Genomic DNA, 56,013 nt, shown 5'->3' on the forward strand with positions numbered 1-56,013 from the left:
TACTTTTTTTTTATTTTTGGCCCCGGCCATTTCTTCTTATTCCCCGTATGGCTGCCAAAACCCCCCCCCCCCCCCCCGGGGGGGGGGGGGGGGGGCCCGCCCCCCCCCCCGCCACAGTGCTGTTCGGGTTCGTCGTTGGTGGACGGCCCGGGTCGGTCACCTGAGCCAGGGCAGGCGCCGCACGATGGGCAGCCGGGCCCACACCGTGCCGAGGCCGAGGGTGTCGCCGGCGCCGGTCAGGGCGAGGACGGCGAGGACGGCGGCGTAGATCAGGTGGTCGTCCATGACCGGATTGTTCTCCGGAGGAAGCACCGCGGTGAACATGAGGACCAGCAGCAGCCCGCCGGCGACCGCGGCGACCCGCATGCCGATGCCCAGGATCAGGGCCGTGCCGATCGCGGCGAGACCTGTCATGAAGAGCCAGTCCGCCCAGGCGGCGCCGGCGAAGCCCCGGTAGATGTCGGCGAAGGGGCCGGCGACGGCGTTGCCGAGGAACCCCTTGGTGGGGCTGCCGCCGTCGATCCAGCCGTTCCCGGCCTTGGTGGCGAAGCCGAGCCCGAAGACCTTGTCGATGAACGCCCAGAGGAAGATCCAGCCAAGGGCGATGCGCAGGCCGGCGAGGGTGTACCGGGTGGCCTTGCGGGCCGGGGTCTCGGTGGTGGCGAGGACGCTCGCGGGAGCGGCAAGCGGGGTGCCGTTGCGCCCCGTCGTGGTGTGGCGCTGCGCGGTCCGGGGGAGCTGTGTGGCGGTCATGGCGTCCACGTCCTTTCTCGTTCGTCGATGTCGTCCTCATTCCACAGTTCGCCGGAGTCGTCGAGCAGTGCCGCCGTACCGCAGTTGACGGGACCTTCGGCCCCCCTGTACGCCGTCGGCCTGTTTCGCTGCGATCAACCCGTTGACACCGCCGTGCTCCGCCCGGAACCATCAGCGGCAGTCCACAGCCCTCGCCCTCATCGTCACGAGTTCCATGACAACGATGTCAGGCCGACTCCAAAGGAGAGCGCATGCCCCCTGCGCGTCCCCTGTCTCCCCGACTGGTCGCCGCGACGACAGCACTCCTGCTGCCCGTGGGAGTACTCGTCGCCGCCCCCCTGGCCAGCGCCGCGCCTCCGCCACCTGGCGCCTTCAGTTCCTCGTTCGAGTCGACCGACCCCCGCCCCGCGGCGAGCACAGTGGAGGTCGACGCGAACGGAAAACCCGTCCAGGGCAACCTGAGCGGCACCCCCATCACCCTGCCCGGCAGCCTGCTCGACCAGGTCAGCGCGGTGACCGCGAGCGGTGAGAACGCGCCGAACGAGGTCGCCGCCAACCTCAGCGACGACGACTCGTCGACCAAGTGGCTGGTCTTCGACGAGACCGGCTGGGTTACCTACCGGCTGGCGAAGCCGGCGACGGTCCTGCGGTACTCGCTGACCTCCGCAAACGACGCCCCCGGCCGGGACCCCCGGGACTTCGTCGTGCAGGGCTCGACCGACGGCAGCACGTGGACCGACCTGGACCGGCGGACCGGCCAGACGTTCGGCGGACGCTTCGCCACCAAGGTCTACAGCTTCACCAACACCACCGCGTACGGCTACTACCGCCTGAACGTCACCGCGAACTCCGGTGACACGCTCGTGCAGCTCGCCGACTGGAACATCAGCGACGGCTCCGACGTCCGGCCTCCGGCCACCCCGATGGTCACCGAGGTCGGCGCCGGCCCGGAGGGCGGCTACACCACGAAGCCGGGCGTCGGGTTCACCGGGCTGGGCGCGCTGCGCTACTCCGGTGGCGCGGAGGGCGACGGCCGCTCGTACGGCACCAACCTGCTGTTCGACGTGGACATCCCGGTCGGCCCGCGGACCCGGCTGTCCTACAAGATCTTCCCCGAGTTCACCAACGGCGACGCCAGGTACCCGTCCACCTACGCCGCAGTCGACCTGCGCTTCACCGACGGCAGCTACCTGAGCCGGCTCGCGGCAGTCGACCAGCACGGCTACCCGCTCACCGCCACCGGGCAGGGCGCCTCGAAGGTGCTCTACGCCGACCAGTGGAACGCGGTGCAGGCCGACCTGGGCACCGTCGCGCGGGGCAGGACGATCGACCGCATCCTGCTCGCGTACGACAACCCGCAGGCCTCCGGGGTCACCCGCTTCCAGGGGTGGCTCGACGACCTCGCGGTGACCGCCTCGCCGGCGCCGATCGACGGCTCGCGGCTGACCAACTACGTCGACACCCGGCGTGGCACCAACTCCACAGGTGGGTTCTCGCGGGGCAACAACCTGCCGATCACCGCCGTGCCCAACGGCTTCAACTTCTTCACCCCGGTCACCGACGCGACGTCCGACTCGTGGGAGTACGAGTACCACCGGGTCAACAACGCGGAGAACCTGCCGATGTTGCAGGGCCTCGCGATCTCCCACGAGCCGAGCCCGTGGATGGGTGACCGGAACCAGATGTCGGTGATGCCTGTCGCCGGCGACCGCCCGCTCACCGGTGCGCCGTCCAGCCGGGCGCTGGCCTTCAGCCACGACGACGAGACGGCGCGGCCGGACCTGTACCGGGTCGCGCTGCGCAACGGCCTGACCGCCGAGATGGTCCCCACCGACCACGCCGGCATCATGCGGTTCACGTTCCCGGCGGGGCAGCCGACCGGCAGCCTCGTGTTCCACAACGGGACGTTCACCATCGGCGCGGACGGCACGTTCACCGGCTGGGTCGACAACGGCAGTGGCCTGTCGGCCGGCCGCAGCCGCATGTTCGTGTCCGGCGCGTTCGACAGGGCGCCGACGGCGACGTCCGCGACGTCCGCGACCTTCGACGTGACCGCCGAGCGTCAGGTGACGATGCGGATCGCCACGTCGTTCCTCTCCGTCGACCAGGCGCAGCGCAACCGTGACCTGGAGGTCACCGGCCGCGGCTTCGAGCAGATCCAGGCCGCCGCCACGGCGGCGTGGAAGGACCGGCTCGGCCGGGTCGAGGTACGCGGCGCGACCGAGACGCAGCTGGTGACGATGTACTCCAACCTGTACCGGCTGAACCTGTACCCGAACTCGCAGTCGGAGAACACCGGCACCGCCGCCGCGCCGCGCTGGCAGTACGCGAGCCCGGTGTCGGCGCCGACCGGCACGTCCACCGCCACCCGGACCGGCGCGAAGATCGTCGACGGGCAGATCTACGTCAACAACGGTTTCTGGGACACCTACCGGACCGTGTGGCCCGCCTACGCGCTGCTCTATCCGGATGTGGCGGCCCGGATCGCCGACGGGTTCGTCCAGCACTACCGCGACGGTGGCTGGATCGCCAGGTGGTCGTCGCCCGGCTACGCCGACCTGATGACAGGCACCAGCGCGAACGTGGCTCTCGCCCAGGCGTACCTCACAGGGGTCAAGCTGCCCGACCCGCTCGCGGCGTACGACGCGGCGGTGAAGGACGCGACGGTCGCGTCCGGACGCGGCGCGGTCGGCCGCAAGGGCATCGAGACCTCGCTGTTCCTCGGCTACACGCCGACCTCCACCGGAGAATCGGTGTCGTGGGCGCTGGAGGGCTACATCAACGACTACGGCATCGGCAACATGGCCGCCGCGCTGGCCAAGGACCCCGCCACGCCGAAGTCGGAACGCCAGCGGCTCACCGAGGAGTCGCGGTACTTCCTGGAGCGGGCGCGTAACTACGTGCACCTGTTCGACCCGAAGACGAAGCTCTTCCAGGGGCGCGACGCCGCCGGCACGTTCCTCGCCGGTGACCCGCTGGACTGGGGTGGCGTCTACACCGAGACCAACGGGTGGAACTTCGCCTTCACCGCCCAGCAGGACCCTCGGGGCCTGGCCAACCTGTACGGCGGTCAGAAGGCGCTGCGGGACAAGCTCGACACGTTCTTCGCCACCCCGGAGAACGCCGACCGCCCCGGCGGGTACGGCGGGATCATCCACGAGATGCTCGAGGCGCGGGCCGTGCGGATGGGTCAGCTCGGCATGAGCAACCAGCCGTCGCACCACATCCCGTACATGTACGACGTCGCGGGTGCCCCGGCGAAGACGCAGTCGATCGTGCGGGAGCTGCTGCGCCGGCTCTACGTGGGCAGCGAGATCGGCCAGGGCTACCTGGGCGACGAGGACAACGGCGAGATGTCGGCGTGGTACGTCCTCAGCTCGCTGGGCATCTACCCGTTGCAGGCGGGCTCGTCGCAGTGGGCCATCGGCTCGCCGCAGTTCACCAGGATGACCGTGCGTCGCCCGACCGGTGACATCGTGGTCAACGCGCCGAACAACAGCACCAGGAACGTGTACGTGCAGGGCGTGAGCGTCAACGGCAAGAAGCAGCGCGGCGTGTCGGTGGACGTGTCCACCCTCGCCCGGGGCGGCACCATCGACTTCCAGATGGGCCCCAACCCGTCGTCCTGGGGCAGTGGGAAGAACGACGCCCCTCCGTCGCTGACCAGGGGCGACGACGCGCCGAAGCCGTTGCAGGACACCACAGGCCCCGGCCTCGGCACCGCGACCGCTACCGGCGGGCAGGACGCGGCGAAGCTGTTCGACGACTCGTCGACCACGCAGCTGACCTTCGCCTCGGCCACCCCGCAGATCAGCTGGGCGTTCCGTGGCGGACGGCAGAAGCCGACGTCCTACACCATCACGTCCGGGGCGAGCGCCGGTGATCCGGCGGACTGGCGCCTCCAGGGCTCCAACGACGGCATCACCTGGAGCACAGTCGACTCCCGCAGCGGTCAGGTGTTCCGGTGGCGCAACCAGACCCGCCCGTACACCATCGACAGGCCGGGACGGTTCGCGCAGTTCCGGCTCGTCGTGACCAGGACCGTAGGCGGCGCGCAGACGAACCTCGCCGAGATCGAGCTGCTCGCCGGGGGAGACCTCGACCTGTCCGGCGGCGACGTCGCGGTGACCGCGGCGGATGGCGTGCGGGCGACGGCAGGCGTACCGGTCTCGGTGCCGCTGGCCACGGTCACCGGTGGCACCGCAAGCGGCTACCGGGCCACCATCGACTGGGGTGACGGCACGCCTGTCACCGAGGGCACCGTGACGCCCAGCTCGCGGGCCGTCTACCGGATCGGCGGTTCGCACACGTACGCCACGCCGGGCTACCACCAGGCGAACGTCATGGTGACCGACGGCGCCAGCCAGAGTTCCGCGACTGTGGGCGTCGACGTGGCGTACGTCCCGAAATCCGGCCTGACCGGCGCGTTCGACAGCGTCTGCGTCGGCGACGAGGGAGTCCTCGCGGCCGACTGCGACGCCAAGTCGTGGGCGTACTCGCGGGCCGCCCTGGCAGCGGCCGGCGTGACCCAGGGCGAGCGGCAGCAGGTGCCGGGCACCGAGCTGCGGTTCACGTTGCCGGTGATCCCGCCGGGGCAGCCGGACAACGCCACGGGCAACGGCGCGACTATCGACCTCGACCTGCCGGCCGACGCGCGGACCATCTCGTTCATCGGCGCCGGCACGCAGGGCAACCAGAGCACCACGGGCACGGCGACGTTCAGCGACGGCAGCACCGCCAGCATCCCCATCCGGATGAGTGACTGGACGTTGGGCGGCAACCCCAACGGCACCCCGTCGTACGACAACATCGTCGTCGCCAGGCCCGCGTACCGGCTCAGTGGCACGAGCCGGGACGGCGCCCAGCCGTTCCTGTTCGCCACCGCGCCGTACCAGATCCCGCAGGGCAGGACGCTGGTCTCGGTGACCCTGCCGACGCAGACCGGCGACCCGCGCTCGGCGGGCCGGATCCACGTGTTCGCCGTCGCCGACGACGGCACGCCGGCCGCCGCCCTGACGACCGTCGCACCGAACGCCCAGACGGCCACCGCCGGGCAGACGTTCGCGGCGAAACTCGGTTCGGTGACCGGCGGGGTTCCCGGCGCCACCGGCTACCGGGCCCGGGTCCAGTGGGGTGACGGCACGGTTCCGGACGACGTGACTGTCGACGCGTCGGGTGCGATGACCGGTCAGCACACCTACGCGCGCGAGGGCACCTACACGGTGCGGGTCACGGCGTGGGACACCCGCTCGAGCGGCACCGCGAGCTTCACCGTGACCGTGGCACGTGGCGGGGCGCGGCCGGCGATCGCGCTTGCCGCGTCCGCGACTGTCGGCACCGGGGACGCGGTCACCGTCGACGGCAGCGGGTTCGCCGCCGGCGAGCAGGTGACCGTCAGCGTCGGGACGGACCCGGCGCGGCGCACGACCGTCGCGGCCTCCGCGACGGGGACGGTGCGGGTCTCGGTGCCGACGTCAGGTGGCGCGCTGCCGGGTCGCTACGCCGTGACGGCCACCGGCGCGTCCTCGCGTACACCGGCGACGGCGACCGTCCAGGTCACCGGTGAGGCGCAGGCGCCGACCTACCGGCCGCGGGTGGCGTTGCTGAGCACGTCCGGTCCGCGCGGGGCGTCGGTCACGCTCGACGGTTCCGGGTTCGCACCGAACGAGGCGGTCACCGTCACCGTCGGCGACGGCCTCGCGGTCAGCACCGTACGCGCGAACGGTGACGGTGTGCTCGCCGGTGCGACGGTAAGCGTTCCCGGTACGGCGAAGGTGGGCGCGACAAGCGTCACGCTCACCGGCGCCACGTCGGCGACGACGGTGTCCCGGCCGTTCACCGTCACCGCCGCGAGGTGAGCCGCAGGTAGCGCAGCCGCGTCGGGCGGGCCGTGACCACGGTCCGCCCGACGCGGGCACGGCGGAGAGATCGTGCCGCCCGGGCGGTGGTCGGCGCGGGGCAGCGGCGCGTCGACCAGGTCGCGCGGCGGGCCGGTCGGGGTCAGCGGGCGGCCAGTCGCAGGTGCCACCGCGAGCCGTGGTCGGTGAGCCGGACGATCGCCAGCGGCTCGACGTCCACCTGCCGGTACGTCGCCACCGGCAACCCCAGGGCGTGCACGACGGCGACCCGGATGACGAGCGGGTGGGTGACGGCGGTGATTCGCTGCCCGCTTCCGCGTTGCCCGTCCAACCAGCGGCCGACCCGCTCCCGCAGCGCGACGACCGACTCGCCACCGTGGGGCGCCGCCTCCGGTGCCGACAGCCACTCGCGTAGCGCCCGGGGCTGGTCGGTGGCGACCTCGTCGAGGGACCTGCCGGTCCAGTCGCCGTGGTCGCAGTCGCTCAACGCGGCCTCGACGGTGGGCGCGAGGCCGAGCGCGCCCGCGGTCTGGATGGCCGCGACCGCCGGACTGGACACACAGACGTCGGCGACGCCCAGCTGCCCCCGGCGACCGGCCTCGGCGGCGGCCAGGGCGAGAGCGGCCCGTAGGCCGCCCTCGTCCAGGGCGTCGTCCGTGCCGCCGAAGCGGGCCCGCCGTTGGGCGGCGGTGTGGGCGTGTGCGACCAGCCGCAGGCTGGTCGTGGTCACCCGGTCGGTGCCGCGCCCGTGGCCCGAGGGTGGCCGTGCCGCATCAGGGCCGCGAACAGCAGGCCGATCCCGGTCCAGAGCACCACCTGGGTGCCGAGCGAGGCCAGCCGGAAGTCCCACAGCAGGGTCGCGGGGAAGTCGGCCGGGACCTCCTGGAAGGACGGCATCACCACATAGGACACCGCGGTGACCAGCAGGAATCCGCCGACTGCCGCAGCGGCGCGCAGCTCCGGCGCGTCGGTGCCGACCGCCCGGTAGCCCAGCGAGCCCGCCCAGACCGCCACCAGGCCGAGCACCACCATCAGCAGGTAGGTGACAGTGCGCTGGTTGATGGTCGCCGGGTCACCCACCGCCGGTGGGTTCGCCGGATATTTGAGGAACGGCACGATGACCGCGCCGAGCAGCGCGGCGCCGGCCAGTGGCAGCCCCGAGCGGCCGTCGTCGTGGACGCGCCGACGGCGGGCCAGCAGGACGTACGCGGTGGCCAGCAGACCACCCATCGCGGCGCCGAACAGGCCGGTGGCCAGGAAGAGACCTCCGCGCTGACCGTTCCGGCCGACCAGGGTGTCCTCGTGATCGTGCCCGCCGGCAGCCGGTTCGGCGTGCGCCGCCGCCGCCTCCTCGATCGCGATGGCCGCCTCGACGTGGGGTTCACCCGCGACGTACGCGAACACCCCCGCGAGCAGGCCGGCCACCAGCCCGGCGAGCAGGCCACGGGCGAGGACGGTGACGAACGGGGGAGCGGTGGTGGTGGTCAGTGGCACGGAACGCCCAGCAGGTGCCGGCCGTCGTGCATGAGCTCGTGCAGGAACATGCCACTGCGCGAGACGGCGCCCTGGTCGAAGGCGACGAGGTAGGCCAGCAGGGCGAGCGCGGCGACCGTCGCCAGGACCGTCCACAGCAGACGTGCGGTGCCAGCGGGATGAACCAACGGCTGGCTGGACGTGGAACTGGACATGAATACACGAACCTCCCCGGGGATGACGCGTCCCCATCGCAAGGCTGCGGACGACCGAGCGTCCTGGCTCGCGGGCTCCGGTGATGCTGGAGAACCGCTCACAGTGGCGCGACCGCGCCGGATTCACACCGGCTTCCCTCGCGTCGCCGCAGATAGTGGGTCGACGGTATCGGTGCCGCCCCGGGCGGTCAACCCGGCTCCGCGAGCCCGGCCGCGCCGACCGGGCCGGCGTTCGTCGAGATGGATGATCGGTCGACATTCGTCCTACCAAAACCGCCCGTCGGCACCGTGCCCGTCGGACCGCCGGCCCCCTGAAGGGGCACAAAGATATGATGCTTGACGGGAAACTGTTACCGCTAACATGGGTCAACCGAACGAGCGGGGTCTGGGTTGAACGTGAGCGTGTCAGGGGTGGGGTCGATGACTCCCGGCGAGCCGGTCGGGCGACCGGACGTCGTCGACGCGCACCACCACCTCTGGGTCCGGGCGCGGCACCCGCAGCCCTGGATCGACCCGGACACCATGGCCGCGATCGACGCCGATTTCACCCCGATGGACCTCGCCCCGGTCGCGCACGCCGCCGGAGTCACCCAGACCGTCGTCGTGCAGTCCGTCGCGACCCGCACCGAGACACCCGAGCTGCTGGGCATCGCCGCCGCCGATCCCCTCATCACCGGGGTCGTCGGCTGGGTCGACCTCACCGCCGCCGACGTCGCCGACCGTCTCGACCGGCTCCGGACGGGCCGTGGAGGCGAACGCCTGGTCGGCATCCGCCACCTCGTGCAGTCCGAACCCGATCCGGCGTACCTCGACCGTCCGGACGTCCGGCGGGGCATCGCGGCCGTGGGCGCCGCAGGCCTCACCTTCGACCTGCTGGTACGCGACCACCAGTTGCCCGCCGCCGTCCGGCTGGTGCGGGACCTGCCCGACACGCGGTTCGTCCTGGACCATCTCGGCAAGCCCGCGCTGGGGCGCGGCGACCTCGGCGACTGGCCCCGGGACCTCGGCGCGCTCGCCGCCGAGCCCAACACGGCGGCGAAGCTCTCCGGCCTGGTGACCGAGGTGGACGGGCCATCCTGGACGACTGACGATCTGCGACCCGCCGTCGAGCACGCGCTCGACGTGTTCGGGCCGGACCGGCTGATGTTCGGTTCGGACTGGCCGGTGTGCCTGCTCGCCTCGTCGTACCTCCGCTGGATCGAGGCCCTCACCGACCTGCTGGAGCCGCTCGGCGACGACGAGCGTGCGGCGATCTGGCGACGGACCGCTCGTCGCGCGTACCGGCTGCCCACGTCGTGACCCGGCGGATCTCGCGGGCCGCCGCGAGATCCGCCGCTCGTCCGCCCGCGTCGTGGGAGTACGCCCGGCGACCCCGGTCCTCGACGCCCTGCCGAGGCATCGTGCCTGGTCGATAGCATGGTCCTGCTGGGCGGCGGTCAACTGTGGACCGTGGCCGTGCTGGCGTGTGCCGGTTGATCAGACGTATGCGGCTCGTCTGTCGAATAACGGAGCCAAAACCTGGCGGTAAGACCTTGGCAACATACGTGAATACGTGGCATGGTAACGCCTGATCGATGGAAACATCCGACCTATCTCGACGGGTGATCCGGGCTACCGCTCGTGCTCTCCCCTGCGGGGTGGCTCGGTTTCTGACAAGCGCCCCGCTCACCGGCGGTGATCCGTCGGGTGCCGGCGCCACGGTTGGGGAGGTCGGATCCGACGATGAGTACCGTCGAGGCAACCGCCGGCAGGCAGCGCGGCGAGATCAGCGACTGGTTCCGGGAACGGATCTCCCACGCCGTCTCCGAGTTCACCGCCGCCACCGCGCTCGTCGTCCTGTTCATCGCGCTGAGCGTCGCCAGTCCCTACTTCCTGACGGCGGACAACCTCTTCAACATCGGCGCGCAGACGGCGGTGATCGCCATCATCGCCGCCGCGCAGACGATGGTCATCATCACCAAGGGCATCGACCTGTCGGTGGGGTCGGTCGCCGCGCTCGCCGGCGTCGTCGGCGCGATGGTCGTACGTGACCTCGGCTTCCCGCTCTGGGCCGCGACGGCTGTCGCGGTCGGCGTCGGCGCCCTGGCCGGGCTGGTGAACGGGCTGCTGATCACCGTGGCCCGGATTCCGCCGTTCATCGCGACACTGGGAACGATGTCGGTCGGTCGCGGCCTGGTCTTCATCATCACCGGCGCGGTCGGCGTGTACGGGCTGCCCCGGTCCTTCCAACTGCTGGGCAACGGCGAGATCATCGGCATCCCGTTCGCCGTGGTGGTCACCGCGCTCGTGGCGGTCGGGGTCGCCTTCCTGCTCTCCCAGACCCGCTTCGGCCAGTACACGTACGCGATGGGCTCCAACCTGGAGGCGACCCGCCGCTCGGGCATCCGGGTGGGTCGGTACCTCACCGGGGTGTACGTGCTGGCGGGCGTTCTGGTCGGGCTCGGCGGCATGATCGCCGCCTCCCGCGTCAACTCCGGTCAACCCAACTACGGCATCTCGCTGGAGCTCGACGTCATCGCCGCCGCCGTCATCGGCGGCGCCAGCCTGTTCGGCGGGCAGGGCCGGATCGTCGGGACGATCATCGGCGCGTTCCTCATCGCCCTGGTGCGCAACGGCGCCGTGCTGCTCGACATCAGCATCCACTACCAGCAGGTGATCGTCGGCCTGATCATCTGGGCCGCCGTCTACTTCGACCAGTTCCGCCGCCGGCGGCTGGAATCACGGGGTTGACATGCCATTTCGGAAGTCCGAACGAGGAAGGACACACACCATGGCACACACCACCACCAGCCGGCGGGTCCGAGGCCGACTTCCGCGTACCCGGGCCGTGCTGGCCGCCGTCGCGGCGACCGCGCTGCTCAGCGCCTGCGGCGGGGTCGAGGTCCGCGACGGGGGCGACGGCGCGACCAGGGACGCGGCCGGGCCACTGAAGCTCGCCGTGGTGCCCAAGGCCGTCGGCGCCGACTACTGGAACACGGTCAAGGCGGGCGCCGAGTGCGCCGCCCAGCGCGCCGGCAACGTCACCGTCCAGTGGGACGGGGTGACCACCGAGACCGACGTCGAGGGGCAGGTCAACCTGATCCAGAACTTCGTCACCAAGAAGGTCGACGGGATCGTCTACGCGGCCACCGACTCGCGGGCGTTGGCGCCGGCGACCGACCAGGCGCTCGGCGCCGACATCCCGGTCGCGATGATCGACTCCGGCACCAGCCCGCAGCCGTCGGAGGTGCCGCTCTTCGCCACCGACAACAAGGCGTCGGCCGTCGAGGCCGCGAAGTTGCTCGCCAGCGAACTCGGCCCCGGCAACCACGACGTGGCGCTCGTCGAGTTCCAGCCCGGGTCGCAGACCAACACCGAGCGGGTCGAGGGTTTCAAGGCTGGCCTCGCCCAGTTCCCCAACCTCAAGTTGGTCGGCCAGCAGCCCAGCCGCAGCGACGTCAACGAGGCGCGGCGGGTCACCGAGAACATCCTCACCGCCAACCCCAACCTCGCTGGCATCTTCGCGGCCAACGAGCCGAGCGTGCTCGGCGCCGCCCAGGCCGTCCAGGCCGCCGGCAAGTCCGGCAAGGTGGTCATCATCGGCTGGGACGCCGCCCCCGACGAGGTCGCCGGCCTGCGCAACGGCCAGATCTCGGCGCTTGTCGTGCAGAACCCCTTCAAGATGGGCTACTTCGGCGTCGACAAGATGGTCAAGCACCTGCGGGACAAGGCGCCGTTGGCGTCGGCAGACACCGGCGTCACGTTCGTCACCAAGGAGAACATCGACTCGCCGGAGACCAAGGCGGTGCTCGAACCCAGCTGCGCGAACCCTCCGGTGCAGTGATGGCCACGACTCCGACGGCCGCCGCCGAGGCCGACGAACGGCCGCCGGCCGGGGAACCGCCGGTCCTTGAGGCCCGGGGCATCGTCAAGCGCTTCGGGCACGTCGAGGCGCTGCGCGGCGCCGACTTCACGGTCCACCGGGGCGAGGTCGTCGCGCTGATCGGTGACAACGGCGCCGGCAAGAGCACGCTGATCAAGACCCTGTCCGGTGTGCACCCGCCCGACGAGGGCGAGATCCGGGTGGGTGGCCGTCCGGTGCGGTTCTCGACCCCTGTCGACGCGCGTCGCGCGGGGGTGGAGACGGTCTACCAGGATCTCGCCGTCGCCGACGACCTCAGCGTGGCGGCCAACCTGTACCTGGGACGGGAGATCGTGCGCTCCGGCCCACTCGGGCGGCTCGGCCTGCTCGACAAGCGGGCCATGCGGCAGGGCGCCGCCGCGGCCCTGGACGAGTTGGGCGTACGGATCCCCCGGGTCACCACCCCGATCGCCATGCTGTCCGGTGGGCAGCGGCAGTGTGTGGCGGTGGCCCGGGCGATCATCTGGGCGACGAACGTGGTCATCCTCGACGAGCCCACCGCGGCGCTCGGGGTCGTCCAGACCGGACGGGTGCTCGACGTCGTCCGGCGGGCGCGGGACGCCGGCATGTCGGTAGTGCTGGTGAGCCACAACATGCCCCAGGTGCTGGAGATCGCCGACCGGGTCGAGGTGCTGCGACTGGGCCGACGTGCCGCCCGGCTGCGCGCCGACCAGGTCACCACCGACGACCTGGTGGCGGCGATGACCGGGAGCGCGGAACGGGATGCTCGGTGACGGCGGTCGGGGCCGACGGCGGCGGGGTGGGCCGGTGACCTGTCGCACGCCGCACCTCACCGCGCTGGGCTTCGGCGCCGCGCAGGGTGGCAACCTCTACCGGGCGACGTCCGACGAGGACTTCGCCGCGGCGGTGGACACCGCGTGGAACGGCGGCATCCGGTACTTCGACACGGCGCCGCACTACGGGCTCGGCCTGTCCGAGCGACGCCTGGGGGAGGCTCTGCGCTCCCGACCACGCGACGAGTACGTGGTGTCGACGAAGGTCGGCCGGCTGCTGGTGCCGTCGCCCGATACCGCGCACCTGCGGGATCCGGAGGGCTTCGCGGTCCCGGCCGACCACCGGCGGGTCTGGGACTTCAGCCGCGACGGCGTACGGCGGTCGTTGGAGGCGAGCCTTCGGCGTACCGGCCTGGACCGGATCGACATCGTGTACCTGCACGACCCGGACGAGCACTGGGAGCAGGCCGCGTACGAGGCGGTGCCGGCGCTGGTGGAACTGCGGGAACAGGGGGTGATCGGCGCGATCGGCGCCGGGATGAACCAGTCCGCCATGCTCGCCCGGTTCGTGACGGAGACCGATGTCGACGTGGTGATGTGCGCCGGCCGGTTCACCCTGCTGGAGCAGGGCGCGCTTGTCGACCTGCTCCCCGCCGCGCAGGCACGCCGGGTCGGTGTGGTGATCGCCGGGGTCTACAACTCCGGGCTGCTGGCCCGGGACACCCCGCCGTCCGACGCGGTCTACAACTACCAGCAGGCCCCGCCGGAGGTGATCGAGCAGGCCCGCCGGACAGCGCGGGTGTGCCAGTCGTACGGCGTCACCCTGCCCGAGGCGGCGTTGGCGTTCGTCCGCCGGCATCCGGCCGTGGTCTCGACAGTGGTCGGCATGCGCGACGAGGCGCAGGTGACCGAGACCCTGCGCCGCTCGGCCGCCGAGGTGCCCGATCAGCTCTGGACGGCGCTGTACGAGGAGGGGCTGCTCGACGTGCGGGCGTGAGGGCGGGCGGTCACGGGCCGGCGGCCTCGCCGTTGGTGTCGGCGTCGTCGGGCAGCTCCTGCAACGACTCCTCCACCCCGATCAGGTGGTTGGCCATCCGGGTGCGGGCGCGGTCGGGGTCGCGTGCCACGAGGGCCTTCAGGATCGCGACGTGCTCGTCGTGGGTACGCCGGTCCGCGCCCTCCTCGTGCAGGCTGCGCCAGAGCCGCCCGCGCAGGGTGCGCCCGGCGAACGCCTCGATCAGGCCGACGAGCACCGGATTGTCGGCGTGCACCGCGATGATCCGGTGGAAGGCGATGTCAATTTCCATTATGCGTTCGTGGTCCTGCGGCGAGCGGCCGGCGATCCGGGCCGCCTCTTCGAGCAGTTCTCCCGCCTGGGCGAGGGCCTCGTCGGTGATCCTGGTCGCCGCCAACCCTGCGGCCTCGCACTCCAGCAGGCGCCGGACGGTGTGGATGTGCCGCGGGTCGCCCTGGCCCTGGAAGTCCACGACGAAGCCCATCGGCGCCAGCAGCTGCGGCGCGTCCAGGTTGGTGATGTAGGTGCCGTCGCCCTGCCGGATGTTGACGATGCCGAGGATCGACAGGGCCGACATCCCCTCGCGCAACGAGCCCCGTGAGACGCCCAGCGACTCGGCGAGGTCCTTCTCGACGGGCAGCCGATCCCCGGGCTTGAACGTCCCTTCGAGGATCATCCGCTTGATGCCGTTCACCACTTCGTCGGTACGGGACACGACGCGACACCCCCTAACGGCCGGCGGGGGTGGCCGTCCCACCCGCGATGACGTACGGCTCCGGAGATGACACGGTAGCCGGGTCCGCCGCCGCCCAGTAGTGGCCGTCGGGGAACCGGTACAGCGCGATCGACTCCTGACGCATCCGGGTGGAGTAGCCGGGCTGCCCGGGCAGGACGTAACCGCTGCCCGAACCGGTGTCCCGTACGACGCACGGGTCGGTGAAGTGCTCGTGCAGGTGGTCGACGAACTCGGTGACCCGGCCGGTGAGGTCTCCGGAGACCGCGACGTAGTCGAGCACCGAGACGTGCTGGACCATCTCGCACAGGCCGACGCCTCCCGCGTGCGGGCACACGGGGACGCCGAACTTCGCGGCGAGGAGCAGCACAGCGACGATCTCGTTGACACTGGCCAGCCGGCCGGTGTCCAGCTGGCAGAAGTCGATGGCCCCGGCCTGGAACAGCTGCTTGAACATCACCCGGTTGTGGCAGTGCTCGCCGGTGGCGACGCCGATGGGCGCGACGGCACGGCGGACGGCCGCGTGGCCGAGGATGTCGTCGGGGCTGGTGGGTTCCTCGATCCACAGTGGCTTGAACCGGGCGAGAGCCGTCACCCAGTCGATGGCCTGACCGACGTCCCACACCTGGTTGGCGTCGATCATGAGGTGGCGGTCCGGGCCGAGGATCTCCCGGGCGATCGTGCACCGGCGGATGTCGTCGTCGAGGTTGGCGCCCACCTTGAGCTTGACGTACCCGTAGCCGGTGTCCACCGCCTCCTGGCACAGCCGGCGCAACTTGTCGTCGCCGTAGCCGAGCCAGCCGGCCGAGGTGGTGTAGGCGGGGTAGCCGGTGCGGTGCAGCTCGGCGAGGCGGTCGGCCTTGGTGCTCTCCTTGGCGCGCAGGATGGCGAGCGCCTCGTCCCGGGTCAGCGCGTCGGACAGGTAGCGCAGGTCCGCGATGTCGACGAGCTGCTCGGGGGACATGTCGACGAGCAGGCGCCACAGCGGTTTGGCGGCGAGCCGGGCCACCAGGTCCCAGGAGGCGTTCAACACGGCGGCGAGGGACAGGTGCACGACGCCCTTCTCCGGGCCGAGCCAGCGCAGCTGCGAGTCGGAGGTGAGCAGGCGGTAGACCGCCCCCATGTCCGCCGCCATCGTCGTCACGTCCAGGCCGACCAGGCGCTGGGCCTGGTGGACCGCCGCGGCGGCGACGATGTCGTTGCCGCGCCCGATGGTGAAGGTCAGCCCGTGACCGGCGAGCGGCGCACCCGTGTTGTCCAGACCGTCGGTGTGCAGGACGACGTACGCCGCCGAGTAGTCACCGTCCTTGTTCATGGCGTCGGAGCCGTCAGCGGTCAGGGAGGTGGGGAAGCGGACGTCCTCGACGGTGACGGCAGTGATCTGCGGCATGCGCTCCTCGCCCGGCTAACGAAAGATCGGATGATGCCTGGGAGTGTACGGACGCCCGATCAGGGCCGTCAACGATGTCGATCAACGTCTGGGCCCAGACATCCGATGTTTCCCGGGCTCCCTTCCAGCCGATGAGAGGGCTCCCCGGTCAGCTCTGGCGCGGGATGAGGCCCGGTACGCCGTACTGGCGGTCGAGGACCTGCATGGCCGCGCCCGCCGCGATCACGTCCGCGCCCAGGCTCGACAGGGTGACGTCGGTGACCAGCCAGTCCGCGCGGGGCACCTGGGTGTGCACGGCCTCCTGGACCGCCGCGAGGTAGGCCCCCTGGTGCCGTAGGAGGTCGGCGCCCGCCAGCACCACGTGGGCGAGGTCGAGGGTCTGGAGCAGGTTGACCACCCCGACGGCCAGGACCCGGGCGGCCCGTGCGATGTCCCCGGCCTCGGCGGCCCGGTTGTGTACGATCTCCAGACACCCGTGGCGTCCACACACGCAGCGCGGACCGTCGAGGTCGACGACCGTGTGGCCGAACTCGCCGGCGTTGGTGTGCGCTCCCCGGTGGGCCGTGCCGCCCAGCCAGAAGCCGCCACCGATGCCGGACTCGACCATGATGAGGACCGCGTCACCGAAGGTCCCGCCGCGCCGCCACGCCTCGGCCGTGACCCCTGCGGTGACGTCCTTGTCCAGGTGGACCGGCAGGCCCAGGTGCGCCTCCGCGAGCGTGCGCAGCGGTACGTCGTGCCAGTGCCGCAGGCCGTGGGCGTCGCGGACCAGGCCGTTCTCGTGGTCCAGTGGGCCGATCATGCCGATCCCGACGCCGGTGAGTCGGCCCCGCGGCTCCCAGCCCGCGATGATCGCGTCAATGCCGGTGCGCAGGGCGTGCAGCAGGTGCTCCGGTGTGAAGTCGCGGGGGAGCGGGCTGACCGCCGAGTGGTGCACCCGGCCGGCCAGGTCGACGAGCACGTGGCGCAGCGTGCGCCGGGCGACGTGCGCGCCGATGGCGTACCGGCTGTCGGGGACCAACTCGTAGACGACGGCGGGTTTGCCGATGCCCGGACGGCGCACGCCTGCGGACCGGATCAGCCCGTCGGCGGTCAGCCGGGCGATGACCTTGGAGACCGCCTGCGGGGTCAGGCCGGTGGCGGTGACGACCGTCGACCGCTCGAACCTCGGCACGGTACGCCCCACAGCCATGACCAGCGCCTGGTTGTAGCCGCGCAGGAACGTCACGTCGGCTGTGGTGCGCGTCATCCCACCACCCTATTACGCAACGCTGTTGCTAAATTTTCTCGGTGGATGGACTGAGCAGAAATCGACGCCTCGCGGCGGTGGCCGCCCTGGCCCTGGGCGGCGTGGCGGTCGGCCTGACCGAGTTCGTGGCGATGGGCCTGCTGCCCGACATCGCGCGGGGACTGCTTGCGGGGCAGTACGCCCAGTCGCCGTCCGACGCGGTGGCCCGGGCCGGCTGGATGATCACCGCGTACGCGCTGGGGGTGGTCGTGGGCGCTCCGCTGATCGCCGCGCTGAGCGCGCGCCTGCCCCGCAAGAAGCTGGTGCTCGGGCTGCTCGTCCTCTTCGCCGTCGGGACCGTCGCGTCGGCGACCGCGCCGACGTTCGACCTGGTGCTCGTCGCGCGGTTCGTCGCGGCGCTGCCGCACGGCGCCTACTTCGGGGCGGCAGGTCTGCTCGCGGCGGCTCTGCTGGGCCCCGGCAACGAGGCCCGTGGCTTCGCCGCAGTGCTCAGCGGGTTGACCGTGAGCAACGTGGTGGGCGTACCCCTGATCACCCGGCTCGGGCAGGAGGCCGGCTGGCGTACCGCGTACCTGGTCATCGCGGGGGTCTTCCTGCTCACCCTGCTGGCGGTCCTGGCGGTCGTCCCGGAGGTCGCCGCCGCGGTGGACAGCTCTCCGGCCGCCGAGCTGCGGGCCCTGCGGACCCGGCAGGTGTGGCTCGTCGCGGCCACCGGGGCGGTCGGGTTCGCCGGTTTCTTCGCGGTCAACACGTACATCGCCCCGGTCACCACCGACGTCGCCGGCCTCGCCGCCGCGACGGTGCCCTGGGCGCTCGTCGCCGTGGGCCTGGGCATGACCGTCGGCAACGCGCTCGGCGGCTGGCTCGCGGACCGGGACCTGCGCCGTAGCATGATCGTCGGCTTCGTCGCGATGATCGTGAGCATCACCGTCTTCGGCCTCGTCGCGTCGAACCCGGTCGGCCTGTTCGTGGGGGCGTTCCTCGTCGGCGCGACAAGCCTCTACCTCGGCCCGGTCCTTCAGGCGCGACTCATCACCGTCGCCCCCGGCGCCCAGCTCATGGGCGCGGCCATGAACCAGTCGGCGATGAACATCGCGAACAGTCTCGGCGCCGCCCTGGGCAGCGTCGCCATCGCTGCCGGGTTCGGCTACCTCGCACCCGCCTGGGTCGGCGTGCTCCTGGCCGTGCTCGGCTTGGGCCTGGCCGGTGTCAGTTTCGCCGCCGAGCGCCGCTCGCGTACCCCCGAGCCGATCGCCGTCGCCAGCTGAACGCCTGCCGTGACGGCAGTCACCGACACGCCCGACACCGAGATGTGGGGTGTGACAACCACGGTGTCCCTATATATGGTGTCGAGCGCAGCTGGTTCGGCCGCTCATCCGGAGTGGTCGAGGCAAGAGGGAACCCGGTGGAAATCCGGGACTGTCCCGCAGCGGTGAGTGGGAACGACAGCCGTCAACAGCACTGGGCCACCACACGGCCTGGGAAGCGACGGCCGGTAGGAGACCGGCGAGACCGGTCGCGCCCGCGAGTCCGAAGACCTGCCAGCGCGCCGTACGCCCGCACCCGGGCGAACGGCGGTCCGAGGCCGCGTGGGACGGCCGACGCCACCTGACGCACGCCGTGCCGGCGTGGCGTCCGCCGGTGTCTGTCTCCTCGTGTCCGGACCATCAGGTCTCGAACTCCGAGGAGCGAGTGGTGACAGTCACCGAGGTAGTCCCGACCGCCAGCGACACGGCGCCACGCCGCACGCAGATGCGGGTCCGCAAGCGCGACGGCAGCACCGAACCGGTGGACGTCAACAGGATCGTCCGGGCGGTCGAGCGGTGGTCCGACGACCTCACCGACGTCGACCCGCTGCGGGTCGCGACCCGCACGATCAGCGGCCTGTACGACGGGGCGACGACAGCCGAACTGGACCGGCTGTCCATCCAGACCGCCGCCGAGATGATCGGCGAGGAGCCGCAGTACTCGCGCCTGGCCGCCCGGCTGCTGGCCGCGTACGTCGACAAGGAGGTCCGCCGGCAGGGCGTCACCTCGTTCAGCGCGGCCATCCGCACCGGTCACGCCGAGGGACTGATCGGCGACGAGACCGCCGCGTTCGTGGCCGCGCACGCCGCGACGCTCGACGCCGCAGTCGACCCGGACGGCGACCGCCGCTTCGAGTACTTCGGGCTGCGCACGGTCTACGACAGGTACCTGCTGCGCCACCCGAGCACCCGACTGGTGCTGGAGACCCCGCAGTACTGGCTGCTGCGGATGGCCTGCGGCCTGTCCACCACCCCCGACGAGGCGGTCGGCTTCTACCGGCTGATGTCCAGCCTGGCCTACCTGCCCAGCTCGCCGACCCTGTTCAACTCCGGCACCAGGCACACCCAGATGTCCTCCTGCTACCTGGTCGACTCCCCGCGCGACGAGCTGGACTCGATCTACCAGCGGTACGCCCAGGTCGCCAACCTGTCCAAGTTCGCCGGCGGCATCGGCATCGCGTACTCCCGGGTCCGGTCCCGGGGCGCGCTGATCCGCGGCACCAACGGGCAGTCCAACGGGATCGTGCCGTGGCTGCGCACCCTCGACGCGAGCGTCGCCGCGGTCAACCAGGGCGGCCGGCGCAAGGGCGCGGCCTGCGTCTACCTGGAGCCGTGGCACCCGGACATCGAGGAGTTCCTGCACCTGCGGGACAACACAGGCGAGGACGCCAGGCGCACCCACAACCTGAACCTGGCCAACTGGATCCCGGACGAGTTCATGCGCCGGGTCGAGGCCGACGGGATGTGGTCGCTGTTCGACCCGCACGAGGTGCCCGAGCTGCCCGACCTGTGGGGGGAGCGGTTCGACGTCGCGTACCGGGCCGCCGAGGCGCAGGGCCGCTACGTGCGGCAGGTGCCGGCGCGGGAGCTGTACGCGACGATGATGCGCACCCTCGCCCAGACCGGCAACGGGTGGATGACCTTCAAGGACGCCGCGAACCGGCTGTGCAACCAGACCGCCGACGACGGCAACGTGGTGCACCTGTCCAACCTGTGCACCGAGATCATCGAGGTGTCCAGCGACGCCGAGACCGCCGTGTGCAACCTCGGCTCGGTGAACCTCGCCGCCCACCTCGCCGACGGTGACCTCGACTGGGAGCGGCTGCGCGCCACGGTACGCACCGCCGTGACCTTCCTCGACCGGGTCATCGACATCAACTACTACCCGACGGCGCAGGCGGCGGCGAGCAACCCGCGCTGGCGCCCCGTCGGGCTCGGACTGATGGGCCTTCAGGACGTGTTCTTCGCCCTGCGGCTGCCGTTCGACTCCGCGGCCGCCCGGGAACTGTCCACCCGGATCAGCGAGGAGCTGTACCTGACCGCGCTGGAAACCTCCGCCGACCTGGCCCGCCGCTTCGGCGCGCACCCGGCGTACCCCCAGACCCGCGCCGCGCGCGGCCAGTTGCAGCCCGACCTGTGGGGCGTCGAGGGTACGCAGACCGCGCGCTGGGCCGCGCTTCGCGAGCGGGTCCAGGCGTACGGGCTGCGCAACTCGCTGCTGGTGGCGGTCGCCCCGACGGCGACCATCGCGTCGATCGCCGGCTGCTACGAGTGCATCGAGCCGCAGGTGTCCAACCTGTTCAAGCGCGAGACCCTGTCGGGCGAGTTCCTCCAGGTCAACAGCGCCCTGGTCCGCGAGCTGAAGGCCCGTGGCCTGTGGACCGAACCGATCCGATCGGCGATCAAGCGCGCCGAGGGCTCGGTGCAGGACATCGCGGAGCTGCCGGCCGGCGTCCGGGAGCTGTTCCGCACCGCCTGGGAGCTGCCGCAGCGGGCGTTGATCGACCTCGCCGCCGCCCGGGCCCCGTTCATCGACCAGTCGCAGTCGCTGAACCTGTTCCTGGCCTCGCCGACCATCGGCAAGCTCTCCTCGATGTACCTGTACGCCTGGAAGGCCGGCCTGAAGACCACGTACTACCTGCGATCGCGCCCGGCCACGAGGATCCAGCAGGCGACAGTGGCCGTCGTCGCGCCCGCCACGTCCGTGACTGTCGGCGCTGCCGACGCCGAGACGCTGGCCTGCTCGCTGGAGAACCCCGAGTCGTGCGAGGCCTGCCAGTGACCGCCGCCGACCCCACCACCGACCCCGGCACCACCGACACGAGGACCACGCACATGCTGCTCGACCCCGGGATGGATCTCACCCTGCGCCCGATGCGCTACCCGCACTTCTTCGACAGGTTCCGCGACGCCATCCGCAACACCTGGACCGTCGAGGAGGTCGACCTGCACGCCGACCTCGCCGACCTGGACAGGCTCTCACCTGCCGAGCGGCACCTGGTGAGCCGTCTGGTGGCGTTCTTCGCCACCGGCGACACGATCGTCGCCAACAACCTGGTGCTCAACCTCTACCAGCACGTCAACAGCCCCGAGGGCCGCCTCTACCTGTCCCGGCAGCTGTTCGAGGAGGCGGTGCACGTCCAGTTCTACCTGAACCTGCTCGACACGTACGTGCCCGACGAGACCGAGCGGTTCGCGGCCTTCGCGGCCATCGAGAACATCCCCTCCATCCGGCGCAAGGCGGAGTTCTGCTTCCGGTGGATCGACTCCCTGCACGATCTGCGCGAGCTGCGGACCCGTGAGGACCGACGGACGTTCCTGCTCAACCTGATCTGCTTCGCCGCCTGCATCGAGGGGCTGTTCTTCTACGGCGCGTTCGCGTACGTCTACTTCCTGCGCTCCCGGGGCCTGCTGCACGGGCTGGCCTCGGGCACCAACTGGGTGTTCCGCGACGAGTCCATGCACATGGCGTTCGCGTTCGACGTCGTCGACACAGTCCGCGCCGAGGAGCCCGACCTGTTCGACGACGACCTCGCCGACCAGGTCCGCGAGATGCTCACCGAGGCCGTCGAGTGCGAGGTCCAGTTCGCCGAGGACCTGGTCGGCCAGGGTGTGCCCGGTCTGACGCTCACCGACATGCGGGAGTACCTCCAGCACGTCGCCGACCGGCGCCTCGCCCAGCTCGGCATCTCGCCGCACTACGGGTCGGCGAACCCGTTCGCCTTCATGGAGTTGCAGGACGTGCAGGAGCTGTCGAACTTCTTCGAGCGGCGGGTCTCGGCGTACCAGGTGGGGGTGACCGGCACCGTCGCGTTCGACGACGACTTCTGACAGCCGCACACCCGTGATCATGACGACCAGCGGGCAATGGTGGGTTGAGGTGGTTTCCGAGGGGTACCCCGGCCCAATGGGGTCCGGTCCGGCGCGGCTGTGGACCGGGACGCGTCGGTGCGACCGGATACGGAGGCTACCTGTGACTCAACTGGCAACCCGAGAGGCAGTGGAGGCCAGGCAGGACGAGGTGCAACGGCGGGGGCGCGGGCTCGGCTGGATGAGTCTCGGTCTGGGCGTGGCACAGCTGGCGGCGACGGACACTGTCCGCCGGATCAGCGGGGTGGACGACTCCCCGACGTCCCGGACGGTGGTGCCGCTGGTCGGGGCGCGGGAATTGGTGCACGCGGCCGGGCTCCTGACGAGCCGGCGAAAGAGCACCTGGGCGTGGACCCGGGTCGCGGGCGACGCGATGGACCTGGCCTCGCTCGGAATGGCCATCGCCCACCGTCGCGGGCGCCGCCGGCGTCGTCTCGTCGGTGTCACTGGCGCCATCGTCGGGATCACTGTGGTGGACCTGCTGACCGCCGTGCAGGCCACCCGGGCGAAAAGGATCGCGGCGGCACGAGGCTTACGCGAAGGAGGCTCCATGGAGCTGACAGCCACGACAACCATCCGCAAGGCCCCGCCCACGGTCTATGCGTTCTGGCGCGACCTGGGCAACCTCCCGACGTTCATGGCCCATCTCGAGCAGATCCGCACCACCGGTGACCGTACGAGCCACTGGTCCGCCAGCGCTCCGTTCGGCAAGAACGTCGAGTGGGACGCGGAGATTGTCGACGAGACGCCCGGCGAGAAGATCGCGTGGCGGTCGACCGGGAACGCGGATGTGCCGAACGCCGGTACGGTCCGGTTCGTTCCCGCCCCGGACGGGGTGAGCACCGAGGTGCACGTCGTTCTGTCGTACGACATCCCGGGCGGCGCGGTCGGCAAGGCGGTCGCCAGGTACTTCGGCGAGGAACCGCACCAGCAGCTCGACGACGACCTGCGCCGGCTCAAGCAGGTGCTGGAGACCGGCGAGGTGGTCCGATCCGACGGTGCCCCGTGGGGCAAGCGGGCCCGCAAGGAGTTCCCGCAGCGTCCGGCACAACCGCTGTCGGATTCCGAGCTCGCGAAGGGAGCGGACGCGTGAGGGCGAACACCTGGGCCGGCCGCAACAAGGTCAAGGTCCGTGACGTGCCGGATCCGAAGATCCTGAACGAGCGCGACGCCATCGTACGGATCACCTCCACGGCGATCTGCGGCTCGGACCTGCACCTGCTCGACGGGTACGTGCCCACGATGCAGGACGGCGACGTCATGGGTCACGAGTTCATGGGCGAGGTGATCGAGGTCGGCCGGGGCGTCGATCCGGGTCGGCTGCGCGTCGGGGACCGGGTCGTCGTGCCGTTCCCGATCGCCTGCGGTGCGTGCGGAGCCTGCGCCGCCGAGCTGTACTCCTGCTGCGAGAACTCCAACCCCAACGCGGGGATCGCGGAGAAGATGTTCGGTCACCCGGTCGCCGGGATCTTCGGCTATTCGCATCTGACCGGCGGCTTCGCAGGAGGTCAGGCGCAGTACGCGCGGGTGCCGTTCGCCGACGTCGGCCCGCTGAAGATCGAGTCTGACCTGACCGACGAGCAGGTGCTGTTCCTCTCCGACATCCTGCCCACCGGCTACATGGGTGCCGAGATGTGCGACATCCAGTCCACCGACGTGGTGGCGGTGTGGGGTGCCGGCCCGGTCGGCCAGTTCGCGATGGACAGCGCCCGGGCGCTCGGCGCCGCGAAGGTCATCGCCATCGACAAGGAGCCGTACCGGCTGCAGATGGCCGAACGGGCGGGCCACACACCTGTGAACTTCGAGGAGGTGGACGTGCGGTCCCGGCTGCTGGAACTGACCGGTGGGCGGGGACCGGACAAGTGCATCGACGCCGTCGGCATGGAGTCCAGCCACGGCAGCGCGCACGTGCACGCGTACGACCGAATCAAGCAGGCGGTCCGTTCGGAGACCGAGCGCCCGCACGCGCTGCGGCAGGCGATCCTGTCGTGCCGCAGCGGCGGCATCGTGTCGGTGATCGGCGTGTACGGCGGCTTCCTCGACAAGTTCCCGGCCGGGGCGTGGATGAACCGGGCGCTGACCCTGCGCACCGGTCAATGCCACGTGCAGCGCTACATGAAGCCACTGCTGCAGCGCATCGAACGCGGGGAGATCGATCCGACCCGCGTCATCACCCACACCCTGCCGCTCGACCAGGCAGAACGCGGCTTCGAGATCTTCAAGAACAAGCAGGACAACTGCGAGAAGGTCGTCCTCAAACCCTGACCACCACCCGCATCCGGCCGCTGTGGAGTGTGGTGGCCGGATGCGGGTCGGCGCACTGTCCCGCGGGGATGTCCCCATCCGGCATTGTGCGGTGGGACGGGCGACACCGAACGGCGGGAGAGGGTCACAAGGTGGACCCCGCCCCGTGGCGGGCCATTCTGGACGAGGCCGTGTCGCGTGTCGGTTCGTGCGAGCGGAGCCGTGCCCAGACCGCCGCCTTGGCTGGCAACGGACCTGAGGATTTCGCCCCTGCCGTGTGGCACCGAGACCGCCTGACAGTCGAATTCTTTGCCATCCGTCTCTCACCTCACCTCATGATTCGGGCTATTGGTCCGGATGCCAGGAGCCGGTTATCGTGGGCGTCGGTGGGTAGGCACCGGCCGTGAGCAGGCCAACCGACGACATCGGCACCCGGTCGGACACCAGCCGTGCCGTGGCGTTCAGCGACGCCGTCTTCGCCATCATCATCACGCTGCTCGTGCTGGACCTCCGGGTGCCGGACGTACCCCCCGGTCGCCTGCTGGCCGGGCTGCTGGAGCAGTGGCCGAGTTACGTCGCCTATCTCGCCTCGTACGCCTACGTGGCCGTCGTCTGGCTGAACCACAAGGGCGCGTTCAATCGCATCAAGGAGAGTGATCGGGGCCTGCACTGGGTGAACCTCCTCGTCCTGTTCACCACCGCGCTGCTGCCGTTCCCGACCGCCGTCGTCTCGGACGCGCTTCAGAAACACGACCAGCAGGACCAACGCGTGGCCGTCGCCTTCTACGCGCTGGTCGGCGCGCTGCTCTGCGCGAGCTGGCTGGCGTTCTTCCACTACCTGGCTCGGCGCGAAGACCTGCTCCAGGAGGAGGTGAGTGAGCGGCACTTCCCCGCCGAGCGGGTGCGGGCACTCGTCGGAGTCGTTCTCTATGCCGTTGCGGGGCTCATCGGGTACCTGGTCGCACCGCTCGCCGGTCTGGTCATCTTCGTCGTGCTGCCGGTGTTCTACGCCGTCACCAGCGCCGGTCTGTACCAGATGCCTCTCACCCGCCGGATCACCCACCGCCCTCCGCCATCCGGCTGAGGGTGGGCGATTTGCTGGGAAGTTGTCGGTACGGTGGCGCTACAACATCTCCAGCGGTTGCGGGCCGTCCGGCGGCGGGAACGCCGTGTCGAGTGCGGCTGCGTCCTCCTCGGTCAGCTGCAGGTCACCCGCTTCCGCGTTCTCCCGGGTGTGTTCGGGCTTGGATGATCGCGGAATGGCCGCGACCATCCCCTGCCGCAGCACCAAGGCCAGCGCGACCTGAGCGGGCGTGGCCTCGTGCCGGGCGGCGACCTCCGCGACCTGGGGGTGGCCGAGCAGTCGCCCCTGCTCGATCGGCGAGTACGCCATCACCGGGATTCGGTGCTCGCGTAGCCACGGCAGCAGGTCGTATTCGGGACCGCGGCGGGTGAGGTTGTACAGGATCTGATTCGTGGCGCAGGCGCTCCCGCCGGCGTCGAGGAGATCGGCCATGTCTGAAGCATCGAAGTTGCTCACACCCCACTGCCCGATGTCGCCGGCGTCGACGAGTTCGGTGAACGCCTCGATCGTCTCCGTGAGCGGATGTGTGCCGCGCCAGTGCAGCAGGTAGAGGTCGATGTGGTCGACGCCCAGTCGCTGCAGGCTGCGGCGGCAGGCCTGCACGGTTCCTCGTCGGCTGGCGTTTGACGGCAGCACCTTGTCGACGAGGAACACGTCGCCGCGTCGGCCGGTGATCGCTTCGCCGACGAGTTCCTCGGAAGCGCCGTCACCGTACATCTCCGCAGTGTCGATCATGGTCATGCCCAGGTCGAGCCCGGTGCTCAGGGCGGCTATCTCTTCCCGCCGCCGCGCGGGCTGCTCACCCAGGTACCAGGTTCCCTGGCCGAGCACGGGCATGGTCTGGCCGGACGGTAGCTCGATCGCGGTGGTAGCGGGGGTCATGTCGACCTTCCTGGAACCGATAGCGAATGGGTTGCCTGCGTTACCCGCTGCGACGGGCAGCACACCCCCGTCGCGGGAACCTTCTCCGCGCACGACATCGCTGTGCGGCGGGCGTGCTCGGCGGCGTTCGCTGGCCCGTTTCCGGGAAGGCCTCCGCGAGTGAGCGATACGCTGCCGACGGGGCGGCGTCACGAAGGAGGCCGCAGAGATGGCGCAGAGCCAACAGGCGCTGACCGGCAAGCGGGTCGCGTGCCTCGCCGCCGATGGGGTGGAGGATGTGGAGTACACCCAGTCCCGGGCCGGGTGGATCAACAGGTGCAGGTCGACGACGGCCTCGTCACCAGCCCGCAACCCCAGCGACCTTCCGGCCTTCTGCGCCAAGATCGTCGAGGAGTTCGCCAAGGGTGAACACGTCCGTCAGATGGCGACGGCCTGACCCGATGGGGCTCAGGGGCCGGGCGCTCAGTCCTGAGCTTCGGCCCGGCGGGTCTCCGCCGACCGAACGACGCTGATTGATCCCTGAGGGCCGAGGGACACCTGCCGGACAGTGCCGGGGATTCGCCACCCTCGACGCAGCCCGATCCGGTGATTGCTCGGGGTTTACCCCGCGCGACCCGGTCGAGCCGGAACGCTGAACGGGTGGAGCAGCGATCGGGACTACCGGCGCGGGGACGGGTGCTGTCCGTCAGCCGTGCCCTGTGGTCGCTGGCTGTCGGTGTCGTCGCCGGGACGGCCAGCGCACTGATCGGGGCGCCGGAGCTGACGCCGCTGGTGATCTGGACGATCGCGGCGGGCACGATCCTCGTCTGGGTGTGGCGGGCCAGCTGGTCGGCGAGCCCGGAACGCACCGAGCAGCTTGCCGAGGCGGAGCAGCACTCCCGTTCCACCGACGCGGCGATCCTGATCGCGTCCGTCATCAGCCTCGTCGCCGTGGCCGAGGCGCTCGTCCGCGCCTCGAACCAGCAGGACATGCTTGCTGTCACGCTGGTGATCCTCAGCGTCGTCGCGGTGGTCCTGGCGTGGGCGCTGGTGAACACGGTCTTCGCGTTCAAGTACGCCCGGCTGTACTACCGCGACGACGGCGGCATCGACTTCAAGGGGGATGATCCACCGGCATATGCCGACTTCGCGTACGTCGCCCTCACTGTCGGCATGTCCTATGCACCGAGCGAGAACGAACCAAGCAGCAACCGCGTGCGCCGGGTCGCGCTCGGGCACGCGCTGCTCTCGTACGCCTTCGGAACTGGCATTCTGGCGGTTGCCGTCAACCTGGTCACCAACCTGGGCCAGTCGTGACCGGCTCCGAGCGTCGCCTGCCCCCGCTGCTGGAGCGGATCCGCGTGGGCGAGATCGACCCGAGCTTCCTCATCACCCACACCATGGCGGTGGATGACGCCTGCGGCGGATGAACGCGCTGGTCGCCGGGAGGGGGGCGGTGGTCCCCCGGCGGGTCGCCACGTCGACCGGCCCGGACGCCCCACGTGACCGCGAGCGGAACGGATGGGAGCGTGCGATGCCGGTCGCCGCCGCCTGGGAAGTCGGTTGATGACCACGAGGATGATCCTCGTGGTCGCGGTGGCCCTGGCTGTCGCAGCAGGCCTGCTGGCCAGCGTGCTGATCCAGTGTCGGGTCGGTGGTCGTCGCCACCGTTGGCTACTCGGGCCGCTGTACCGCGCATCCCGGCGCCCCGCCGTCGCCGTGCTGCTTCTCGCGGCGCTGTACCTGGGAGTCCGCGCGTACCCCGGCGCGGGACAGCACGTCCTCCGGCACGTCGTCGTGGTGCTGCTGATCGCGAGCGTGGCATGGCTGGTGCTTCGCGCCCTGCACATCGCCGAGAGGGTCGCGTTCAGCCGGCTGCCGGGCGAGACGAGGGCCGACCGCCGTATCCGGCGTGCCCGCACCCAGATCCGACCAGTACGGCGCCTCACCTCGGTCGTGGTGACGGTCGTGGCGATGGGCCTGATCCTCACCACCTTCCCTGCCCTGCGCGCCATCGGGCTGTCCGTGCTCACCTCGGCGGGTGTCGTCGGGGCGCTGCTCGGCCTGTCCGCGCGCACCGCGCTCGGCAACGCCTTCGCCGGCATTCAGGTCGCGTTCGCCGACGGCCTCCACGTGGGGGACGTCGTCGTGGTCGACGGGCAGTGGGGGCGCGTCGAGGAGGTGAAGCTGACCAACGTGGTCATCCGGCTCTGGGACGACCGGATGCTCATCCTGCCCACCACCTGGTTCACCGAACACCCCTTTCAGAACTGGACCCGCCACGAGACCCGGGTGGTCGGCGAGATCCGGCTCCACGTCGATCACACGGCCGACCTGGACGACCTCCGCGCCGAGACGAGGCGGCTCGTCGAGTCGTCACCGCTGTGGGATCGGCACCAGTGGGTGTTGCAGATGGTGGACGCGACACCCCAGACCGTCGTCGTCCAGGTCCAGGCATCGGCGGCCGACGGGCCGAGCGCCTGGGATCTGCGCTGCGACCTGCGCGAGAGCCTCGTCCGGTACCTGCGCGACCACCACCCCGAGTGGCTGCCCCGCACTCGCAACGAGTACCACCCGTGAGCCCACCCGGCTCAGCGCCGGCAGTTGACCAGCCTCAACGAGCAGCTCACGAATGACCAGCATCGACCACGTTGCGGACCTGAGCGCTGTCGCTGAACCTGGCGGCGAGCGTCCGTCCGCTAGCGTGTGGCCACATGGGATCGGTGGACATCTTCCTGGCGGTCGTGGTCGCCGCGGCCAACCTGGCCGTCGCCGCGGTGCTGCTCGTCAGGAGCCGTGGCGGCAGAGAGGTGCCCCGGATCCTCGGGCGCCCGCAGGCCTCCCCGCGCCTGCGGGCCGCGATGCACGTCTGCGTGGGGCTGGGGCTGGGCGTCGGCTGGCTCGTCAAGGACATCTTCCCGTCCCACTCCACCGGCGACACCGTGGTGTTCACGGTGGTCAGAATTTTGCTGGCGGTCGGTCTCGTCGCCGCTCTGCTTGTCGCCTTCCGGCAGGTGCGACAGGTCCGCGACGTCGCCCGCTAGGGTGCCGGTCGCGGTCGGCGGTCAGTCCCGCGCCGGCGGGTGGCCACCGGCCTCGTCCATCCGCCGGCCGTCGAGCACGCGAAGCGCGTCCAGTGCCACCGCGGTGAGAACGCCCCGGCCGACACCGGCGCGGCCGAGCAGCTCCATCCCTCGGGTGACGGCGACAAAGTAGACGGCCAGCGACTGCACGTTCGCGTCCTGCGGGATGTCCCCGTTTTCCCGGGCGTGCTCCAGGCACTGGGCATAGACACCGGCGAGCTGTTCGATGCCGGCCTTCGTGGCCGTCGAGAGCGGATCCTGCGCACCTGTCGATTCGACGAGTGCGCGCGTGGTGAGTGAGACCCGCCGATCACTGCTGCTGAAATCGATGGCCATCCGGAGCATGTGGCCCCGGATTCGTTCCAGTGGCGAGGCGTCCTCGTGGCTGAGCGCTTCGGAGACGGCGCGGGTCGCCTCTTCCCGGTCCTCGGAGAGCGCCCGGAGGAACAGTTCCCGCTTCCCGCCGAACGCGTTGTACAGGCTCTGCTTGCCCAGCCCCGTCGCCCGCACCAGTTCGTCGAGTGTCGCGGCGGCGAGGCCGTGCACGGCGAACACCTCACTGGCGCTGCTGACGACATCGCTCTCACGGAACTTGCGGGGACGGGGCACGGGGGCGAGCCTACATTATTGACGGTTTGGTCAAAAACTTGCTAGCGTGCTCGTCACGGGCGCCCGTGAGACCGCGTCGGACGCGTCGTCGACCCGGGAGGCGGCCCTTCGTGACCCCTGCCCGACAGCGGCGACCCGTGCCCGGTGGCGACACCACACAACGAGGAGAGTGAACGTGAAAACCAGCGAAGAGGTCGTTCGCGAGGCGTACCGGCTGGCGGAGGGCGACGTCCTCGACGGACCGGGCTTTCGCGCCCTGTTCACCGAGGACGGCACGTTCACCGACGTGCCCAATTCACATACCCTCCGTGGAGACCAGATTCCGCTGGCGCTCACGGGCTTCGCCAGCATCTTCCCCGACATCCACCGCGAGCTGCTCGACGTGCACGCCTTCGGTGATGTCGTCGCTGTCGAACTGCGAATCCAGGGAACGCATCTCGGCGCGTTCCCGACACCTGTCGGCGACATCCCTCCGACTGGCAACCGCATCGACGTGCCGACGGCGGACCTCTGGTATCTCCGGGACGGAAAAATCGAGAGGTTCAACTGTTACAACGCGACGAACGTGATGCTCGCCCAGATCGGCGCCGGCCCCGACTTCAGGTCGGCAATCGACGCCGCCACGGGGGCGTAGCTCTACCGGCATCTCGGCCCCGGTGCCGGGGCGGGTGGCCTCGCGGACTGGCGGGGCCACCCGGCGGAGAACGGGATCAGTCGGGTATGCCGGCGCACGTCGTGCCGTCGATCGTGCACCCGGTGGGCGACGCGCCGACCGGGGCGCCGTTCACCCGGAACGTCACACGCACCGACGCGCCGGCGGGCACCTGCCCGGCGCTGCCGTCCGGCACGAACGTCCACACCGCACCGTCCTGCACGGCCCGCGCGCCCTCGACCTGACTGACCCGCAGCGACTCCCTCGGCAGGGTGACGGCGAGCGTCCACTGCGGCACCGGCACCTGGCCGGGATTGCTGATCGTCACGCTGGCGCCATAACTGAGCAGCGCGGTGTCCGCGATGGCGAACTCCGCGCCCAGGGCGGCCGGCGCCGGAGCCGTCGTCGACGCCGACGGGGTCGGCCCCCCGCTGGACGGACCGGCGGCCGGCGGCGCGGCCGGGGCGCTCGACGGCGGCGAAGGCGTGGTGGTGGCCGCCGGGATGGCGTGCGCCCGGGGCGTACCCGCCGACGGCGTCCCGACCTGGTCGACCGACGGCGGCGGGTTGAGGGTCACCGGCGCCAGCTTCTCCGGCGTACGCAGCACCACGACAACGGACACCGTCGTCGCGACCAGCACACCGATCGCCGAGACCACCGCGACCCAGGTGGCCCGGGAGACGTCGCTCCGACCGGTGAGCACCCGCCGTGTGGCCGAGGCGACCGCCACGACCCGGTCCAGCAGAATGATCGCCACGGTACGACGTGGCTGCGGCGGTGGTGCCGGCACTGCCTTTCTCCCCCTCACATCGTCACCGGGCGCGCGGCCCGCGGTCCGTCCGGTCGCTCACAGAGCGCGGAGCCCGACGAGTATCGACTCGAGCAGCTCCGCGGACGGCAGCTCCGACAGCGTCGGCGGTTCGTGCGTCTCGATCAGGCCGGCCGCGAGCAGGTCACCGAGGAGCACCCGGACGGTGCCCAACGGCAGGTCCAGTTCGGCGCCGACCTCGGCAACCGACACTGGATGGTGACACAACTCCACGATCCTCGCCTGTTCGGGGAAGAGCGGTGTCCGCGGGGTGGCCGCCCGCCTGGCGACGACAAGCGAGATGAGGTCGAACTGGCCGCGCTCGGGCGCCGTACGCCCACCGGTCATGGTGTACGGCCGCGCCACCGGCCCGGCGTCGTCGTCGTACCACGCCTCGTCAGCGGAGTCGTTGGTGGACACCAGCGTCCCCGCTCCGTACCGAGGAGGCCGGTTCCAGGCTGACCGGCAGATGCCGTTCGGCCTGCCCGACGAAGAGCGCCACCTCGTACGCCATGTCGCCGACCTCGGCGTCGTCCCCGGCGATCCGCACCGTCAGGATGGTGCCGTTGCGGATGGTGGCGACGAACAGGAACGCCCGCGACATCTGCACCACGATCTGACGCAGCCCACCCGCGTCGCAGGTGCGGGTGGCGGCCAGTCCCAACGCCAGCAGGCCGGCGACGACGCCGGAGATCTGCTCGGCCAGCTTCGCGCCCACGTGGCGGGAACCGCCCAGGGGTAGACCGTCCGGGGAGAGCACCACGGCGAACTCCGCGCCGTGGACCCGGTCGACCAGCCGGTCCAGGGCACCGGTCAGGCTGTCCCCGGTCGCCACTGCGTGCGTCATCGATGTCTCCTTGTTGCTCTCGCGACCGGCAACTCGACGGTGTCGGGGCCGGCGCTGCCGGGATTGGGCCCGATCGGCCCGGGTTGACGGATCCGCATCGGCAGGTCCCCGTCCAGGTCCAACCCGCCGCGTGGGCGCCCGGCGCCGAGATGCCGCGGCGCCGGCCCGTCGTCGGTGGCGCTCACCGTGACCAGACCGTTGGGCAGGAGGACCACCGCCGCCGTACCGCCGCGCTGGCTGCGCCGCAGCGACACGTGCGCGCCGCAGCGGGCGGCCAGCACGGCGGCCGTGTACAGGCCCGCCGGACCGGTGGGCGGGTCGCCCGACGGCGGGTTGCCGAGCAGGTGGTTCGCGTCGGCGAGCGCGTCCGGGTCGAGGCCTGGCCCGTCGTCGACCACCAGGACGGCGCAGCCCTGCGGCCACTGTTCACCGGCGACCCGGACCGTGGTGTCCTGCGGCGAGTGGGACAGGGCGTTCTCGACCAGTTCGGCGAGCAGGTGCACGACGTCGGTGACGGCCGGGCCGGAGAGGGACCACGGCCAGTGCGGCGCGATGAGGACCCGATGGTAGTCGGCCACCTCGGCGACCGCGCCCCGCGCGACGTCGAGCAGCGGCACCGGCCGCCGCCAGCGACGGGCCGGCGTCGCGCCGGCCAGGGCGATCACCGTCTCCACGTTGCGGCGGACCCGGGTGGTGAGGTGGTCGAGCTGGAACAGCTCGTCGGTCTCCTCGGCGGACCGTTCCCTCCGCTGCAAGGTGTCCAGCAGGTTGAGCTGGTCACGCAGCAGCGCCTGGTTGCGGCGGGTCAACCGCAGCACCAGTTCCCGGGCGGCGGCACCGTCGGGCGCGGGCGCCTCGGGGGCCGGCGCGTGGTCGATCGGTGCCGGGACTGGTGCCGCCGCGTCGGCGGGGGAGTGGGCCAGCCCCTCGGTCAGTCGCCGCAGCAGGCCGGCCCAGCTCAGCAGGACCGCGAGTACCGCGATGAGCCCGAGGCCCAGCACCGCGCCGGTACGGGCGACGAGCACCGCCGCGCCAGGCGTGGCCCGCTCCACACTGCCCCGGGCCGATGCGGTCACCAGCTCGTGCAGGGCGACGAGGACGCCGTCGGCCGCCTCCCGCCAGCCCGCCCTGGTGATCCCGTCCACGACGGTGGCGGTGTCCGTCCGCGACAGCGCCTCCTCCAGGGCGAGCAGGTCGGTGAAGGGCGGCCCGACCGCCAGCCGCTGCTGCTGCGCCGGCAGAGCAGCGACCGCCTCGCCGAGCGCGTACCGCTGGTTGTTCACAAGCGCGACAAGTCCACGCCGCTCGTCGCGGTCGAACCGTCCACCGGCCAAGGCGGCGCTGACAAGCGTGTCCTCGCGGGCGAGCAGTTCACGGGCGCGCGCCAGCGCGATCACCGTACGGGTGTCGGCGGCCAGGTCGCTCTCGTACGCGCCCCACTCCGGGCCGTACACGGCGAAGGCGGCGTCGACGAGCTGGTCGTACCCGTCGACGGCCCCGGAGCGGTCGAGCCGGCCGGCGTCCACCTGGGAACGGATGGTGCCCAGGCCGTTCAGCCGCCGGACCAGTTGGTCGGCCCGATCCCGTACGGCGCCTGCGGTGAGCAGTCGAAGGTCGTTGCCCTCGGCGAAGGCGCGAACCTCGGCCGCCGCCCGGTCGGTCCCCCCACGTGCCGCCGCCAGCGCGGGATCCGCCGACCCGGCCGCGGCGATCGTCTCGACGGTCAACCGGCGCTCGGTCTGCAGACCCAGGACCAGCCGGTCGATGGGCTGGCCCAGCGTCTCGGCGAGTGCCCGGACCCGCAGCAGGTCGACCGCGTCCTGACCGGTCAGGTAGGCCGCGTACGACCACAGCGTGAGCAGCACGGCCGCCAGCGCGACGAGTCTGGCCCGGATCCCTGGTCGGGTCATCGGGTCGACCGCCGTGGCCACGGCTGTCCGGCGGCGGCGCTGGCCCGATCGGCGACGACGGTCCGCAGCAGCGCGAGCAGTTCGGCGCGGTTGGCGCAGTTGAGCCTGCTGCGCATCCGGGCCACGTGGTGCTCGACGGTCTTGGCCGAGATGAAGAGCCGGTCGCCGATCTCCCGGTAGGTCAGTCCGGCCAGGACCAGCTCGGCCACCTCGTACTCGCGGTCGCTGAGCCCCGGTTGGGTGGGGCCGGCGATGGCGTCGGCGACCTGCGCGGCGTCCTCGCCGGTAGCCGGCCGCTGCCCGCCGTCGACGCCGGCCGGGCGGCCCTGCAACGCCCGCGCGCATTCGAGCAGCGTGGTCATGGCCCTGCGGTCGGCGGTACGGATCGCGGCCTGCCCGGCCAGCCGGGCGCCGTCCCACCACAGGCCTGTGTCGTGCAGCCCGCGGGCCGCGGCCTCCACCCGCACCGGGTCGACCACGCCCCGCAGCACCTCCACCCAGCTCTCCGCCGCCGCGGCGACGACCGCGGCGTACCGGCTGTGGCCGGCGGCGGCGAGCAGCGCGGCGACCCGGTCGTCGGCGACCGCCGGCTCGTCGGCCAGGATCGCCGCGTGCAGGCCGCTCCAGTGCAGCGGAACACTCCACAGTGGTGGATCGCCCAGCCTGTTGAGCAGGGATCGGCCCTCGCGCAGGTACGGCTCCAGGCGGGCCAGATCGCCGAGGCGGGCGCCCGCGATGGCGAGTTCACCCAACGGCAGCAACGTGAACAGGTCCACGGGGTGCCGCACCACCGCCTCCAGGGCCTGCCCCCAGCCGCCCTTGAGCGCTCCGAGGTCGCTGTTGCGCCTGGCGATGCCCATCCGCAGCGCGGCGGCGAAGAGCAGGTCGCGGGACTCCAGCGGGCGCCCGTCGGCGGTGGTGGCGGCGAGACGGTCCGCGGCGGCGGCCGTCTGACCCCGAACCATCAGGATCCAGGCCTGCAACAGGCGGTGCCGGCGGGTCATCAACGGGCCGCCGACACCGGCCGCCAGCGCCCGGTGCAGCACCCGTTCGGCGATCTCCAGCTCACCGCAGTGCACGGCGGTCAGGGCGGCCAGCGCCGCCGGGCTGTCCGGCAGGAGCGCCGCCCGGCCGTCCGGCTCCAGCAGGGCCGCGGCCTGCACGAGCGCGGAGAGGGCGGCGGTCGGCGGGCCGGTGACGCTCTCGCGTACCCCGTCGGCCATCAGCCGGGCCGCGCTGGCCCGCAACGTGGGCGGCTCGCCGGCCGGGTCGCCCGCCGGCGCCTCGCCGGCTGCGGCCAGGTCACCGCCGGCCAGCCCGCCCACCGTGGCGAACGCGACCGACGAGGCGCTGCCCGACCACCGGTACAGCTCCACGCTGCGACCGACGTGCCCCCGGTGCGCCAGGGCGGTCGCGGCCACCACTGCCGCCTCGGCGCGTTCGGCCGGCGGAGCGGTGGCCAGCAGCCGGTCCGCCAGTCGCAGCGCGTCGTCGAGGTCGCCGGCGAGGGCCGTGGCGAGCGCCTGCTTGGCGCTCGCCGGCGCGCCGGCGGCCGTGGCCGCCGCGAACAGGTCGGCGGCGAACGCCGGCTCGTCGGCGAGCGCCTCCGTGGCGGCGGCCGTCAGGGTCGTGGCCGGGCAGTCGGCGAGCGCGCCCACCGCCCGCAGGGAACGGACCAGCGGCAGGACCGCGCCGCCGCGGGCCAGTTGCAACTCGGTGAGCCGGCGCCACACGGCGGTGCGGTCGGTGGCCGGGCTGAGCGCCGTGACGACCCGCCGGACGATCGGCGCGAGCCGGCCGTCGGCGCCGATCAATCCCGCCGCCCGGGTCGCGGCGATCAGCTCGTCCACGGCCTCCGGTTCCTTGTCGAGCAGCGCGCCGAGCATGCTCACCGGCAGGGGAACGCCCGCCGCGACCGCGAGCAGCAGACGCCGCACGGCGGTGGGCTGCGCCTCCAGATCCGGCCCGAACTCCAGCAGGACCGACCGGGGCGCCTCCACCGGGGTGCCGGCCGGGGCGTCCGCGCCGGCCAGCCCACGGGCCATCCGCTCCACGTCCCGGGGCACCCCGGCGGTCTGCGTGTGCACGAAGTCGGCCAGGTCGCCGCGTCCACCCAGCTCGGGCACCGTGGCGAGGTAGGCCGCGGTCAGCTCCCGGGTGAACGGGCCGAGCAGCACCGCCTGCCCGTCCCGTCGCAGGACGTCGGCCAGGTCGGTGAGCGCCGCCGACCGGGGCCACGGGCGGTACGCCACCACGAGCCGGTGCCGGCGGCCGGCCACCAGGCGCAGCAGCGCGCCCAGGCGCGCGTCGTCGAGCAGGTGCGCGTCGTCGACGAGCACCAGCGCGTCCGGGTCGACGGTCTCGCCCGGCTCGGGGGCGCCCGTGCGGACGGCGAACCCGGCCTGCTGCCGCGTGCGGGCCACCTGGGCGAGCAGCGCGGTCTTGCCGTGCCCGCCCGGCCCGCTCACCCCGACGACGAGCGGACCCCGGGGGTCTCGCCCGACCAGGTCCAGAAGGGAGCCCGCCCTCCTGCCCAGCAGCAGTCGGGACTCGGCGACGTCATTCATGATCATTGTGGTCATCCTTCGCGTCCCCGGCTGAGGCTCAACGCCAGACGGGACGCCTTCGGCAGGTCCAGTGGGAGGATCCGGACCGGCGGACGGGGAGGTGGGTCGGCCGGGACGGGAGTGTCGTGATGCGGGCGGCGCGGCGCCGGGAGGGTGGCCCGGGCCGGGCCCGCCTGCGCGCGTACCGGAGTCGGGCCGCCGGCCGGAGCGGGCCGGCGCGGCGACACCACCTGGCAGGCGGCCATCGCCGCGCCGGTCGCGGCGGTCAACTGCGAATCGGGCTGCACCTCCACGGGCACCGCGAGAGCCGCACCGACCAGCTCGGCGACGAGCGGGATGCGGGCGGAGCCGCCGGCCAACAGGACGGCGTCGAGCTGCGCGGGCGTCCGGTCGGCGCCGTGCACCGTCCGCAGCAGGAGGTCGACGGTGGCCTGCACCGTCGGGCGGATCATCTCTTCGAACTGCGCCCGGGTCACCGGAATCCGCGCCGGGCCGCCCGGCAGGCTCACCACCACGTCGGCCGTCAGGTCGACGGTCAGCTCGCGCTTGACCCGCGCGCACTCCGCCCGCAGGCCGCGCAGGGCGGCCTGGGTGCCCCGGCGCGCGCCGGCCGCCAACTCCCGGGCCAGCACCGTACGCACGTGCGTGGCAAGTGCCTCGTCGAAGTCGGCGCCGCCGATCGGGTCGAGACCCTGCGGGGTGCCGAAACCCTCGTACGTGCCGCGCGGGGTACGCCGCACCAGCGCCGCCTCGAAGCTGTTGCCGCCCAGCGCGTAGACCGCTGCCGTCGTACCGGCGAACCCGCGGGCCGCGTGGCTCTCCGCCACCGTCACCGTGCGGGGCAGCAGCGTGACGTGACGCAGGCCCAGGTCGGACAACGCCCGGTGCAGCAGATCCCGCCGGTACGGGCGCCAACCGGCCGGGTGACTGAGAACGATCGCCTCGGCCGGTGCCCCCTCCAGGGCGTGGACCCGATCCACCACCCACCCGGCCAGCTCCGCGGTGAGCGTCTGCGGCGCGCACGCCTCGCCGCCGAGCAGCAGGGGCACGTCGTCGCCGATCCGGCGGACGAAGTCCCGGGTGGTGCGGCTGCCGTCGTCGGTCGGCGGTTCCCCGACGCGCAGCGAGCCGTCCTCCGACAGGTACAGCACCGACGGTACGAGAGGCGAGTCGGCGCCGAGCCCGACGGGTTCCGGGCGCGTCCAGGTCGTGCCGTTACGCCGTGCGACGGCGGCGGCCGTGTTGGTGCTTCCGATGTCGATCCCCAGGACGTACCGCATCCGTCTCTTCTCTCCCCGTGAGGTGGCCGGTCGGTGGGCGCTCGCGCCGACGACCACCCCCGGCGAACCCCCGTGGGCTCCTACGTTCGTACCAGAGATCGCTCCCTGGTCGGGACCCTAATCTGGCCGGGACGGTTTCCCCCTGTCCCCCTAACGTACGAAGCGGTGGAGCCCCTAGTTCAGGGGGATCGGATGCGGGCCGAGCCCCGATGTCCGGAGGTGCCCCCGGTCGTAGCGTTCCTGTCGACGCAAGACGGTCGCTGACGCCACATCCGAGGAGAACCGGCACATGGACTCGCAACAGACCCTCCACGACTTCGTGCTCGACCTGCTGACCAACCCCGACGCGCGGTCGGCGTTCGACCTCGACCCGGAGGGCGCGCTGCACGCCGCGGGGCTCAGCGACATCACCGCCGCCGACGTGCAGGACGTCGTCCCGCTCGTGGTCGACTACGCGCCGGGTCAGGGCCTCGCGCCGCTCGCCCCGGTCGCCGGTCAGCTCGGCCTGGACCCGCTGGTGACCGACACCACCGACGTGGTCGGTCAGTTGCAGAGCGTGGCGCAGCAGATCAGCATCACCAGCTCGCCCAGCGGCCTGGACGTCAAGGCGGGCGTGCTGGGCGCCATCGCTGTCGACCCGAGCACCGTCGCGGCGGGGGTCACGGTGCTGCCGGGGATCGGCCTGGGCGTCGGCCCGAGCGGTCTGGACACCGACCTGACCGGCGTGAACGACGTGGCGCACACCCTCGACGCCGACGTGGTGCAGCCGGTCGACGGCATCGTCGACCCGGTCCTCGGCGATGTCACGGGCACCGTCGGCAACACCGGCGGTCTGCTGGACACCGGCGACCACGGCCTGCTCGGCGGCGACCTGTCCGGCGGCGTCCTGTCCGGCACCCAGGGTCACCTCGGTGGTGTGGTCGGCTCGCTGGGTGTCGGCGACACCCTCGGCGGGCTGGGCCTGGGCGACGGCGGCGGCGCCGTCGGCGGCGTTCTCCCGCCCCTTGACGTTCCGTCCACTGTGGGCGGTGTGACGCACCAGGTGGAGGGTCTCCTCCCCGGCGTCACCGGCACTGTCGGTGACGTGACCGGCGGTGTCACCGACGGTGTGCTCGGCGACACGCACGACGGGGGGCCCGCCTCGTCGGACCACGGTCTGCTGGGCATCACCGGGGGCCTGCTCTGACGGGGTGTTCCACCTGGAGCGGGAGGCCGGACCGTCTCGGGCGGTCCGGCCTTCTCCAGTTCCCCAACCGGTCCCTCTTGATAATTGAGCCGAAATCCGCACACTTGGTGCGGTGATGGCGGGGATCTGGTTGGACGTTCTGGACGAGATCGCCCGTACGTGCAGCGCGCACGGGCGAGACGACCTGCTCGAAACGGTGCGGCAGAAGCGTGCCCAACTGCTGGACCCGAAACTGCGCGTCCTGGTCATCGGTGAGCCCAACCAGGGCAAGAGCCAGCTGATCAACGCGATCATCAACGCGCCCGCCTGCCCGGTCGGCGACGGGCGTACCACAGTCCTGCCGACAGTGGTGCAGCACGCCGAGGCCGCGTACGCCGCGGTGGCCCAGGGGCCACCTGCGGGTCGCGGCGCCGGTGGCGCCGCCGTCATCGCCGTGGAGCGGACCCCGGTGGCGCTCGACCAGGTCGCGGCGGGTGTGGCAGGCACCGTCGGGCGCCGGTCCGGAGGCGGTCCGGCGTACGTCGAGATCGGGGTGCCCCGCGCGCTGCTCGGCGCGGGACTGGTGCTTGTGGACACTCCGGGCGCCGACGAGGTCGCCGCCGTCGGCGGAGCGGGCCCGGTCGCCTCGCCCGGTCGCGCGGACACGGTGCTGCTGGTCTCCGACTCGACCCGGGAGCTCTCGGTCACCGAACTGGACATGCTGCTGCACGTCATGCGCTCGCACCCGAACGTGGTGGTGGTGCAGAGCAAGACGGATCTTGTCGCGGACTGGCGAGCGGTGGCCGAGCGCAACCGCCAGCACCTGGCCGACGCCGGCATCCCCGCGCCGGTGATCCCGGTCTCGGCGACGCTGCGGCTGCGTGCGGCCACCGCCGACGACCGAAATCTGAACGCCGAGTCCGGCTTCCCCACGCTCATCGCGCGGCTGCGCCGGGACATGTCCGGCAAGGCCGACCAGTTGGCCCGTGGCGCGGTGCAGGCGGTGGCCCGGACGGTGGTGGAGCAGTTGGCGGCGCCGCTACGCGCCGAGCTGTCGACCCAGGAGGCCGAGGAGCAGTCCGGGCCGATCTCCCGCCTGCACGCGGCGCAGCGTGAGGTCGACGAGCTGCGCCGCTGCTCCACGCGCTGGCAGAACACCCTGAACGACGAGGTCGCGGACCTGCTCTCCGACATCGAGTACGACCTGCGCGACCGGACCCGGCAGATCCTGCGCGCGGTGGACGACGCGTTCGACACGGCCGATCCGCTGGTCGCCTGGGACACCTTCCAGGACTGGCTGGAGCGCAGCCTGGTGGAGGCGGCGGAGGCGAACCACGAGTGGCTGATCCAGCGCTGCGACTGGATCGCCCGTCGGGTGGCCGCCAACTTCGCCAGGTACGGCTACGACGTGCTGCCGCCGTGGTCGATGACGGTGCCTGACGACATCGGCGACCGGCTGCCGGAGCTGGAGCGGCCCAGGATCGACCGGTTCACCACGGGGCAGAAACTGTTCACCGGCATGAAGGGCTCGTACGGCGGGATGCTGATGTTCGGTCTGGCGACGACGCTTGCCGGAATGCCGATGATCAACCCGGTCTCGGTGGGGATCGGCGCGCTGTTCGGCGGCAAGAGCATCCGCGACGAGAGCAAGCAGTTGCTGCGTCGTCGGCAGGCGACGGTGAAGACGGCCATCCAGCGGCACGTGGACGACGTTTTCGTCCGCGTCATCAGGGACTGCCGCGACGCCGTACGCCAGGTGCAGCGGATGCTGCGGGATCACTTCACAGGGCTCACCGAGGAGCTTCAGGAGGCCATCGTGCAGTCGTTCCGCAGCGCCAAGCAGGAGGCCGACACCGACGCCGCCCAGCGTGAGCAGCGCCTGCGCGAGATCCGGTTGAGGATGACCCGGTTGGCAGCCGTATACGAGCAGGCCCAGCAACTCAGCGGCGCCCGTGCCACCCCTGGGCTGTTGGAGCCTCGGGCGTGACCGTCGGCGTACGCCTGGACGAGGCGGCGTGGGGGTTGCTGCACCAGGCGCTCGACCTCTACCGGGCCAGTCCGCGGGCGGTCGGGCAGTTGCGGCACCAGGTGGCCCGGCTGGAGGAGCCGCTGCGGATCGCGGTCGCCGGCCCGTGGCGTTCGGGCAAGTCGACTGTGCTGAACGCGCTGATGGGTGAGGAGGTCGCGCCTGTCGAGGGAGCCGACGGCGCCTTCACCTGGTACGAGGACGCCCCCGCGCCGCGCGCCACCGCCTACCCGGCCGGTCAGCCCCCGCAGGAGTTGACCGTGGTCAAGTCGGCGACCGGGATGCGTGTGGATCTGGGCTGGGGCGCGGGGGAGGTGCGTGACGTCGTGGTGCGGTGGCCGACGCGGGCGCTGCGGCAGATCACGTTGATCGACACCCCGGCGCTGAGCGGCGCCGGTGAGCGGGGCCACGTGTCGGTGATGGACCGGGTGCTGCGCGACGCGGACGCGGTGCTGTTCCTGACCCGCGACGGTCGCGACAGTGATCTGCGGGTGCTGGAGTCCGGCCGGGAGAGCGCCGTCGGCCAAGCCGCCCCGGTGAACGTGATCATGGTGTTGTCCCGGGCGGACGAGACCGGCGGTGGCCGGATCGACGGGCTGCTCACCGCCCGCCAGTTGGCGCGACGGCACTACCGCGATCCCCGGGTGGGCGCGCTGGCCGTGAACGTGGTGGCGTGCAGCGGGTTGATCGGACTGGCCGGCCGGATGCTCGGCGAGTCGGACTTCGCGGCCCTCGCGACGCTGGCCGGGGTCCCCCGCGCGGAGTTGGACACCCACCTGCTCTCCGCCGACCGCTTCCTCCGTGGCGACCTGCCGGTACGCGTGGACGCGGACCTGCGGACGGCCCTGCTGGACCGTTTCGGTCTCTTCGGGATCCGGTTGGCGACCACCCTGGTCCGCTCCGGGTTCGACACGCGGGTGAAGCTCTCCGCCGAACTCATCCGCCGCAGCGGCCTCACCGAGCTGCGCGAGGCGGTGACCCGCTGCTTCATCGACCGCCGCGACACGCTCAAGGCGCGGTCGGCGCTGGCCGCCGTGGAGGCGCTGCTCCGGGCCGAGCCGGTCCGGGGCTCCGCCGAGCTGGTCGCCACGATCGAGCAGATCCTCGCCGGCGCCCACGAGTTCCGGGAGTTGCGCCTGCTGGTGGCGCTGCGGCACACCCGGCTCGGGTTCGACGCGGAGCTGGCCGCGGAGGCGCAGCGGCTGATCGGTGGCGACGGGGTGGGGCTCGCCGCCCGTCTCGGTGTCGAGCACGAGGCGACCGTGCAGCGGCTCTGGGAGGTGGCCGCCGACGCGCAGTGGCGGTGGCGGGACCGGGCGGAGGACCCGGCGCTGCCGCTGGCCCAGCGCCGTGGCGCGGAGGTGGTCGTGCGCAGCTGCGAGGGGATGCTCGCGGAGCTGGCCGCCGGTGGGCGCTGAGGTGCGCTGACGGGTGGAATTCGTCACTGTGGGTGGCCGCATTTATACCCCCGGGGGTATCGTTCGGCGCAGGAGGTGGCGAGCGTGAAGCTTCGACCCGAGATGACAGGCGAGGCGCTGACCCGGCTCAAGCGAGCCCGTGGGCAGCTGAACGCGGTGATCGAGATGATGGAGGAGGGTCAGGACTGCCGGGAGGCGCTGACCCAGCTCGCCGCCGTGTCGAAGGCCATCGACCGGGCCGGCTACAAGATCATCGCTTCGGGGATGCGGCACTGCGCCAACGCGCGCGATCGGGGCGATCAGCCCGAGATGACCGAAGAGGAGCTGGAGAAGCTGTTCCTCGCCCTGGCGTGAGCCGCCGGGTCTGAGGAGCCTTCTGGCGGGTGACCGCCTGTCCGCGCCGCGTGATCCCGGTGTGGGCGGGTAGGCGTCGTGCACCCGCAGACGTCTGCCTTCCCTATACCCCCGGGGGTATTCGAGCCTGAAGAAGGAGTACGCACATGACAGTCCAGGTGTCCGTCATCGCGACCTCGTCACTCGGTGACCGCAGCTACCTGGCCACCGACGGCCAGCGGGCCGTGGTCGTCGACCCGCAGCGCGACGTCGACCGGGTGCTGGCGCTGGCCGGCAGGCTCGGGGTACGCGTCACGCACGTGCTCGAGACGCACCTGCACAACGACTACGTCTCCGGCGGGCTTGACCTCGCCCGGCTCACCGGCGCCGAGTACCTGGTGTGCGCCGACGACGAGGTGGCCTTCGACCGCCGGCCGGTGGCCGACGGGGACGTCGTCACTGTGTCCGAGACGCTGCGGATCCGCGTCGCCTCCACACCCGGACACACCTTCCACCACCTGTCGTACGTCCTCGACGACGCCACCGACGGCGGGTGGTCACCGGTCGGCGTGTTCACCGGAGGGTCGCTGCTGTTCGGCACCACCGGCCGCACCGACCTGCTCGGCCAGCAGCACGCCCACACCCTCGCCCACCACCAGTACGCATCCGCCCGGCGCCTGGCCGACCTGCTGCCCGACGGCGCGCAGGTCTGGCCCACCCACGGCTTCGGAAGCTTCTGCTCCGCCAGCCAGGCCGATGCCCCCGAGTCGACGATCGGTCGGGAAAAGCAGGCCAACCCGGTGCTGCGGCTCGCCGCCGACGAATTCGTCACCGACACCCTCGCCGGACTCGACGCCTACCCGGCGTACTACGCCCACATGGGCGTCGCCAACGCGGCCGGCCCGGCGCCTGTCGACCTCAGCCCCGTGGCGCGCGCCGACGCCGCCGAGCTGCGGCAGCGGATCGACGCGGGGGAGTGGGTGGTCGACCTGCGGCACCGCAGGGCGTACGCCGCGTCGCACCTCGCCGGAACCGTCAGCCTGGGCCTCGACGGACCGATGTCGACCTGGCTCGGCTGGCTGATCGACTGGGGAGTCCCGGTCACCCTGCTCGCCGAGACACCCGAGCAGGTCGCCGACGCCCAGCGCGAGCTCGTCCGGATCGGCATCGACAGACCCGCCGCGCGCGCCACAGGCGCACCGGACGAGTGGGCCACCGGCCGGGACGAGATGCGTGAGCTGACAGTCGCCGACTTCGACGTGCTGGCCGCCGCCCAGACCGGGAACACCCCGGCCGGGCTGCCCGACCCGCAGGTCGTCCTCGACGTGCGGATGACGAACGAGTGGAGGGCGGGCCACGTGGCCGACGCCGTCCACATCCCGCTGCCCGACCTGCCCGGACGTATGGCCGAGGTGCCCGCCGGGACGGTCTGGGTGCACTGCGGCTCCGGATACCGGGCCGCGGCCGCCGCGTCCCTGCTGGCCAACGCCGGACGCGACGTCGTCCTGATCGACGACATGTTCGGCCGGGCCGAGCAGGCCGGCGTCGCCATGACCACGAATTCCTGAACCGAACGAGGAGACATGAACCCGTCCCACCCGCACAGCCTCGACGCGACCGCCCTGCGCGACCTTCTCGACTCGGGCAGTGCGCCCCGGGTGCTTGACGTGCGTACGCCTGCGGAGTTCGAGTCCGCGCACATCCCCGGCTCCTACAACGTCCCCCTCGACCTGCTCCGGGAGCACCGTGACGAGCTGCGCCGGCACCTCGACGAGGACGTGGTGCTGGTCTGCCGCTCCGGGGCCCGGGCCGCTCAGGCCGGACAGGCACTCGCCCAGGCCGGTCTGCCGAACCTGAAGGTCCTCACCGGCGGCATCCTCGCCTGGCAGGCCACGAACGCGCCCGTCAACCTGGGTCGGGCCCGCTGGGACCTGGAACGTCAGGTACGCCTCGTCGCCGGCTCCATCGTGCTGCTCAGCGTCCTCGCGTCGGTGGTGCTGCCGGGCGCCAAGTGGGTGGCCGCGTTCGTCGGCGCCGGCCTGACCTTCGCCGCGATCAGTAACACCTGCGCGATGGGCATGCTGCTGAGCAAGCTGCCCTACAACAGGGGTGCGCGCTGCGACCTGGACACCGTCGTCGATCACCTGCGCGACCGGAGTCCGGCCGCGAGCAGGTCGTGACCTCTCTGGTCCTGACCCTCGCGCTGGCCGTGGTCATCGGCGTCAGTCTGGGCCTGCTCGGCGGCGGCGGATCCATCCTCGCCGTGCCGCTGCTGATCTACGTCACCGGCCTGCCGGTCGACGAGGCCATCGCCACCTCGCTGTTCGTCGTCGGCGTCACGAGCGCGGTGGCCCTGGTGCCGTACGCCTGGGCCCGGCGGGTCCGTTGGCGTACCGGCCTGCTCCTCGGTCTGGCGGGGATGGCCGGCGCGTACGGGGGTGGGCGCCTCGCGGCGGTCGTTCCGGGCACGGTGCTGGTGGTCCTGTTCGCGCTGATGATGCTCGCCACCGCCGTGGGCATGATCCGTGGTCGCCGCGCCGGTGACGGCGACGGCGCCGGACGAGGGCTGGCGCCGTCGCGGGCAGTCGCCGTCGGCGCGGCGGTCGGGGTCGTCGCCGGTCTCGTCGGCGCGGGCGGCGGGTTCCTCGTCGTGCCCGCGCTGACTCTGCTCGGCGGTCTGCCGATGGCCGTGGCGGTCGGCACCTCCCTGGCGGTCATCGCGATGCAGAGCCTGGCCGGGTTCGCCGGTCACCTCGCCGCCGTGGCGGTCGACTGGACGCTCACCGCCGCGCTCACCGCCGCAGCGGTCGCCGGCAGCCTCGTGGGGAGCCGGCTCTCCCGCCGGGTCCCGGAGCGTCGCCTGCGTCCGGCTTTCGGCTGGTTCGTCCTGGCGGTGGGCGTTCTCGTCCTGGGCCAGCAGGTGACCGCCCTGGCAGCGTAGGACGCTCAGGATCGCGCGAGCGCGCCGGTCTCCCGGTGGTTGACGTGGGCGACGGCGTCGTCGCGGCTGTCGAAGACCGGAAACAGGCCGTCCAGGCGCATGGTGTGCAGGACGGTCCGGATGAACCGGGACGGCGCGGCGAGACAGAGCGTGGCACCACGGTCGCGGGCGTCGCGGTGGGCGCGGACGAGCAGACCGAGCCCCGTCGAGTCGATGACGTGGACCTGACTCAGATCGACGACCACGTGCCCGCCCATCTCCGCCGCGTGCCGCAGGGCGGCACGGAGGGTGTCACAGGTGTCCAGGTCGAGATCCCCGGTGGCGGCGACGACAGTGACGTCGTCGAGGTGGTCGATGCCGAGGATCCCACCCGGGCCGTGATCGTCGCAGGGCGCGTACCCGCCACCTGCCGGCGGGAGCAGGCTGCAGTGGGGGCACCGGTGCGGTCCGGTGGCGAACGCCGAGCCACTCCAGCCCTGCTCCGACACGAGCGTCCAGACGACCTCGGCGTCCGGCAGCACACACGCGGTGGCGGTGACGCTGTCGCCACACGTGTCGCAGATCAGTGTCATCAGGTGGTCGTCCGGGACGACTGTCATCCTGCTGGTCCTTCCTACCTTCGGGTCCGGGCGGGCGGTGTGGTCGATCGGTGCCGGCCCGACGTCACCACGACGAGCACCACTGCGACGCCGGCGGCGCAGACCTGGGCGAGCGCCTCGCCGAAGCTGAGACGGCCGGCGTCACCCGCGAGCCGGACGGTGAGGCTGCCGAGCAGCGCGGCCACGACGCCGACGGCGGCGGTGACCCACCGCGGAACGGGTTGCCGGCCCGGAATCACCAGCCGGCCGAGCGCACCCACGGCGAGGCCGACGGCCAGCGCGCTGAGCAGAGCGCCGACGGTCACGGCTCGCCCCGGTCGACGGTGTCCGCCGTAGGGCGCGCGCCGACGGTCACGGTCGCCCGGCCGTACGCGCCTCTCGGCCGGGCCCGGGTCGGCGCGCGCGGGGGCGTACCCGCCGCCGGCCGGGGCTGCGGTCGCTCGGTGACGATCGACAGGACCCGGTCCAGGTGGGTGATCTGCAGGATGCGCCGGATGCGCGGGTTGGGGTTGGCGAGAGTGAGGACGGCGTCGGCGCGGCTCAACCGCCGGTGCAGGTCGAGGAGCAGCCCTACGGCGGCGGCGTCGATGTGCCGGCACGCGGACAGGTCGACCACGACCTGCCCGGGGCGCAGGGCCAGCAGCCTGTCGAAGACCATGCCGGCCTCCGGCAGGCAGGCCAGGTCCAACTCGGTGACCGAGACCTCGACAAACGGCAGGGTGCACCGCGCGGATGTCAGTGGCCCGGTCATCTGTCGTACCCCCTCGCCTCGCGCACCTCGGCTCAGCCACCACCGTGCCGCGCGGGCTTGGCGGTCTCCGCGCGGATCCATGACAGTTGCGTGACAAATCCGCCGTCCGACGGTCACGGTTGGCCGCTCGGGGGACGGCCGGTAATGATTTCCGGCATGACGGCCGTACTGCTGATCGAGGACGACGACCGCATCCGCCGGGCGCTGCTGCTCGCTCTCGAGGACGAGGGGTACGACGTCCTCGGCGCCGCCACCGCCGAGGAGGGCCTGCGCGTCCAGCGCCGCGACCGGGCCGACTACGTGCTGGTGGACCTGATGCTGCCCGGCCTCGACGGCTTCGAGTGCATCCGGCAGCTGCGGCGCGACGACGACGTCCCGATCGTTGTGGTCAGCGCCCGTGACGACACCCACGACATCGTCGCCGCACTGGAGGCGGGCGCGGACGACTACGTCGTCAAGCCGGTGGCGATCAAGGAGCTGACGGCCCGGCTGCGCGCGCTGCGTCGCCGCGCCCGCACCGTCGCCGCGCCTGACGTCGTCCCGGTCCTCGCGTTCGGCGAGCTGGAGATCAGCCCCGTCGCGGGGGAGGTACGCCGGGTCGGCCAGCCGGTCCCGGTCACCCGCACCGAGTTCCGGTTGCTGTGCGAGCTGGCCGAACACGCCGGTCGGGTGCTGTCCCGCCAGCAGTTGCTGCAACGGGTCTGGGGTTACGACAGCGGCGACGAGCGCCTCGTCGACGTGCACGTCGGCCGGCTGCGGCAGAAGATCGAACCGGATCCGGCGAACCCGCGGCACCTGGTCACCCTGCGGGGCCTGGGCTACAAGTTGCAGCGATGAGACGCCTCGGACTGCGGACCCGGGTCACCGCCGCGTTCGCCGTCGGCGCGCTCCTGCTCGCCGCGTCGATGGCCCTGGTCTCCTACGAGCTGACCCGCCGGAGCCTGATGGACGAGCGGGAACGCACCGCGCTGCGCGCCGCCTACTTCGACGCCGCCGTCGTACGGGCCGGGCTCGACACCGACACTCCCGACGTGGTGGAGGTGCTCCGTTCGCTGGACACCGGCGGCAGCCGGCGGCCGGTGCTGCACCTCAACGGCGAGTGGTACGCGCGCGCCGCCGACCCGGGCACCACCGCCGCGATACCCGCCGACCTGCGCCGGATCGTCACCGCCGGCGATCCGGCGGTGCAACGCGTCCGCATCGACGGCCAGCCGGCCCTGGTGGTGGGGGTGCCGCTGTCCGCGACGGCAACCTACTTCGAGGTCAACTCGCTGCGGGAGCTGGAGCAGACGTTCCAGGTCCTCGCGTTGGCGCTGACCACAGTCGCGATCATGGTCGCCGGGTCCGGCGCGGCGCTCGGCTGGTACGCCACCCGGCACGGGCTGCGCCCGCTCACGGCGGTCGCCGACGCCGCCGAGAAGATCGCCGCCGGTGACTTCACGGCCCGCCTCGACCCCGCCACCGACCCCGACCTGACCCGCCTCTCCTCGTCGTTCAACCAGATGGTCGACCAGTTGGCGCACCGCATCGAGCGGGACCGCCGCTTCGCCGCCGACGTCAGTCACGAACTGCGGTCGCCCCTGCAGACCCTCGCGGCGGCGGCAAGCGTCCTGGCCCGCCGCCGGGACCACCAGGACGAGCGCACGGCCGTCGCCGCCGGGCTCGTCGCCGACGAGATCGACAGATTCCAACAGCTCGTGAACGACCTGATCGACCTGGCCCGCAGCGACCAGCCGGCGCACCGCGCCCCGGTCGACGTCACGACGCTGGCCCGGGACGCCTGCCAGGCCCACGACCTGCCGGCCGGCCTCGTCCGACTCGCACCGGAGACGGCGCAGGTGTGGCACGTGGAGCGTCGCCGCATCGCGCAGATCCTGGCCAACCTGCTGGACAACGCCGTCACCCACGGTGGCGGCGCCGCAGCCGTGCGGCTGGACCGGGACGGCGACGCCGGGGTGATCGAGGTGGACGACGAGGGCCCCGGCGTACCTGTCGAGGACCGTACGGCGATCTTCGGTCGCTTCGTACGCGGACGTGCCGCCCACACGCGCGGCGCGGGCGACGGCACCGGGCTCGGGCTCGCGCTCGTCGCCCAGCACGCGGCGGCCCACGGCGGGCACGTCAGCGTCACCGACCGCCCCGGCGGAGGCGCCCGCTTCCGCGTCACGCTGCCGGGGAGCCTGTCGTGACCGGCCGCCGGCTCACCGCGTTGGCGCTCGTCGCGCTGCTGTCGGGCTGCGGTGTGCCCACCGACGCCGCGCCCCGGACGGTCCAGCCTCCGCCGGGTCCGTTCCCCGCCCCCGTCCCCACCGACGCGACAGTCCCGGCGGGGCGGTTCGACGAGACGGTCTGCCTCGTGCGCGACAACCACATCGTCCCGGTTCTGCGGCGGGTCCACCGCCCGTCCGGGGTCGACGAGCAACTCCGGCACCTGCTGGCCGGACCCACAGCTGGCGAACGCGACGACGACCTGGCCAGCGCCCTGCCGGGTGCCGTCAACGCCGCCGGGGTGAGGGTGACAGGTACGCAGGCCCACGTCGTCGTGGACGAACCCGGCACCGACGCCGGACGCAGTGACGAGGTCCTCGCCTTCGGGCAGATCGTCTGCACCCTGACCGGGCGCGACGACGTCACGACAGTGGTGTTCCTGCGCGACGGCCGGCCGCTCGGTGTGCCCCGGGCCGACGGTTCCCTGTCGACCAGGCCGCTCACCCGCGCCGACTACGCGCCGCTGATCAGCGCTTCCTAGCGGCGCAACTCGGCGAGCAGCTTCTCCACCCGGGTGCGGATCTCGTCGCGGATCGGGCGTACCGACTCCACGCCCCTACCGGCGGGGTCGTCGAGCTTCCAGTCCTCGTAGCGCTTGCCGGGGAAGACCGGGCAGGCGTCGCCGCAGCCCATCGTCACGATGACGTCGGAGGACTCCGCGGTCGCGTACTCCAGGAGTCTCGGGCTCTGGTCGGTGATGTCGATGCCGACCTCCCGCATGGCCTGCACGGCGGCGGGGTTGACGGTCTCGGCCGGCGCGGAGCCGGCCGAGCGGACCTCGACGGTGTCGCCGGCGAGGTGGCGCAGCCAGCCGGCGGCCATCTGGGAACGGCCGGCGTTGTGGACGCAGACGAACAGGACGCTTGGCTTGTCGCTCATGGTGGCGCCTCTCGATCAGGGGGTCGTGAAGAAGCGGCGGCGCGCCCACAGCGAGACGTAGACGAGTCCGACCAGGACGGGCACCTCGATCAGCGGACCGACCACCCCGGCGAGGGCCTGACCGGAGGCGACGCCGAAGGTGCCGATCGCGACCGCGATGGCGAGTTCGAAGTTGTTGCCGGCCGCCGTGAAGGCCAGGGTGGTGGTGCGTTCGTAGCCGAGGCCGATGGCCCGGCCGAGAGCGTACGAGCCGGCCCACATGAGCGTGAAGTACACGAGCAGCGGTACGGCGATGCGCGCGACGTCGAGGGGTCGGCTGGTGACGGCGTCACCCTGGAGGGCGAACAGGATCACGATGGTGAACAGCAGTCCGTACAGGGCGGCGGGGCCGATCCTGGGCAGGAAGCGCGACTCGTACCAGGTGCGGCCCTTGGCCCGTTCGCCGAGGCGGCGGGTGAGGTAGCCGGCCAGCAGTGGGATGCCGAGGAAGACGAGCACGTTGCCGGCGATGCCCCAGGGCGAGACGGTCAGCTCGGCGCCGGGCAGCCCCAGCCAGTCGGGCAGGACGGACAGGTAGAACCAGCCGAGCAGGCCGAAGGCGAGGACCTGGAACACCGAGTTGAGTGCGACCAGGACGGCGGCGGCTTCCCGGTCGCCGCAGGCGAGGTCGTTCCAGATGATCACCATGGCGATGCAGCGGGCCAGACCGACGATGATCAGGCCGGTCCGGTACGCGGGCTGGTCGGCCAGGAAGATCCAGGCCAGGGTGAACATCACGGCGGGACCGACGAGCCAGTTGAGGACCAGCGAGGAGATCAACAGTCGGCGGTCGCCCGTGACGGTGTCGAGCCGGTCGTAGCGGACCTTCGCCAGCACCGGATACATCATGATCAGCAGGCCGATCGCGATCGGCAGCGAGATGCCGCCGATCGTCACCGAGTCGAGCGCGCGGTCGAGGCCGGGAACGAGGCGACCGAGGAGCAGCCCGCCGACCATGGCCAGGCCGATCCAGACCGGCAGCAGCCGGTCGAGTCGGGAGAGGCGCCGGACAACCGCGCTGTCGGCGCTGGCGGCCCGGGGAATCGACGCGGTGCTCATCGGCCCCCCGGGACCGTGAGCAGGGCGGCGAGCTGGCGCAGGATCGCCGGGCGGGCGCGGTAGTAGACCCAGGTGCCCCGGCGCTCGGCGTCGACGAGCCCCGCCGCGCGCAGGGTCCGCAGGTGGTGCGAGATGGTGGGGCCGGTGAGGTCGAAGGCGGGGGTCAGGTCGCAGACGCAGATCTCCCCGCCCTCGGCGGAGGCGATCATCGACATCAGCTGAAGGCGGACCGGGTCGCCGAGGGCCTTGAACGCGGGGGAGAGCGCGGCGGCGGCCTCGGTCGGCAGGCGCCGTTCGGTGAGGGACGGGCAGCAGGACACGCCGATGACCGCTTGTTTCGACATGTATCTAGCTTGACAGTCATCTAATCAACGTGCAACTGTCTGTTTCGACAGACGTCGAGACAGCGTCTCGGGAAGTCCCCCAGAACGGAGCCTCGCCGATGGCCGACCTCACCGTACGTCCGATGAACGTCCGCGACGCCGACCGCGTCCTTGCCATCTACCAGGCCGGACTCGACGGTGGTGACGCGAGTTTCGAGGTCGTGGCACCGACCTGGGCGGCCTTCGACGCCAGCCGCCTACCCGCGCACCGATTCGTGGCTGTCGACGGCGAGACCATCCTCGGCTGGGTCGCCGTCTCGCCGACGTCGACCCGTGAGGTCTACGCCGGAGTGGTCGAGCACTCCGTCTACGTCGACCCGGCAGCCCGCGGACGCGGAGTCGGCCGGCTGCTGCTCGACACCCTGATCACCTCGACCGAAGCCGCGGGCATCTGGACGATCCAGTCCGGGATCTTCCCGGAGAACGCCGCCAGCCTCGCCCTGCACCAACGGGCCGGGTTCCGCGTCATCGGGGTCCGCGAGCGGGTCGGCCGCCACCATGACCGCTGGCGCGACGTCGTCCTGCTGGAGCGGCGCAGCCCCACCATCACCTGACAAGGAGTCACCCTATGAACGCCCTGGACAGCCTTCCCGTCGTGGTCGTCGGCGCCGGTCCGACCGGTCTGGCCGCCGCCGCCCACCTGCACGAACGCGGTCTGCCCTTCATCGTCCTGGAGGCCGGCGACACCCCCGGCGCCGCCGTACGGCAGTGGGGGCACGTGCGGGTCTTCTCACCCTGGCGCTACAACGTCGACCCGGCCGCCCGCCGACTCCTCGACGAGACCGGTTGGTTCGCCCCCGACCCGGAGGCCCTGCCCACCGGCGCGGAGCTGGTCGGCGACTACCTCCAACCGCTCGCCGAGCTGCCCCAGCTCAAGCCGCACGTCCGCTACGGTGCCCGGGTCGGGGCGATCAGCCGCCTCGGCCTGGACCGGCTGCGCACCGCCGGACGCGACCGCACGCCGTTCCTGGTCCGTCTCACCGACGGCACCGAGCTGCTGGCCCGCGCCGTCATCGACGCCTCCGGCACCTGGGACACCCCGAACGTCCTCGGCGCGTCCGGCCTGCCCGCCCGGGGTGAGGCCGACGTCGCCGCGTACCTCGAGCACGCGCTGCCGGACGTCCTCGGCGCCGACCGGGACCGCTTCGCCGGCCGGCACACCCTCGTCGTCGGCGCCGGCCACTCCGCGGCGAACACCCTGCTGTCCCTGGCGGAGCTGGCCGCCGCCACGCCCGGTACCGAGGTGACCTGGGCGATCCGCACCACCTCGCCCGCGCGGACGTACGGCGGCGGGGACGCCGACGCCCTGCCGGCGCGCGGGGCCCTCGGGTCGCGCCTGCGCCAGCATGTCGACGCCGGTCGGATCCGCCTGCTCACCGGTTTCTCGGTGCACGCCCTCACCCCTGCCGACGGCCGGGTGGCCGTTGTGGTGCGGCACGCCGACGGTGGCGAGGAGGCGGTGACCGTCGACCGTATCGTCGCCGCCACAGGCTTTCGCCCCGACCACTCCATCGCCTCGGAACTGCGCCTGGACCTGGACCCGGTCCTGGGCGCCACCCGCGCCCTGGCGCCGCTGATCGACCCGAACGAGCATTCCTGCGGCACGGTTCCTCCGCACGGCGTCGACGAACTCGCCCACCCGGAGAGGGGCTACTACGCGGTCGGCATGAAGTCCTACGGTCGGGCGCCGACGTTCCTCATGGCCACCGGCTACGAGCAGGTCCGCTCCGTCGTCGCGGCCCTCGCCGGGGACTGGGCCGCCGCCCGCGACGTCCAGCTCGACCTGCCCGAGACCGGCGTGTGCAGCAGCAACGCCGCCGACGCGGCGTCCGGCGACGGCTGCTGCGGGCCGGCGGCGGAGCCCGAGCCGGCCGGCCGTGGCCTGGCCACCGGCCTCACCGGTGGCCTGCGGTCCGCGCCGCTCAGGCTCGTCGCGCTCGACGCGGGTCAAAGCGGCGGCTGCTGCGCCAGCTGACGTCCGTCCCGGGCGGCACGGTCACCGTCGGCTGGCGCACGCCACACAGGTACGCGCCGACGGGCGGGCGGCGAGCCGTTCGGCGGGGATGGGGCGGGAGCACCGTTCGCACACGCCGTAGTTGCCCGCGTCGACCCGGCTCAGCGCCACGTCCAGTTCCGCCAGGCGTCGACGTGTCGCGTCCAGGACGGCGCTGAGCTGGGCCCGTTCGAACGCGATCGTGCTGCCCTCGGGGTCGTGCTCGTCGTCGGCGTTCGACGACCGGGACGCCTCGAAGAGGCTCCGCAGGTCGCCCTCCAGCGCGGTGGCCTGGCTGGCCGTCTCGTCTCGCCGCCGGAGCAGGTCCGCACGGATCGCGCTGGATTCGCTGTTCATGGTGGTTCAACGGTACGCCCGGCCTACATGAAGTTGCGGGTGTGCAGGGCGGAGAGCGCGGCCGCCTCGTCGGGTCGGAAACCCAGCCGGACGAGCCGGCGCTGGCGGCCCTGGTCCATCGCCTGTTGCAGTGCCCGCACGTGGCCGAAGCCGGCGGACACGTCATCGGGGCCCCACCCGCCGGCGGCGAGCACCACCAACGCGTCGAACACGTCCGCGTTGAGGCCCGCGGTGTCGACCAACGCGTCGTGGCGACGGTGGATGGCGGCCCGGAGTCGGTCCCGCAGCGACGGGTCGACAGTCGCCTGATGCTCCAGGTGCGCCATGCCGAACACCACGTGCCGTCGCTCGTCCTGCATCGCCAGCCAGCAGATCCGGCGGGTCACCGGGTCCGGAGCGTGCCGCACCAGGAACGCCAGCAGGTCGACGAAGCTGCCCTCGCCGAGCACGGAGAGCAGGAACGAGGCCAGGGCGAAATCGGATTCGGCGACGAGCGTGAAGAGCGACTGCCGGCCGCCCGCCGACGAGGTGCCCAACTCCGCGCCGCGCAGCAGCCCTCGCCGGCTGAACACCTCCATGTGCCGCGCCTCGTCCGCCATCTGCACGGCGAGCAGCTGCATCACCTCCCGGAAGTGCGGGTGGATGCGACCGACGAAACGCGCAGGTACGACCAGAGCCGCCTGCTCGTTCTCGACGAGGTAGGTCATGATCTGCACCACCGCGGCCTCGACATCCGCCGGCAGCGCGAACGTGTCGTCCCACGGCACCGCCGTCTCCGGGTCCCACTGCCGGGCGGCGGCCTGCGCGTACAGCAGGGGGGCGACGTCCGCCCACACCAGATCGCGGTCGTCCAGGTCGAACCGGGCCTCGGGGCCGCCGGCCTCCAACAGTGCGCCACGGGCGCCGAGCCCCCAGCGGGGTGGCGGACGACCGCTGAGCCCCGAGGGCAGTGCCGGCCCCGCCCGCTCCGCGCCGGCCCACCGCTCGTCGTCCGCCGTGCCGCGAACGACGACCGCCACCAGACCGCTCCGGTCGGCCGGGTCCGGCCATTCGATCCGGTGGCCCCGGCTTCGGCACCAGGCCGGCAGGTGTACCCGCAGCGCCGGGTCACGGCCGGAAACCGCGAGTCGGCCGCCGGGTCGCAGCCCGGCCAGGGCGCGCTGCACCAGCAGGTGCGCGCCACCGCCGAAGCCGAGGCCACCCAGGTCGATCTCGACGTCGGCGGTCACGGCCGGTAGTCCGAGGCGGTCACCCGCCCGTCGGCGGCGTAGAACCCGCTCGCGTCGACGGCCGCGGCCAGGGCGGCGTACCCCGTCGTGCGGCCGTCCTCCCAGGCCGTCAGGCCCTCCAGGTCGAGCA

General features: G+C 72.1%; 52 protein-coding genes, 1 pseudogene and 2 riboswitches (1 of these 55 only partly in view). Of the genes and pseudogenes, 29 read left to right on the forward strand and 24 right to left on the reverse strand.

Going from position 1 to position 56,013, the window contains the following annotated elements; translation table 11 throughout:
- Positions 1-156 precede the first annotated feature (156 nt).
- Positions 157-753, reverse strand: coding sequence for a hypothetical protein (locus tag ACZ6N8_RS26840; RefSeq protein WP_466013269.1), 597 nt, complete (start codon positions 751-753; stop codon positions 157-159).
- 251 nt (positions 754-1,004) lie between these two features.
- Here ACZ6N8_RS26840 and ACZ6N8_RS26845 point away from each other — a divergent pair, with 251 nt between their 5' ends.
- Positions 1,005-6,611, forward strand: a complete 5,607-nt coding sequence (locus tag ACZ6N8_RS26845) for a GH92 family glycosyl hydrolase (RefSeq protein ID WP_466013271.1) — start codon at positions 1,005-1,007, stop codon at positions 6,609-6,611.
- A 142-nt stretch (positions 6,612-6,753) separates the two neighbouring features.
- Here the strand turns inward: ACZ6N8_RS26845 and ACZ6N8_RS26850 are convergent, their stop codons facing one another.
- Genes ACZ6N8_RS26850 through ACZ6N8_RS26860 form a run of 3 tightly spaced genes read right to left on the reverse strand, consistent with a single transcriptional unit; the run spans position 6,754 to position 8,299 of the window.
- A complete protein-coding gene (locus ACZ6N8_RS26850) occupies positions 6,754-7,341 on the reverse strand; it encodes a histidine phosphatase family protein (RefSeq protein ID WP_466013273.1) in 588 nt (195 codons plus the stop codon).
- Positions 7,338-8,105, reverse strand: a complete 768-nt coding sequence (locus ACZ6N8_RS26855) for a CbtA family protein (RefSeq protein ID WP_466013275.1) — start codon at positions 8,103-8,105, stop codon at positions 7,338-7,340. The genes ACZ6N8_RS26850 and ACZ6N8_RS26855 overlap by 4 nt, the downstream gene beginning before the upstream one ends.
- On the reverse strand, positions 8,096-8,299 hold the full coding sequence (locus ACZ6N8_RS26860) for a CbtB domain-containing protein (RefSeq protein ID WP_387121686.1): 204 nt from the start codon (positions 8,297-8,299) through the stop codon (positions 8,096-8,098). The genes ACZ6N8_RS26855 and ACZ6N8_RS26860 overlap by 10 nt, the downstream gene beginning before the upstream one ends.
- Before the next feature lie 35 nt (positions 8,300-8,334).
- Positions 8,335-8,479, reverse strand: a riboswitch (cobalamin riboswitch).
- Between the two features lie 240 nt (positions 8,480-8,719).
- Between ACZ6N8_RS26860 and ACZ6N8_RS26865 the strand changes: the two genes are divergently transcribed.
- The 5 genes from ACZ6N8_RS26865 to ACZ6N8_RS26885 all read left to right on the forward strand — a co-directional run bounded on the left by ACZ6N8_RS26865 (position 8,720) and on the right by ACZ6N8_RS26885 (position 13,931).
- Positions 8,720-9,598, forward strand: a complete 879-nt coding sequence (locus ACZ6N8_RS26865; RefSeq protein ID WP_466013278.1) for an amidohydrolase family protein — start codon at positions 8,720-8,722, stop codon at positions 9,596-9,598.
- A gap of 423 nt (positions 9,599-10,021) precedes the next feature.
- Complete coding sequence (locus ACZ6N8_RS26870; RefSeq protein WP_466013280.1) at positions 10,022-11,029, forward strand: ABC transporter permease; 1,008 nt, start codon at positions 10,022-10,024, stop codon at positions 11,027-11,029.
- Positions 11,030-11,069: 40 nt separating this feature from the next.
- On the forward strand, positions 11,070-12,122 hold the full coding sequence (locus tag ACZ6N8_RS26875) for a substrate-binding domain-containing protein (protein WP_466013282.1): 1,053 nt from the start codon (positions 11,070-11,072) through the stop codon (positions 12,120-12,122).
- Positions 12,122-12,934, forward strand: coding sequence for an ATP-binding cassette domain-containing protein (locus ACZ6N8_RS26880; protein ID WP_466013284.1), 813 nt, complete (start codon positions 12,122-12,124; stop codon positions 12,932-12,934). The genes ACZ6N8_RS26875 and ACZ6N8_RS26880 overlap by 1 nt, the downstream gene beginning before the upstream one ends.
- Positions 12,935-12,968: 34 nt before the next feature.
- A complete protein-coding gene (locus tag ACZ6N8_RS26885; protein ID WP_466013286.1) occupies positions 12,969-13,931 on the forward strand; it encodes an aldo/keto reductase in 963 nt (320 codons plus the stop codon).
- A 10-nt stretch (positions 13,932-13,941) separates the two neighbouring features.
- Here ACZ6N8_RS26885 and ACZ6N8_RS26890 read toward each other — a convergent pair whose 3' ends face one another.
- The 3 genes from ACZ6N8_RS26890 to ACZ6N8_RS26900 form a co-directional block, all read right to left on the reverse strand.
- Positions 13,942-14,664: a FadR/GntR family transcriptional regulator gene (locus ACZ6N8_RS26890; RefSeq protein ID WP_466013288.1), complete on the reverse strand. Its 723-nt coding sequence runs from the start codon at positions 14,662-14,664 to the stop codon at positions 13,942-13,944.
- 13 nt (positions 14,665-14,677) lie between these two features.
- A complete protein-coding gene (locus ACZ6N8_RS26895) occupies positions 14,678-16,072 on the reverse strand; it encodes an enolase C-terminal domain-like protein (protein WP_466013290.1) in 1,395 nt (464 codons plus the stop codon).
- A 148-nt stretch (positions 16,073-16,220) separates the two neighbouring features.
- Positions 16,221-17,321: an ROK family protein gene (locus ACZ6N8_RS26900; protein ID WP_466013292.1), complete on the reverse strand. Its 1,101-nt coding sequence runs from the start codon at positions 17,319-17,321 to the stop codon at positions 16,221-16,223.
- A 41-nt stretch (positions 17,322-17,362) separates the two neighbouring features.
- On the opposite strand from ACZ6N8_RS26900, the gene ACZ6N8_RS26905 reads away from it, so the two are divergent.
- The 6 genes from ACZ6N8_RS26905 to ACZ6N8_RS26930 all read left to right on the forward strand — a co-directional run bounded on the left by ACZ6N8_RS26905 (position 17,363) and on the right by ACZ6N8_RS26930 (position 25,826).
- A complete protein-coding gene (locus tag ACZ6N8_RS26905) occupies positions 17,363-18,589 on the forward strand; it encodes an MFS transporter (RefSeq protein WP_466013293.1) in 1,227 nt (408 codons plus the stop codon).
- 75 nt (positions 18,590-18,664) lie between these two features.
- A riboswitch (cobalamin riboswitch) is annotated at positions 18,665-18,881 on the forward strand.
- Positions 18,882-19,073: 192 nt separating this feature from the next.
- Positions 19,074-21,410 (forward strand): ribonucleoside-diphosphate reductase subunit alpha, encoded by a 2,337-nt coding sequence (locus ACZ6N8_RS26910; protein ID WP_466013452.1) that lies wholly within the window; start codon positions 19,074-19,076, stop codon positions 21,408-21,410.
- A 53-nt stretch (positions 21,411-21,463) separates the two neighbouring features.
- Positions 21,464-22,459, forward strand: coding sequence for a ribonucleotide-diphosphate reductase subunit beta (locus ACZ6N8_RS26915; protein WP_466013453.1), 996 nt, complete (start codon positions 21,464-21,466; stop codon positions 22,457-22,459).
- Positions 22,460-22,601: 142 nt separating this feature from the next.
- A complete protein-coding gene (locus ACZ6N8_RS26920; RefSeq protein WP_466013295.1) occupies positions 22,602-23,591 on the forward strand; it encodes an SRPBCC family protein in 990 nt (329 codons plus the stop codon).
- Positions 23,588-24,763 (forward strand): zinc-dependent alcohol dehydrogenase, encoded by a 1,176-nt coding sequence (locus ACZ6N8_RS26925; protein ID WP_466013297.1) that lies wholly within the window; start codon positions 23,588-23,590, stop codon positions 24,761-24,763. Before ACZ6N8_RS26920 ends, ACZ6N8_RS26925 begins: the two co-directional genes overlap by 4 nt.
- A 382-nt stretch (positions 24,764-25,145) precedes the next feature.
- Positions 25,146-25,826 (forward strand): TMEM175 family protein, encoded by a 681-nt coding sequence (locus ACZ6N8_RS26930; protein WP_466013299.1) that lies wholly within the window; start codon positions 25,146-25,148, stop codon positions 25,824-25,826.
- 39 nt (positions 25,827-25,865) lie between these two features.
- Here ACZ6N8_RS26930 and ACZ6N8_RS26935 read toward each other — a convergent pair whose 3' ends face one another.
- Positions 25,866-26,771 (reverse strand): aldo/keto reductase, encoded by a 906-nt coding sequence (locus ACZ6N8_RS26935; RefSeq protein ID WP_466013301.1) that lies wholly within the window; start codon positions 26,769-26,771, stop codon positions 25,866-25,868.
- Positions 26,772-26,916: 145 nt separating this feature from the next.
- Between ACZ6N8_RS26935 and ACZ6N8_RS26940 the strand changes: the two genes are divergently transcribed.
- From ACZ6N8_RS26940 to ACZ6N8_RS26955, 4 genes are all read left to right on the forward strand, one after another.
- Positions 26,917-27,144: a hypothetical protein gene (locus ACZ6N8_RS26940; RefSeq protein WP_466013303.1), complete on the forward strand. Its 228-nt coding sequence runs from the start codon at positions 26,917-26,919 to the stop codon at positions 27,142-27,144.
- A 203-nt stretch (positions 27,145-27,347) separates the two neighbouring features.
- The gene (locus ACZ6N8_RS26945; protein WP_466013304.1) at positions 27,348-28,004 is read left to right on the forward strand and encodes a DUF1345 domain-containing protein; all 657 of its coding nucleotides are present in this window, start codon (positions 27,348-27,350) and stop codon (positions 28,002-28,004) included.
- A gap of 249 nt (positions 28,005-28,253) precedes the next feature.
- Positions 28,254-29,267 carry a mechanosensitive ion channel family protein gene (locus tag ACZ6N8_RS26950; protein WP_466013306.1) on the forward strand — a complete coding sequence of 338 codons (1,014 nt, stop codon included), beginning with the start codon at positions 28,254-28,256 and terminating at the stop codon, positions 29,265-29,267.
- Positions 29,268-29,401: 134 nt separating this feature from the next.
- Positions 29,402-29,731 carry a hypothetical protein gene (locus ACZ6N8_RS26955; protein ID WP_466013308.1) on the forward strand — a complete coding sequence of 110 codons (330 nt, stop codon included), beginning with the start codon at positions 29,402-29,404 and terminating at the stop codon, positions 29,729-29,731.
- A 21-nt stretch (positions 29,732-29,752) separates the two neighbouring features.
- Here ACZ6N8_RS26955 and ACZ6N8_RS26960 read toward each other — a convergent pair whose 3' ends face one another.
- Positions 29,753-30,379, reverse strand: a complete 627-nt coding sequence (locus ACZ6N8_RS26960) for a TetR/AcrR family transcriptional regulator (RefSeq protein WP_466013310.1) — start codon at positions 30,377-30,379, stop codon at positions 29,753-29,755.
- A gap of 169 nt (positions 30,380-30,548) precedes the next feature.
- Here ACZ6N8_RS26960 and ACZ6N8_RS26965 point away from each other — a divergent pair, with 169 nt between their 5' ends.
- A complete protein-coding gene (locus ACZ6N8_RS26965; RefSeq protein WP_466013312.1) occupies positions 30,549-31,013 on the forward strand; it encodes a nuclear transport factor 2 family protein in 465 nt (154 codons plus the stop codon).
- A gap of 76 nt (positions 31,014-31,089) precedes the next feature.
- On the opposite strand, the gene ACZ6N8_RS26970 is transcribed toward ACZ6N8_RS26965, so the two are convergent.
- Genes ACZ6N8_RS26970 through ACZ6N8_RS26995 form a run of 6 tightly spaced genes read right to left on the reverse strand, consistent with a single transcriptional unit; the run spans position 31,090 to position 38,443 of the window.
- Entirely contained in the window at positions 31,090-31,821 is a 732-nt protein-coding gene (locus tag ACZ6N8_RS26970) for a cellulose binding domain-containing protein (RefSeq protein WP_466013313.1), read from the reverse strand.
- 57 nt (positions 31,822-31,878) lie between these two features.
- On the reverse strand, positions 31,879-32,262 hold the full coding sequence (locus ACZ6N8_RS26975) for a DUF742 domain-containing protein (protein ID WP_425280171.1): 384 nt from the start codon (positions 32,260-32,262) through the stop codon (positions 31,879-31,881).
- Positions 32,237-32,686 carry a roadblock/LC7 domain-containing protein gene (locus ACZ6N8_RS26980; RefSeq protein ID WP_364376650.1) on the reverse strand — a complete coding sequence of 150 codons (450 nt, stop codon included), beginning with the start codon at positions 32,684-32,686 and terminating at the stop codon, positions 32,237-32,239. Before ACZ6N8_RS26980 ends, ACZ6N8_RS26975 begins: the two co-directional genes overlap by 26 nt.
- Positions 32,683-34,596, reverse strand: a complete 1,914-nt coding sequence (locus ACZ6N8_RS26985; RefSeq protein WP_466013315.1) for a nitrate- and nitrite sensing domain-containing protein — start codon at positions 34,594-34,596, stop codon at positions 32,683-32,685. The genes ACZ6N8_RS26980 and ACZ6N8_RS26985 overlap by 4 nt, the downstream gene beginning before the upstream one ends.
- Positions 34,593-37,169 (reverse strand): helix-turn-helix transcriptional regulator, encoded by a 2,577-nt coding sequence (locus tag ACZ6N8_RS26990; protein ID WP_466013317.1) that lies wholly within the window; start codon positions 37,167-37,169, stop codon positions 34,593-34,595. Before ACZ6N8_RS26990 ends, ACZ6N8_RS26985 begins: the two co-directional genes overlap by 4 nt.
- A gap of 5 nt (positions 37,170-37,174) precedes the next feature.
- Positions 37,175-38,443: an Hsp70 family protein gene (locus ACZ6N8_RS26995; protein ID WP_466013319.1), complete on the reverse strand. Its 1,269-nt coding sequence runs from the start codon at positions 38,441-38,443 to the stop codon at positions 37,175-37,177.
- 289 nt (positions 38,444-38,732) lie between these two features.
- Between ACZ6N8_RS26995 and ACZ6N8_RS27000 the strand changes: the two genes are divergently transcribed.
- From ACZ6N8_RS27000 to ACZ6N8_RS27030, 7 genes and pseudogenes are all read left to right on the forward strand, one after another.
- Positions 38,733-39,629 (forward strand): IniB N-terminal domain-containing protein, encoded by an 897-nt coding sequence (locus ACZ6N8_RS27000; RefSeq protein WP_466013320.1) that lies wholly within the window; start codon positions 38,733-38,735, stop codon positions 39,627-39,629.
- Between the two features lie 115 nt (positions 39,630-39,744).
- The gene (locus ACZ6N8_RS27005) at positions 39,745-41,595 is read left to right on the forward strand and encodes a dynamin family protein (RefSeq protein WP_466013456.1); all 1,851 of its coding nucleotides are present in this window, start codon (positions 39,745-39,747) and stop codon (positions 41,593-41,595) included.
- Positions 41,592-43,052 (forward strand): P-loop NTPase family protein, encoded by a 1,461-nt coding sequence (locus ACZ6N8_RS27010; RefSeq protein WP_466013322.1) that lies wholly within the window; start codon positions 41,592-41,594, stop codon positions 43,050-43,052. Before ACZ6N8_RS27005 ends, ACZ6N8_RS27010 begins: the two co-directional genes overlap by 4 nt.
- Before the next feature lie 84 nt (positions 43,053-43,136).
- Positions 43,137-43,406 (forward strand): metal-sensitive transcriptional regulator, encoded by a 270-nt coding sequence (locus ACZ6N8_RS27015; protein ID WP_354819092.1) that lies wholly within the window; start codon positions 43,137-43,139, stop codon positions 43,404-43,406.
- A 146-nt stretch (positions 43,407-43,552) separates the two neighbouring features.
- Positions 43,553-44,953: a rhodanese-like domain-containing protein gene (locus ACZ6N8_RS27020; protein WP_466013324.1), complete on the forward strand. Its 1,401-nt coding sequence runs from the start codon at positions 43,553-43,555 to the stop codon at positions 44,951-44,953.
- Positions 44,954-44,968: 15 nt separating this feature from the next.
- Positions 44,969-45,565 (forward strand): rhodanese-like domain-containing protein, encoded by a 597-nt coding sequence (locus ACZ6N8_RS27025; protein ID WP_466013326.1) that lies wholly within the window; start codon positions 44,969-44,971, stop codon positions 45,563-45,565.
- Positions 45,562-46,308, forward strand: a pseudogene (locus ACZ6N8_RS27030) (sulfite exporter TauE/SafE family protein); the annotation flags it as partial. The gene ACZ6N8_RS27025 and the pseudogene ACZ6N8_RS27030, both read left to right, overlap by 4 nt.
- Positions 46,309-46,331: 23 nt before the next feature.
- On the opposite strand, the gene ACZ6N8_RS27035 reads toward ACZ6N8_RS27030, so the two are convergent.
- The 3 genes from ACZ6N8_RS27035 to ACZ6N8_RS27045 are packed head-to-tail and all read right to left on the reverse strand — an operon-like array spanning position 46,332 to position 47,676.
- The gene (locus ACZ6N8_RS27035) at positions 46,332-46,925 is read right to left on the reverse strand and encodes an STAS domain-containing protein (RefSeq protein WP_466013328.1); all 594 of its coding nucleotides are present in this window, start codon (positions 46,923-46,925) and stop codon (positions 46,332-46,334) included.
- A 14-nt stretch (positions 46,926-46,939) separates the two neighbouring features.
- Positions 46,940-47,230 carry a GlsB/YeaQ/YmgE family stress response membrane protein gene (locus tag ACZ6N8_RS27040; RefSeq protein ID WP_466013330.1) on the reverse strand — a complete coding sequence of 97 codons (291 nt, stop codon included), beginning with the start codon at positions 47,228-47,230 and terminating at the stop codon, positions 46,940-46,942.
- Positions 47,227-47,676, reverse strand: coding sequence for an STAS domain-containing protein (locus ACZ6N8_RS27045; RefSeq protein ID WP_466013332.1), 450 nt, complete (start codon positions 47,674-47,676; stop codon positions 47,227-47,229). Before ACZ6N8_RS27045 ends, ACZ6N8_RS27040 begins: the two co-directional genes overlap by 4 nt.
- 156 nt (positions 47,677-47,832) lie before the next feature.
- Here ACZ6N8_RS27045 and ACZ6N8_RS27050 point away from each other — a divergent pair, with 156 nt between their 5' ends.
- From ACZ6N8_RS27050 to ACZ6N8_RS27060, 3 genes are read left to right on the forward strand one after another with little or no spacing between them, the layout of a single operon-like run.
- A complete protein-coding gene (locus ACZ6N8_RS27050) occupies positions 47,833-48,513 on the forward strand; it encodes a response regulator transcription factor (RefSeq protein WP_466013334.1) in 681 nt (226 codons plus the stop codon).
- A complete protein-coding gene (locus ACZ6N8_RS27055) occupies positions 48,510-49,865 on the forward strand; it encodes a sensor histidine kinase (protein WP_466013336.1) in 1,356 nt (451 codons plus the stop codon). The genes ACZ6N8_RS27050 and ACZ6N8_RS27055 overlap by 4 nt, the downstream gene beginning before the upstream one ends.
- A complete protein-coding gene (locus tag ACZ6N8_RS27060; RefSeq protein ID WP_466013338.1) occupies positions 49,862-50,425 on the forward strand; it encodes a GerMN domain-containing protein in 564 nt (187 codons plus the stop codon). The genes ACZ6N8_RS27055 and ACZ6N8_RS27060 overlap by 4 nt, the downstream gene beginning before the upstream one ends.
- Here the strand turns inward: ACZ6N8_RS27060 and ACZ6N8_RS27065 are convergent.
- The 3 genes from ACZ6N8_RS27065 to ACZ6N8_RS27075 are packed head-to-tail and all read right to left on the reverse strand — an operon-like array spanning position 50,422 to position 52,265.
- Positions 50,422-50,823 carry an arsenate reductase ArsC gene (locus tag ACZ6N8_RS27065; protein ID WP_466013340.1) on the reverse strand — a complete coding sequence of 134 codons (402 nt, stop codon included), beginning with the start codon at positions 50,821-50,823 and terminating at the stop codon, positions 50,422-50,424. The two genes, ACZ6N8_RS27060 and ACZ6N8_RS27065, sit on opposite strands and share 4 nt — an antisense overlap.
- Before the next feature lie 15 nt (positions 50,824-50,838).
- The gene (arsB, locus tag ACZ6N8_RS27070) at positions 50,839-51,921 is read right to left on the reverse strand and encodes an ACR3 family arsenite efflux transporter (RefSeq protein WP_466013342.1); all 1,083 of its coding nucleotides are present in this window, start codon (positions 51,919-51,921) and stop codon (positions 50,839-50,841) included.
- Positions 51,918-52,265: an ArsR/SmtB family transcription factor gene (locus ACZ6N8_RS27075; protein WP_466013344.1), complete on the reverse strand. Its 348-nt coding sequence runs from the start codon at positions 52,263-52,265 to the stop codon at positions 51,918-51,920. The genes arsB and ACZ6N8_RS27075 overlap by 4 nt, the downstream gene beginning before the upstream one ends.
- Before the next feature lie 98 nt (positions 52,266-52,363).
- Here ACZ6N8_RS27075 and ACZ6N8_RS27080 point away from each other — a divergent pair, with 98 nt between their 5' ends.
- Both ACZ6N8_RS27080 and ACZ6N8_RS27085 read left to right on the forward strand, forming a co-directional pair.
- Positions 52,364-52,858 carry a GNAT family N-acetyltransferase gene (locus tag ACZ6N8_RS27080; RefSeq protein ID WP_466013346.1) on the forward strand — a complete coding sequence of 165 codons (495 nt, stop codon included), beginning with the start codon at positions 52,364-52,366 and terminating at the stop codon, positions 52,856-52,858.
- A 14-nt stretch (positions 52,859-52,872) separates the two neighbouring features.
- The gene (locus tag ACZ6N8_RS27085) at positions 52,873-54,279 is read left to right on the forward strand and encodes an FAD-dependent oxidoreductase (protein ID WP_466013348.1); all 1,407 of its coding nucleotides are present in this window, start codon (positions 52,873-52,875) and stop codon (positions 54,277-54,279) included.
- A gap of 21 nt (positions 54,280-54,300) precedes the next feature.
- On the opposite strand, the gene ACZ6N8_RS27090 is transcribed toward ACZ6N8_RS27085, so the two are convergent.
- The 3 genes in view from ACZ6N8_RS27090 to ACZ6N8_RS27100 are tightly spaced (at most 23 nt apart) and all read right to left on the reverse strand, a layout consistent with a single transcriptional unit that may run on beyond the window.
- Positions 54,301-54,654 carry a TraR/DksA family transcriptional regulator gene (locus ACZ6N8_RS27090; protein ID WP_466013350.1) on the reverse strand — a complete coding sequence of 118 codons (354 nt, stop codon included), beginning with the start codon at positions 54,652-54,654 and terminating at the stop codon, positions 54,301-54,303.
- 23 nt (positions 54,655-54,677) lie between these two features.
- Positions 54,678-55,883, reverse strand: coding sequence for a ferritin-like domain-containing protein (locus ACZ6N8_RS27095; protein ID WP_466013352.1), 1,206 nt, complete (start codon positions 55,881-55,883; stop codon positions 54,678-54,680).
- Positions 55,880-56,013 carry the final stretch of a phosphate/phosphite/phosphonate ABC transporter substrate-binding protein gene (locus ACZ6N8_RS27100; RefSeq protein WP_466013354.1) on the reverse strand. Its footprint extends 712 nt past the window's final position, so only the last 134 of its 846 coding nucleotides appear in the window; the start codon falls outside the window, past its right edge; the stop codon is at positions 55,880-55,882. Before ACZ6N8_RS27100 ends, ACZ6N8_RS27095 begins: the two co-directional genes overlap by 4 nt.

It is taken from the genome of Micromonospora sp. NPDC047521, assembly GCF_055587305.1.

What these genes read in the sequence shown, in the direction of transcription:
- ACZ6N8_RS26840 (WP_466013269.1), bottom strand. Translation starts at nt 753, where the DNA reads ATGACCGCCACACAGCTCCCCCGGACCGCGCAGCGCCACACCACGACG.
- ACZ6N8_RS26845 (WP_466013271.1), top strand. Translation starts at nt 1,005, where the DNA reads ATGCCCCCTGCGCGTCCCCTGTCTCCCCGACTGGTCGCCGCGACGACA.
- ACZ6N8_RS26860 (WP_387121686.1), bottom strand. Translation starts at nt 8,299, where the DNA reads ATGTCCAGTTCCACGTCCAGCCAGCCGTTGGTTCATCCCGCTGGCACC.
- ACZ6N8_RS26865 (WP_466013278.1), top strand. Translation starts at nt 8,720, where the DNA reads ATGACTCCCGGCGAGCCGGTCGGGCGACCGGACGTCGTCGACGCGCAC.
- ACZ6N8_RS26870 (WP_466013280.1), top strand. Translation starts at nt 10,022, where the DNA reads ATGAGTACCGTCGAGGCAACCGCCGGCAGGCAGCGCGGCGAGATCAGC.
- ACZ6N8_RS26875 (WP_466013282.1), top strand. Translation starts at nt 11,070, where the DNA reads ATGGCACACACCACCACCAGCCGGCGGGTCCGAGGCCGACTTCCGCGT.
- ACZ6N8_RS26880 (WP_466013284.1), top strand. Translation starts at nt 12,122, where the DNA reads ATGGCCACGACTCCGACGGCCGCCGCCGAGGCCGACGAACGGCCGCCG.
- ACZ6N8_RS26895 (WP_466013290.1), bottom strand. Translation starts at nt 16,072, where the DNA reads ATGCCGCAGATCACTGCCGTCACCGTCGAGGACGTCCGCTTCCCCACC.
- ACZ6N8_RS26900 (WP_466013292.1), bottom strand. Translation starts at nt 17,321, where the DNA reads ATGACGCGCACCACAGCCGACGTGACGTTCCTGCGCGGCTACAACCAG.
- ACZ6N8_RS26910 (WP_466013452.1), top strand. Translation starts at nt 19,074, where the DNA reads ATGCGGGTCCGCAAGCGCGACGGCAGCACCGAACCGGTGGACGTCAAC.
- ACZ6N8_RS26915 (WP_466013453.1), top strand. Translation starts at nt 21,464, where the DNA reads ATGCTGCTCGACCCCGGGATGGATCTCACCCTGCGCCCGATGCGCTAC.
- ACZ6N8_RS26940 (WP_466013303.1), top strand. Translation starts at nt 26,917, where the DNA reads ATGGCGCAGAGCCAACAGGCGCTGACCGGCAAGCGGGTCGCGTGCCTC.
- ACZ6N8_RS26950 (WP_466013306.1), top strand. Translation starts at nt 28,254, where the DNA reads ATGACCACGAGGATGATCCTCGTGGTCGCGGTGGCCCTGGCTGTCGCA.
- ACZ6N8_RS26955 (WP_466013308.1), top strand. Translation starts at nt 29,402, where the DNA reads ATGGGATCGGTGGACATCTTCCTGGCGGTCGTGGTCGCCGCGGCCAAC.
- ACZ6N8_RS26980 (WP_364376650.1), bottom strand. Translation starts at nt 32,686, where the DNA reads ATGACGCACGCAGTGGCGACCGGGGACAGCCTGACCGGTGCCCTGGAC.
- ACZ6N8_RS26985 (WP_466013315.1), bottom strand. Translation starts at nt 34,596, where the DNA reads ATGACCCGACCAGGGATCCGGGCCAGACTCGTCGCGCTGGCGGCCGTG.
- ACZ6N8_RS26990 (WP_466013317.1), bottom strand. Translation starts at nt 37,169, where the DNA reads ATGATCATGAATGACGTCGCCGAGTCCCGACTGCTGCTGGGCAGGAGG.
- ACZ6N8_RS26995 (WP_466013319.1), bottom strand. Translation starts at nt 38,443, where the DNA reads ATGCGGTACGTCCTGGGGATCGACATCGGAAGCACCAACACGGCCGCC.
- ACZ6N8_RS27000 (WP_466013320.1), top strand. Translation starts at nt 38,733, where the DNA reads ATGGACTCGCAACAGACCCTCCACGACTTCGTGCTCGACCTGCTGACC.
- ACZ6N8_RS27005 (WP_466013456.1), top strand. Translation starts at nt 39,745, where the DNA reads ATGGCGGGGATCTGGTTGGACGTTCTGGACGAGATCGCCCGTACGTGC.
- ACZ6N8_RS27020 (WP_466013324.1), top strand. Translation starts at nt 43,553, where the DNA reads ATGACAGTCCAGGTGTCCGTCATCGCGACCTCGTCACTCGGTGACCGC.
- ACZ6N8_RS27025 (WP_466013326.1), top strand. Translation starts at nt 44,969, where the DNA reads ATGAACCCGTCCCACCCGCACAGCCTCGACGCGACCGCCCTGCGCGAC.
- ACZ6N8_RS27035 (WP_466013328.1), bottom strand. Translation starts at nt 46,925, where the DNA reads ATGACAGTCGTCCCGGACGACCACCTGATGACACTGATCTGCGACACG.
- ACZ6N8_RS27045 (WP_466013332.1), bottom strand. Translation starts at nt 47,676, where the DNA reads ATGACCGGGCCACTGACATCCGCGCGGTGCACCCTGCCGTTTGTCGAG.
- ACZ6N8_RS27050 (WP_466013334.1), top strand. Translation starts at nt 47,833, where the DNA reads ATGACGGCCGTACTGCTGATCGAGGACGACGACCGCATCCGCCGGGCG.
- ACZ6N8_RS27055 (WP_466013336.1), top strand. Translation starts at nt 48,510, where the DNA reads ATGAGACGCCTCGGACTGCGGACCCGGGTCACCGCCGCGTTCGCCGTC.
- ACZ6N8_RS27065 (WP_466013340.1), bottom strand. Translation starts at nt 50,823, where the DNA reads ATGAGCGACAAGCCAAGCGTCCTGTTCGTCTGCGTCCACAACGCCGGC.
- arsB (WP_466013342.1), bottom strand. Translation starts at nt 51,921, where the DNA reads ATGAGCACCGCGTCGATTCCCCGGGCCGCCAGCGCCGACAGCGCGGTT.
- ACZ6N8_RS27075 (WP_466013344.1), bottom strand. Translation starts at nt 52,265, where the DNA reads ATGTCGAAACAAGCGGTCATCGGCGTGTCCTGCTGCCCGTCCCTCACC.
- ACZ6N8_RS27080 (WP_466013346.1), top strand. Translation starts at nt 52,364, where the DNA reads ATGGCCGACCTCACCGTACGTCCGATGAACGTCCGCGACGCCGACCGC.
- ACZ6N8_RS27085 (WP_466013348.1), top strand. Translation starts at nt 52,873, where the DNA reads ATGAACGCCCTGGACAGCCTTCCCGTCGTGGTCGTCGGCGCCGGTCCG.
- ACZ6N8_RS27090 (WP_466013350.1), bottom strand. Translation starts at nt 54,654, where the DNA reads ATGAACAGCGAATCCAGCGCGATCCGTGCGGACCTGCTCCGGCGGCGA.